The 56,413-nt window shown below is 61.4% G+C and carries 55 protein-coding genes (2 of these 55 cut by a window edge); 21 read left to right on the forward strand and 34 right to left on the reverse strand.

Going from position 1 to position 56,413, the window contains the following annotated elements; all coding sequences use genetic code 11:
- A protein-coding gene (locus BLW80_RS07995; RefSeq protein WP_093757556.1) for a lipocalin-like domain-containing protein crosses the window boundary here: on the forward strand, positions 1-29 show its 3' end. 1,057 nt of this gene lie to the left of the window's left edge; 29 of the gene's 1,086 nt are visible here — the last part of the coding sequence; its start codon lies off the left edge, out of view; the stop codon is at positions 27-29.
- 245 nt (positions 30-274) lie between these two features.
- On the opposite strand, the gene BLW80_RS08000 is transcribed toward BLW80_RS07995, so the two are convergent.
- The 6 genes from BLW80_RS08000 to BLW80_RS08025 form a co-directional block, all read right to left on the reverse strand.
- Positions 275-1,468, reverse strand: a complete 1,194-nt coding sequence (locus BLW80_RS08000; RefSeq protein ID WP_089267812.1) for an ABC transporter substrate-binding protein — start codon at positions 1,466-1,468, stop codon at positions 275-277.
- 151 nt (positions 1,469-1,619) lie between these two features.
- Complete coding sequence (locus BLW80_RS08005; protein ID WP_093757557.1) at positions 1,620-1,844, reverse strand: hypothetical protein; 225 nt, start codon at positions 1,842-1,844, stop codon at positions 1,620-1,622.
- Between the two features lie 63 nt (positions 1,845-1,907).
- Complete coding sequence (htpG, locus tag BLW80_RS08010; RefSeq protein ID WP_093757558.1) at positions 1,908-3,779, reverse strand: molecular chaperone HtpG; 1,872 nt, start codon at positions 3,777-3,779, stop codon at positions 1,908-1,910.
- Positions 3,780-3,901: 122 nt separating this feature from the next.
- The gene (locus BLW80_RS08015; protein ID WP_093757559.1) at positions 3,902-4,198 is read right to left on the reverse strand and encodes a DUF3303 family protein; all 297 of its coding nucleotides are present in this window, start codon (positions 4,196-4,198) and stop codon (positions 3,902-3,904) included.
- Between the two features lie 32 nt (positions 4,199-4,230).
- Positions 4,231-4,407 carry a hypothetical protein gene (locus BLW80_RS08020; protein ID WP_210269243.1) on the reverse strand — a complete coding sequence of 59 codons (177 nt, stop codon included), beginning with the start codon at positions 4,405-4,407 and terminating at the stop codon, positions 4,231-4,233.
- Positions 4,408-4,549: 142 nt separating this feature from the next.
- On the reverse strand, positions 4,550-4,864 hold the full coding sequence (locus tag BLW80_RS08025; RefSeq protein ID WP_089267817.1) for a hypothetical protein: 315 nt from the start codon (positions 4,862-4,864) through the stop codon (positions 4,550-4,552).
- A 322-nt stretch (positions 4,865-5,186) separates the two neighbouring features.
- Between BLW80_RS08025 and BLW80_RS08030 the strand changes: the two genes are divergently transcribed.
- On the forward strand, positions 5,187-6,257 hold the full coding sequence (locus BLW80_RS08030) for a methyl-accepting chemotaxis protein (RefSeq protein ID WP_244528141.1): 1,071 nt from the start codon (positions 5,187-5,189) through the stop codon (positions 6,255-6,257).
- 67 nt (positions 6,258-6,324) lie between these two features.
- Positions 6,325-6,690 (forward strand): glyoxalase superfamily protein, encoded by a 366-nt coding sequence (locus tag BLW80_RS08035; RefSeq protein WP_093757560.1) that lies wholly within the window; start codon positions 6,325-6,327, stop codon positions 6,688-6,690.
- A gap of 33 nt (positions 6,691-6,723) precedes the next feature.
- Here the strand turns inward: BLW80_RS08035 and BLW80_RS08040 are convergent, their stop codons facing one another.
- From BLW80_RS08040 to BLW80_RS08050, 3 genes are read right to left on the reverse strand one after another with little or no spacing between them, the layout of a single operon-like run.
- Positions 6,724-7,245: an NUDIX hydrolase gene (locus tag BLW80_RS08040; RefSeq protein WP_093757561.1), complete on the reverse strand. Its 522-nt coding sequence runs from the start codon at positions 7,243-7,245 to the stop codon at positions 6,724-6,726.
- A 15-nt stretch (positions 7,246-7,260) separates the two neighbouring features.
- Complete coding sequence (gene denD, locus BLW80_RS08045; protein WP_093757562.1) at positions 7,261-8,229, reverse strand: D-erythronate dehydrogenase; 969 nt, start codon at positions 8,227-8,229, stop codon at positions 7,261-7,263.
- 10 nt (positions 8,230-8,239) lie between these two features.
- Positions 8,240-9,136, reverse strand: a complete 897-nt coding sequence (locus BLW80_RS08050) for an NAD(P)-dependent oxidoreductase (RefSeq protein WP_093758167.1) — start codon at positions 9,134-9,136, stop codon at positions 8,240-8,242.
- A 271-nt stretch (positions 9,137-9,407) separates the two neighbouring features.
- Here BLW80_RS08050 and BLW80_RS08055 point away from each other — a divergent pair, with 271 nt between their 5' ends.
- A complete protein-coding gene (locus tag BLW80_RS08055; protein WP_244528142.1) occupies positions 9,408-10,367 on the forward strand; it encodes an ABC transporter substrate-binding protein in 960 nt (319 codons plus the stop codon).
- A 99-nt stretch (positions 10,368-10,466) separates the two neighbouring features.
- Complete coding sequence (gene ilvD / locus BLW80_RS08060; RefSeq protein WP_093757564.1) at positions 10,467-12,161, forward strand: dihydroxy-acid dehydratase; 1,695 nt, start codon at positions 10,467-10,469, stop codon at positions 12,159-12,161.
- Positions 12,162-12,372: 211 nt separating this feature from the next.
- On the opposite strand, the gene BLW80_RS08065 is transcribed toward ilvD, so the two are convergent.
- The 3 genes from BLW80_RS08065 to BLW80_RS08075 all read right to left on the reverse strand — a co-directional run bounded on the left by BLW80_RS08065 (position 12,373) and on the right by BLW80_RS08075 (position 13,980).
- Positions 12,373-13,188: a beta-keto acid cleavage family enzyme gene (locus BLW80_RS08065; protein ID WP_093757565.1), complete on the reverse strand. Its 816-nt coding sequence runs from the start codon at positions 13,186-13,188 to the stop codon at positions 12,373-12,375.
- Between the two features lie 3 nt (positions 13,189-13,191).
- Positions 13,192-13,536: a RidA family protein gene (locus BLW80_RS08070; RefSeq protein ID WP_089267869.1), complete on the reverse strand. Its 345-nt coding sequence runs from the start codon at positions 13,534-13,536 to the stop codon at positions 13,192-13,194.
- Between the two features lie 120 nt (positions 13,537-13,656).
- Positions 13,657-13,980, reverse strand: coding sequence for a hypothetical protein (locus tag BLW80_RS08075; RefSeq protein WP_139285792.1), 324 nt, complete (start codon positions 13,978-13,980; stop codon positions 13,657-13,659).
- A 197-nt stretch (positions 13,981-14,177) separates the two neighbouring features.
- On the opposite strand from BLW80_RS08075, the gene recQ reads away from it, so the two are divergent.
- Entirely contained in the window at positions 14,178-16,055 is a 1,878-nt protein-coding gene (recQ, locus tag BLW80_RS08080) for a DNA helicase RecQ (protein WP_093757566.1), read from the forward strand.
- 23 nt (positions 16,056-16,078) lie between these two features.
- On the opposite strand, the gene BLW80_RS08085 is transcribed toward recQ, so the two are convergent.
- Positions 16,079-16,411: a GYD domain-containing protein gene (locus BLW80_RS08085; RefSeq protein ID WP_089267827.1), complete on the reverse strand. Its 333-nt coding sequence runs from the start codon at positions 16,409-16,411 to the stop codon at positions 16,079-16,081.
- A gap of 30 nt (positions 16,412-16,441) precedes the next feature.
- Positions 16,442-16,945 carry a hypothetical protein gene (locus BLW80_RS08090; RefSeq protein WP_210269244.1) on the reverse strand — a complete coding sequence of 168 codons (504 nt, stop codon included), beginning with the start codon at positions 16,943-16,945 and terminating at the stop codon, positions 16,442-16,444.
- Between the two features lie 1,088 nt (positions 16,946-18,033).
- Between BLW80_RS08090 and BLW80_RS08095 the strand changes: the two genes are divergently transcribed.
- Positions 18,034-18,231: a hypothetical protein gene (locus tag BLW80_RS08095; protein ID WP_089263559.1), complete on the forward strand. Its 198-nt coding sequence runs from the start codon at positions 18,034-18,036 to the stop codon at positions 18,229-18,231.
- A 159-nt stretch (positions 18,232-18,390) separates the two neighbouring features.
- Positions 18,391-19,590 (forward strand): serine hydrolase domain-containing protein, encoded by a 1,200-nt coding sequence (locus BLW80_RS08100; protein ID WP_244528144.1) that lies wholly within the window; start codon positions 18,391-18,393, stop codon positions 19,588-19,590.
- Positions 19,591-19,786: 196 nt separating this feature from the next.
- On the opposite strand, the gene BLW80_RS08105 is transcribed toward BLW80_RS08100, so the two are convergent.
- Complete coding sequence (locus tag BLW80_RS08105; protein WP_210185309.1) at positions 19,787-20,917, reverse strand: LysR substrate-binding domain-containing protein; 1,131 nt, start codon at positions 20,915-20,917, stop codon at positions 19,787-19,789.
- A 135-nt stretch (positions 20,918-21,052) separates the two neighbouring features.
- Between BLW80_RS08105 and BLW80_RS08110 the strand changes: the two genes are divergently transcribed.
- Genes BLW80_RS08110 through BLW80_RS08125 form a run of 4 tightly spaced genes read left to right on the forward strand, consistent with a single transcriptional unit; the run spans position 21,053 to position 25,747 of the window.
- Entirely contained in the window at positions 21,053-22,300 is a 1,248-nt protein-coding gene (locus tag BLW80_RS08110) for a serine hydrolase domain-containing protein (RefSeq protein ID WP_244528049.1), read from the forward strand.
- Positions 22,301-22,315: 15 nt separating this feature from the next.
- Positions 22,316-23,257, forward strand: coding sequence for an ABC transporter permease (locus BLW80_RS08115; RefSeq protein ID WP_093757567.1), 942 nt, complete (start codon positions 22,316-22,318; stop codon positions 23,255-23,257).
- A complete protein-coding gene (locus tag BLW80_RS08120; protein WP_089263556.1) occupies positions 23,254-24,087 on the forward strand; it encodes an ABC transporter permease in 834 nt (277 codons plus the stop codon). The genes BLW80_RS08115 and BLW80_RS08120 overlap by 4 nt, the downstream gene beginning before the upstream one ends.
- Before the next feature lie 4 nt (positions 24,088-24,091).
- Positions 24,092-25,747, forward strand: a complete 1,656-nt coding sequence (locus BLW80_RS08125) for a dipeptide ABC transporter ATP-binding protein (RefSeq protein WP_093757568.1) — start codon at positions 24,092-24,094, stop codon at positions 25,745-25,747.
- Positions 25,748-26,005: 258 nt separating this feature from the next.
- Here BLW80_RS08125 and BLW80_RS08130 read toward each other — a convergent pair whose 3' ends face one another.
- The 3 genes from BLW80_RS08130 to BLW80_RS08145 all read right to left on the reverse strand — a co-directional run bounded on the left by BLW80_RS08130 (position 26,006) and on the right by BLW80_RS08145 (position 29,627).
- Complete coding sequence (locus BLW80_RS08130; RefSeq protein WP_093757569.1) at positions 26,006-27,577, reverse strand: ABC transporter substrate-binding protein; 1,572 nt, start codon at positions 27,575-27,577, stop codon at positions 26,006-26,008.
- A gap of 30 nt (positions 27,578-27,607) precedes the next feature.
- Positions 27,608-28,975, reverse strand: a complete 1,368-nt coding sequence (locus tag BLW80_RS08135; protein WP_093757570.1) for an aspartate aminotransferase family protein — start codon at positions 28,973-28,975, stop codon at positions 27,608-27,610.
- A 259-nt stretch (positions 28,976-29,234) separates the two neighbouring features.
- A complete protein-coding gene (locus tag BLW80_RS08145) occupies positions 29,235-29,627 on the reverse strand; it encodes a nitrile hydratase accessory protein (RefSeq protein WP_093757571.1) in 393 nt (130 codons plus the stop codon).
- A 244-nt stretch (positions 29,628-29,871) separates the two neighbouring features.
- On the opposite strand from BLW80_RS08145, the gene BLW80_RS08150 reads away from it, so the two are divergent.
- A complete protein-coding gene (locus BLW80_RS08150; RefSeq protein ID WP_093757572.1) occupies positions 29,872-31,518 on the forward strand; it encodes an amidohydrolase in 1,647 nt (548 codons plus the stop codon).
- A gap of 317 nt (positions 31,519-31,835) precedes the next feature.
- A complete protein-coding gene (locus BLW80_RS08155; RefSeq protein WP_139285793.1) occupies positions 31,836-34,826 on the forward strand; it encodes an autotransporter family protein in 2,991 nt (996 codons plus the stop codon).
- Between the two features lie 400 nt (positions 34,827-35,226).
- On the opposite strand, the gene BLW80_RS08160 is transcribed toward BLW80_RS08155, so the two are convergent.
- On the reverse strand, positions 35,227-35,445 hold the full coding sequence (locus BLW80_RS08160) for a DUF3551 domain-containing protein (protein ID WP_089263548.1): 219 nt from the start codon (positions 35,443-35,445) through the stop codon (positions 35,227-35,229).
- 160 nt (positions 35,446-35,605) lie between these two features.
- The gene (locus tag BLW80_RS30980) at positions 35,606-35,890 is read right to left on the reverse strand and encodes a YMGG-like glycine zipper-containing protein (RefSeq protein WP_089263547.1); all 285 of its coding nucleotides are present in this window, start codon (positions 35,888-35,890) and stop codon (positions 35,606-35,608) included.
- Positions 35,891-35,992: 102 nt separating this feature from the next.
- Between BLW80_RS30980 and BLW80_RS08170 the strand changes: the two genes are divergently transcribed.
- Complete coding sequence (locus BLW80_RS08170; RefSeq protein WP_170849611.1) at positions 35,993-36,304, forward strand: DUF6894 family protein; 312 nt, start codon at positions 35,993-35,995, stop codon at positions 36,302-36,304.
- 178 nt (positions 36,305-36,482) lie between these two features.
- Positions 36,483-37,925: an alpha/beta hydrolase gene (locus tag BLW80_RS08175; protein ID WP_093757575.1), complete on the forward strand. Its 1,443-nt coding sequence runs from the start codon at positions 36,483-36,485 to the stop codon at positions 37,923-37,925.
- 25 nt (positions 37,926-37,950) lie between these two features.
- Here the strand turns inward: BLW80_RS08175 and BLW80_RS08180 are convergent, their stop codons facing one another.
- A complete protein-coding gene (locus BLW80_RS08180; RefSeq protein ID WP_349633092.1) occupies positions 37,951-38,526 on the reverse strand; it encodes a DUF992 domain-containing protein in 576 nt (191 codons plus the stop codon).
- 244 nt (positions 38,527-38,770) lie between these two features.
- Between BLW80_RS08180 and BLW80_RS08185 the strand changes: the two genes are divergently transcribed.
- Positions 38,771-39,304 (forward strand): tellurite resistance TerB family protein, encoded by a 534-nt coding sequence (locus BLW80_RS08185; RefSeq protein WP_244528051.1) that lies wholly within the window; start codon positions 38,771-38,773, stop codon positions 39,302-39,304.
- A gap of 41 nt (positions 39,305-39,345) precedes the next feature.
- On the opposite strand, the gene BLW80_RS08190 is transcribed toward BLW80_RS08185, so the two are convergent.
- The 13 genes from BLW80_RS08190 to BLW80_RS08250 form a co-directional block, all read right to left on the reverse strand.
- Positions 39,346-40,977 (reverse strand): proton-conducting transporter transmembrane domain-containing protein, encoded by a 1,632-nt coding sequence (locus BLW80_RS08190; protein WP_093757576.1) that lies wholly within the window; start codon positions 40,975-40,977, stop codon positions 39,346-39,348.
- On the reverse strand, positions 40,974-42,497 hold the full coding sequence (locus tag BLW80_RS08195) for a complex I subunit 5 family protein (RefSeq protein WP_170849612.1): 1,524 nt from the start codon (positions 42,495-42,497) through the stop codon (positions 40,974-40,976). Before BLW80_RS08195 ends, BLW80_RS08190 begins: the two co-directional genes overlap by 4 nt.
- Positions 42,497-42,829 (reverse strand): NADH-quinone oxidoreductase subunit K, encoded by a 333-nt coding sequence (locus BLW80_RS08200; protein WP_093757578.1) that lies wholly within the window; start codon positions 42,827-42,829, stop codon positions 42,497-42,499. Before BLW80_RS08200 ends, BLW80_RS08195 begins: the two co-directional genes overlap by 1 nt.
- Positions 42,826-43,767 carry an MnhB domain-containing protein gene (locus BLW80_RS08205; RefSeq protein WP_093757579.1) on the reverse strand — a complete coding sequence of 314 codons (942 nt, stop codon included), beginning with the start codon at positions 43,765-43,767 and terminating at the stop codon, positions 42,826-42,828. The genes BLW80_RS08200 and BLW80_RS08205 overlap by 4 nt, the downstream gene beginning before the upstream one ends.
- On the reverse strand, positions 43,764-44,057 hold the full coding sequence (locus BLW80_RS08210; protein WP_093757580.1) for a monovalent cation/H(+) antiporter subunit G: 294 nt from the start codon (positions 44,055-44,057) through the stop codon (positions 43,764-43,766). Before BLW80_RS08210 ends, BLW80_RS08205 begins: the two co-directional genes overlap by 4 nt.
- Before the next feature lie 7 nt (positions 44,058-44,064).
- Positions 44,065-44,340: a monovalent cation/H+ antiporter complex subunit F gene (locus tag BLW80_RS08215; protein ID WP_093757581.1), complete on the reverse strand. Its 276-nt coding sequence runs from the start codon at positions 44,338-44,340 to the stop codon at positions 44,065-44,067.
- A complete protein-coding gene (locus BLW80_RS08220; RefSeq protein ID WP_093757582.1) occupies positions 44,333-44,872 on the reverse strand; it encodes a Na+/H+ antiporter subunit E in 540 nt (179 codons plus the stop codon). Before BLW80_RS08220 ends, BLW80_RS08215 begins: the two co-directional genes overlap by 8 nt.
- A gap of 10 nt (positions 44,873-44,882) precedes the next feature.
- Entirely contained in the window at positions 44,883-45,131 is a 249-nt protein-coding gene (locus BLW80_RS08225; RefSeq protein WP_093757583.1) for a hypothetical protein, read from the reverse strand.
- A 23-nt stretch (positions 45,132-45,154) separates the two neighbouring features.
- Entirely contained in the window at positions 45,155-45,967 is an 813-nt protein-coding gene (locus BLW80_RS08230; protein WP_093757584.1) for an outer membrane beta-barrel protein, read from the reverse strand.
- Between the two features lie 102 nt (positions 45,968-46,069).
- On the reverse strand, positions 46,070-47,323 hold the full coding sequence (gene arcA / locus BLW80_RS08235; RefSeq protein ID WP_244528053.1) for an arginine deiminase: 1,254 nt from the start codon (positions 47,321-47,323) through the stop codon (positions 46,070-46,072).
- A 20-nt stretch (positions 47,324-47,343) separates the two neighbouring features.
- Positions 47,344-48,774 (reverse strand): basic amino acid/polyamine antiporter, encoded by a 1,431-nt coding sequence (locus tag BLW80_RS08240; RefSeq protein WP_093757586.1) that lies wholly within the window; start codon positions 48,772-48,774, stop codon positions 47,344-47,346.
- A 362-nt stretch (positions 48,775-49,136) separates the two neighbouring features.
- The gene (locus tag BLW80_RS08245; protein WP_093757587.1) at positions 49,137-52,202 is read right to left on the reverse strand and encodes an efflux RND transporter permease subunit; all 3,066 of its coding nucleotides are present in this window, start codon (positions 52,200-52,202) and stop codon (positions 49,137-49,139) included.
- The gene (locus tag BLW80_RS08250) at positions 52,199-53,320 is read right to left on the reverse strand and encodes an efflux RND transporter periplasmic adaptor subunit (RefSeq protein WP_093758171.1); all 1,122 of its coding nucleotides are present in this window, start codon (positions 53,318-53,320) and stop codon (positions 52,199-52,201) included. The genes BLW80_RS08245 and BLW80_RS08250 overlap by 4 nt, the downstream gene beginning before the upstream one ends.
- Before the next feature lie 526 nt (positions 53,321-53,846).
- On the opposite strand from BLW80_RS08250, the gene BLW80_RS08255 reads away from it, so the two are divergent.
- The 4 genes from BLW80_RS08255 to BLW80_RS08270 all read left to right on the forward strand — a co-directional run.
- Entirely contained in the window at positions 53,847-54,644 is a 798-nt protein-coding gene (locus BLW80_RS08255; RefSeq protein WP_170849613.1) for a sensor histidine kinase, read from the forward strand.
- Positions 54,645-54,765: 121 nt separating this feature from the next.
- Positions 54,766-55,395 carry a response regulator transcription factor gene (locus BLW80_RS08260; RefSeq protein ID WP_093757589.1) on the forward strand — a complete coding sequence of 210 codons (630 nt, stop codon included), beginning with the start codon at positions 54,766-54,768 and terminating at the stop codon, positions 55,393-55,395.
- Positions 55,396-55,526: 131 nt separating this feature from the next.
- Positions 55,527-56,162 (forward strand): response regulator transcription factor, encoded by a 636-nt coding sequence (locus BLW80_RS08265; RefSeq protein ID WP_093757590.1) that lies wholly within the window; start codon positions 55,527-55,529, stop codon positions 56,160-56,162.
- A gap of 12 nt (positions 56,163-56,174) precedes the next feature.
- Positions 56,175-56,413, forward strand: the beginning of a protein-coding gene (locus BLW80_RS08270; RefSeq protein ID WP_244528055.1) for an AI-2E family transporter. The gene runs 889 nt beyond the window's last position; only the first 239 of its 1,128 coding nucleotides appear in the window; it begins with the start codon at positions 56,175-56,177; its stop codon lies beyond the right edge, outside the window.

Genomic DNA, 56,413 nt, shown 5'->3' on the forward strand with positions numbered 1-56,413 from the left:
CAGGCTATCTGGAAATGACGGGATATTGAGGCTGTTACCTAACCTCTCCCCGCCCTTTGCGGGGAGAGGTCGACCGGCGAAGCGCAGCGAAGACGGTCGGGTGAGGGGCATGGCACACTGCCTACCCGATCACCCAACTCTCTGATCGCATCATCATCCGATCCGCGAATACGAGCTTGCGGCGAACGCCGTACCTTGCCCCTCACCCGGGGCCGTCGCTTCGCGCCGGCCCCGACCTCTCCCCGCAAGCGGGGAGAGGTTAAGGAAGCGAAGCTTACTTCGTCAGCGGGCAGCCGCTCTCGGCCGCGGTCGGATAGGCCTTGTCGCCGGGCACCACGGCGAGCTGCTTGTAGTAATCCCATGGCTTCTTGGATTCCGACGGCTTCTTGACCTCGAACAGATAGAGGTCCTTCACCATGCGGCCATTGGCCAGCACCTTGCCGCCCTGGGCGAAGGCGTCATCGACCGGAAGTTCCTTCAGCTTCTTCGCGACAGCTTCGGAGTCCTTGGTGCCTGCCGCCTTGACTGCCTTCAGATAAGACAGCGTCGACGAATAGGTGCCGGCCTGGATCATGTTCGGCATGCGCTGGGTGCGCTTGAAGAAGCGATCGGCGAACTCACGCGATTTGTCGTCGCGGTCCCAGTAGAACGATTCGGTCAGCACCAGGCCTTGCGCGGCCTGCAGCCCGAGGCCGTTCACTTCGGCCAGCGTCAGCAGGAGGCCGGCGAGCTTCTGGCCGCCGGCGACGATGCCGAATTCAGCCGCCTGCTTCACGGCGTTGGTGGTGTCGAGGCCGGCATTGGCAAGGCCGATGACCTTTGCCTTGGACGCCTGCGCCTGCAGCAGGAAGGACGAGAAGTCAGACGAGTTCAGCGGATGGCGAACGGCGCCGAGCACCTTGCCGCCCTTTGCCTTCACGATGTCGCCGGTGTCCTTCTCCAGCGAATAACCGAAGGCGTAGTCCGCCGTGAGAAAGAACCAGGTGTCGCCGCCAGCTTCGGTCAGCGCGCCGCCGGTGCCAACACCCAAGGCGCGTGTATCGAACGACCAGTGGAAGCCATAGGGCGTGCAAGCATCGCCGGTAACGCGCGACGAGGCCGCGCCGACCACGATGTCGATCTTCTTCTCCTGATTGGAGAGCTCCTGCACCGCGAGCGCCACCGACGAGGTGGTCAATTCAGTGATCATGTCGACGCCTTCGACGTCATACCAGCGCCGCGCGATCGAGACGGCGAGGTCAGGCTTGTTCTGGTGATCCGCGGTGACCAGTTCGATCTTCTTGCCGAGCACCTCGCCGCCGAAATCCTCGATCGCCATCTTGGCGGCTTCGACCGAATATTTGCCGCCGTAATCGGCATAGACACCGGACTGATCGTTGAGAATGCCGATCTTGACGCCTTGCGCCGAGGCCGGCGCGGCCAGGAAAAGACCGCACAGCGCAGCCGTCGACAACAGTCCGAATTTCATCAATGCCTCCCAAGTTTTCAATTTGGGCGCACGCTATGTGAGAAGCTCGGGACGAACCAGATAATCTTTCGACTTAGCCGAAATGTGCAGATCAGCTTTGCGTTAGTTCAAGATCGCTCCCAACGAAGATTGCTGCAACGCACGCGTGCGGTCACTGCATCCGCTTTTTCAACGTGGCGTCGATACAGGCGAGTTCCCGCTCGATCTCCGCGACCATCGAGACAGGATCGGTGTCGGAGATCAGGTGCATCTTCTCGTATGTCCCATCCTGAATGCTCTTCAGGATGGCCAGGCGATCGTCCCGATAACCCTGCAGGCGCTCGAAATCGCCGCGCTCGGCATATTTCGCGATGAGTTTCTCGAAGACGGTGCTCATGGGGGAATTCCTTGGCATCAAAAGTGCGGGAGCGATGCCCCCGCGCCGTGAAATGGTCGGCTATCAGAGCCCGCGCAGCACCAACCGGTTGAGACGGCTCGCAAACGCGGCCGGATCTTCCGGCAATTCGCCGTCGAGGATCTGCGCCTGCTCCAGCAACAGGAACGCGATGTCGGACGCCTCGCCGCCCGCCGCCTTGTCGGCACCGGCGATCTTCGCCACCAGCGGATGGCGCAGATTGATTTCAAGGATCGGCTTGGTCACCGAGCCGCGGTTCTGCATCGCCAGCATACGCTCAAGTTCGCGGTCCGGGCCGGCGCCGCCGGCCACAAGGCACGAGGCCGACGTGGTCAGACGCGTCGAGACCTTCACGTCGGAGACGCGATCGCCGAGCGCTTCCTTGATGACGGCAATGGTCGCCGCCTCATCGGTCTCGGTCTTCGGCTCGTCCTTGGTCGCGTCTTCATCAATGCGCGGGATCAGATCGAGATTGACCTCGCCCTGGCTCAGCGACTTCAGCGGCTTGCCCTCGAAATCCAGCGGCGCCGAACTCCAGAACGCATCGACCGCGTCGGTCAGCAGCAACACCTCGATGCCGCGCGACTTGGCGGCCTCTAACTTCGGATTCGACTTCAGGCGATCGAGGCTGTCACCAGCGAGATAATAGATCTCGGTCTGGTTCGGCTTCAGGTCCGCGACATAGTCCTTCAGCGAACGCTTCTCGCCCGAGGTCGTGGTGAAACGCGACAGCGCCAGCAGCTTCTCGCGGCGCTCGAAATCCTCATAGATGCCTTCCTTGATCACCGGACCGAAGGCGTCCCAGATCTTGGCAAAGGTTTCGGCGTCTTTCTCGCTCAGCGTCTCCATCTCGCCGATCACGCGCGTCGCCACGGCCTTCCTGATTTGCGCGAGCTGCGGATTATTCTGCAGCATCTCGCGCGAGAGGTTTAGCGGCAGATCCTCGGCATCGATGACGCCGCGGATGAAACGCAGATAGGACGGCAACAGGTCCGCATCGTTGGTGATGAAGACGCGGCGCACATAGAGCTTCACATGGCCCTTGCGATTCGGCTCGAACAGGTCGAACGGCTTCTGCGACGGCGCGAACAGCAGCACCGCATAGGAATAGCGGCCCTCGGCACGGTAATGCAGTGTCATCGCCGGCTCGTCATAGGCATGCGCAATGGACTTGTAGGCCGCGCTGTAATCCTCCGGCTTCAGTTCCGACTTGGAACGCTGCCACAGCGCGCTGGCCGAATTGATCTGGCGCGGCTCGGCATCGCCGTCCTTGAGCATGATCGGAAACTGGATGTTGTCCGAATAGGCGCCGACAATACGCTCGATCTCATAGGTCTCGAGATATTTCTTCGCGTCGTCTTTCAGATGCAGCACGATCGACGTGCCGGTCGGCACGCTCATGCCGTCGCTGACCTGGCCGATCTCGAAACCGGCGCCGCCAGTCGAGGTCCAGGTGAAGGCGTCATGAGTACCGGCACGGTGGCTGGTGACGACGATCTTCTCCGCCACCATGAAGGCCGCATAGAAGCCGACGCCGAACTGGCCGATCAGGTTGGAGCCGTCCTTGGCTTCGGTGAGCCGCGACAGGAACGACTTGGTGCCGGAGCGCGCAATGGTGCCGAGATTGTCGATCAGCTCCTGGCGGTCCATGCCGATGCCGGTATCGACGATCGACAGCGTACCGGCCGCCTTGTCCGGAATGATGGTGATGTTGGGCGACTGGCCGTCGGGGATCAGCTGCGGATTGGCGATCGCCTCATAGCGCAGCTTGTCGCAAGCGTCGGACGCATTGGAGACCAGTTCGCGCAGAAAAATGTCGGTCTCGGAATAGACCGAGTGAACCATCAGGTTCAGCAATTCGGCGACTTCGGCCTGGAACGGCTGGGAAACGGGTGCAGCGGTGTCAGTGGTCGTCATGAAAAGTGCCCGATACTGGTAAGGGAGAGATCACGCATATAGCGACGCGGATTTGCCGAGTCCATGGTGCGAACCGATGGTTTCCGCGCGAAAAGGCTGATCGGGAACTGAAACTCGCGACGCTACTTTGAAGCAGCGACCTGCGATGCGAGCAGAGCCGTGGTCGCATCGAGATCGACCAGCGGATAGACCTCGAACTGCGCCGGGATGATATCGGCCCATTCGTTCAGGATGCGATGCAGCACTTCATTGCCATCGACCTTGAACACCGCGACCACGCCGCGGCCGACGCGCGGATAGATGTGCTGGCAGACACCCGACGCCTGATACCCAGCCATCCACGGCCAGAAGCTCTGACGCGCGGCCGCCATGTCGGACGGACGATCTGCGCGCGGATTCGAGATCACCAGAAACAGCATCGCTGATCTCCTGTCGGCGTACTCAGAACGCGTCAGCCCTGCAGCGCACCGTGATAGGCGCTTTCCAGCATGGCCAGGCATTCACGCGCACGCGCCTGCGCGATGTCGTTCGCGGTCTGGGAGATTTCGCGGAGATCGCGGATCGCCAGATCGACGGCGCTCAGTAGATCGATTTCACACTCATCGGCCTGGGGGGCCGCTACACGCATAGGGAAAGGGATAACTACACTCACTGGCACGCCCGCTCTTCACGATTGCAACGCTCGAATCACTCGCGACTCATTTGGCCTGCGAATGGTTAAGCCAATCGGTAGGAAGCAACGGATCTGACGTAAAACTGTCGCGCCGCCGTCAATCCTGCCAGCTCACCGGCGGGATCAGACCGACGGACGGGTCATCGCCAGGGTCATCGGACGGCTGGATCGTGGGCGCTTCGTCCTGTTCGGGCGTCGCGTCGATAATCATGGCCGGCGACGGAAGCTGTGGAACGGCCATGCTCTGCTGCCCGCGCCGATAGGATTCGAATTCGAGCTGTTTGGCGAAATACCGGAACAGGTCAGCCGCGTATTTGCGCTGCTCGGGGCTGGACGCCGAGGCGATCTGGAAGATCAATTCGTCGGACAGTTCCGACGTGGTCGCACCGGTCAGGTCTTCGAGAACGCTCATCACAATGGCTCGGCCTATGAAGCCTTGAGCCTGCACGAGTGTGGTTGATATCGCGTTGTTCGTCAGAGTAATCGGGGGGCGCGTGCATAAGCATCACTAATGACGCCCTAATTTGTACCGCTAGGGGGCATCGAACGTCCTACGGATGCGGCCGCATATGACCAGACGCAATGAGATAGTGCCTGTTGCGCACTCCTGCCGCTTATTCGTGCAAGTCGGCGGAACCCGGCACACGGAAAATTAAGCCACGATTAACCATGACCGGGCAATAACCGGGAGGTAACTGATTGCTGTCAACGGGGATACGACGATGGTCTTGGCAATGAACCGCAGCAGTCATTCTGCGCATGCCAATGCAACCGAAGAGAACGACGATAGCTCCGATATCTCCGCGCTGATCGGGCGGTTGACCGCCGAGGTCAACGAGATCGCCTGCGAGAAAACCCGGTCGATCCAGCACATCACCAACCAGATGAAGATGCTGGCGCTGAACGCGCTGATCGAAAGCTCGCGCGCGGGAGCGCAGGGCGCGGGCTTCGCGGTCGTCGCGCAGGAAGTGCGCAATGTCGGCCAGCAGGTCGAGACCATCGCGCGCGATCTGGAATCCCAGCTCACAGCCCGCACCGGCAGCCTGATGGCGTCGATCGAGAAGATGACCGAGCGCTCGCGCGGCGAACGCATGGTCGACCTGTCGCTGAATGCCATCGAACTGATCGACCGCAATCTCTATGAGCGCACCTGCGACGTCCGCTGGTGGGCGACCGACTCCGCCGTCGTCGATTGCGCAGCCGCACCGAGCGATGCCACCGTCGCTCATGTCTCCGAGCGACTTGCCGTGATCCTCGGCGCCTACACCGTCTATCTCGATCTCTGGCTGTGCGACATGCAAGGCAATGTCATCGCCAGCGGCCGTGGCGATCGTTTCAATGTCACGGGCCAGAACATCGCCGGCACCGCCTGGTTTCGCGACGCCCGTACGCTGCGCTCCGGCGACGACTACACCGCGGGCGACGTCGAGCGCCAGCCGCTCCTGAACAATGCGCAGGTCGCGACCTATTGCGCCAGCGTGCGCGAAGGCGGCAAGGCCAATGGCCGCGCCATCGGCGTGCTCGCGATTCATTTCGACTGGGAAGCCCAGGCGCGCGCCATCGTCGAGGGCGTTCGCGTCGACGACGACAAGACGCGCGTACTTTTGGTGGATTCGAACCTGCGCGTCATCGCCTCGTCCGACGGCCAGGGCCTGCTCACCGAACGCATCCCACTGGCCTTGAACGGCCGCCGCAGTGGCTTCTATCATGACCGTTCCGGCGGCCTCGTCGCCTTTCATGCCACGCCCGGCTACGAGACTTATAAGGGTCTCGGCTGGTACGGCGTGATCATGCGCGGCGCCTAGCCGCACGATCTAGTCAATGGCGACTTCGCTGCGATAATCTCCCCTACGCCACGAGCGGGAGACAGCGATGACCGACGTCACTTTCGAACCGGCAATTCCGGTTCTGCGCATCTATGACATTGCTAAAGCGAAGGAGTTCTATGTCGACTTCCTCGGCTTTGCGATCGACTGGGAACATCGTTACGAGCCGGACTCCCCGCTCTACATGCAGGTGTCGCGCGGCGGCGTGAAGCTGCATCTCAGCGAACACTATGGCGACGGCACGCCGGGCAGCGTGGTCTATATCCGCGGCAGCAATATCGCGGCTTTCGCAAAGGAGCTGCATGACAAGCAGGCCCGCTTCGCGCGCCCGAGTCCGACCGATAGGGGCCCAAAGATCACCGACCCGTTCGGCAATGTGCTGCGCTTCGATGACGCGACCAACACGCACTGAGCCCGCCGCTTCAGCCATCGCTGCAACGAGAACTTACCCGTTCAACCAGTTCCGGATCTTCGCGAAGAACCCCGTGTCACGTCGCACGCCGACGGGCCCCACGGCAATTGGCCGCACGGGCTCGCCATCCACGACCGGCGCTGCCCTTGCTGCCGCCAGCGCCATGGGCCCGACCTGCGCGAGGAACGCATGTTCATGGCTGCGCGTCAGCCGCGCCAGCGCGGCGTCAAATGGCAGCCACGCGACTTCGCTGATATCCTTCATCAGCTTGCGTGACGGCGCGGGCGCGGCCTCCATATGCCAGAAATGCACGACCTTGGTCCGTTCGCCGAGCGGATAGGCCAGCGCTCCGAGATAGTCATGCACCGACGCGGCATGACCGGTCTCTTCCAGCACCTCGCGCTCTGCCGCATCACGCGGCGTCTCGCCATTGTCGAGCTTGCCTTTTGGAAGCACCCAGTCGCCGCGCTTGCGCAGGCAGACCACGGCAAACAGCGGCGTCTCGCCCCGCTGCACGACAATGCCTCCCGCCGCCATGATGATATCGCGCGCCATGATTGTCCTTAACCGCTAACGCACAAAGACGCCATCGAGGTCATCCTCGATATGAGCACGAATGATGGAATCGAAGTCCGGTTCCGCCTGGAAACCCAGCGCCAGCGCACGTGTGGTATCGAACGTCGTGGGCCATCCGGCAACCATCGCCATGACAGCGGGATCTGGCACATGCTTGATGCGTGTCACAACACTGTCACCTCCCACACGGCGGAGCGCCGCGATCATGTCGGCGACCGATGCCCGCACGCCGGGCATCATCACCGTGCGGCGTGCGCCGAGCTTGGCGCTGTCGAGCGTCGCACCATGAAGCAGGAATTCCGTCGTCGCGCGCGGGCTGGCATGTGTCTGCCCGACCTCGTCGGTTACCGGCAGCACCGCCTCACGCCCGGCCAGCGGCTCGCGAATGATATTGGAGAAAAAACCCGATGCTGCCGCATTGGGCTTGCCCGGCCGCACGCAGATATTCGGCAGGCGAATTCCGATGCCGTCGAAGAAGCCGCGCCGCGTATAGTCCGCCAGCAGCAATTCGCAGATCGCCTTCTGCGTTCCGTAGCTCGACAGCGGCGTATGAAAGAAATCGTCGGTGATCGGCCCGTTATAGGGCGCGCCGAAGGTTGCGATCGACGAGGTGTAGACGATGCGAGGGCGATAACCGTCCCCCATCGCGCGGATCGCCTCGAACAGATTGCGCGTGCCGTCGAGATTGACCGCGTAGCCCTTGTCAAAATTCTGCTCGGCTCCGCCTGAGACGACCGCAGCAAGATGGAAGATCAAGTCGGGCTTTGACGCCAGCAGTGCTGCGGGCGCATCCGGTTTTGCGAGATCGACCATGATGCTGCGCGCGCCGACCAGATCGCTGGGGACCGCATCGGCCATCGCCAGATCGCCGATTTCCCCACCGCCGACATGACCGTCCTTCAGCAGCCGCTCACACAGCTTGCGGCCGATCATGCCGGCCGCGCCAATCACCAGAACCTTCATTCCTTGATCTTCACTCTTTGGGCGCCGACAGCTTGTAGATCTCCAGCGCGTCGGCATCGGCGCCGCGCACCGCCTTGCCCATGCGGAAGATCTGCGCCGCGAGCGCAGCCATCGGCACCGGCGTCGATGTGTCCTGTGCCACGGCGACGACCGTATCGAGGTCCTTGAGCATCGTATGGATGTGGCCGAGCGGCGGCGAGTGAATGCCCTGCGCCATGCGCGGCACGAACAGTTGCAGCGGGATCGAGTCTGCAAAACCGCCCGCGAGCGCCTCCGGCAGACGCTTGGCGTCGATGCCGGCATTCACGGCAAGTCGCGTCGCTTCGGCCAGCACCGCCATGGCGCAGCCGACGATCACTTGGTTGCAGAGTTTGGTCATCTGCCCGGCGCCGGTCGGCCCCATATGCGTGAAGTTACGCGCCATCGCCAGAATATAGGGCCTGATACGTTCGACATCGGCGGCCTCGCCGCCGGCCATGATGGCCAGCGTGGCTTCCTCAGCGCCCTTGGTGCCGCCCGACACCGGCGCATCGATCCAGCCCATGCCGTTCGCTGCCTTCAGCCGCGCCGCGATGGACTTGGTCTTGTCCGGATGAATCGAGGAGAAATCGACGACCAGCTTGGCGTTGCCATCGGCGCCGGACAGGCCGTTGTCGCCAAACACCACTTCCTCTACCGCCGATGCATCGGTGAGGCACATGAAGATAATGCTCGCATGGGCGACGACATCACGTGGACTGGCGGCGGCTTTCGCACCGGCCTCTAGCAACGCATTGACCTTGCCAGGCGAGCGATTCCAGACGGCCACATCGTAACCGGCGCCCAGCAACCGTTTGGTCATCGGCAGTCCCATCAGGCCGAGGCCGAGGTAACCGAGCTTCTCTTTGCCGCCCGCTGAATCCGCCATTTTGACGCCGTTGTCCTTCTGCCGCCGAGCCACGCTGCTCGCATCTGCGAGCTATCTACGCTGCGTCCGCAGCCGCAGCAACGATGATATCAACGCCTGCGCAACTGCCAATTGTTGCGCCACAGCACGAATGAATGTTGGGCACGCACCTCGCTTGCCAGAATATTTGAAGCATGAAAGGCTTCAAGACAGTGGGGCTTTTCTTTTGGCCGGGTCTGGCCATCATCAAACGGAGTGAGCGGGCATGAAGCTGGGTTCTTCGAAGTGGCTGATGGCGGCGACTCTCGCGGCGGGGGCGCTGACGGGTGCGGCGCAGGCGCAGACGATTCCGACCATCAAGGTCGGCTGGACCATTCCGGCCGAAGAATCCAAATACTGGATGATGAAACGCCCGACCGAATTCACCAATCTCGGCAAGACCTATAATATCGAATGGACCCAGTTTCAGGGCACCTCGCCGATGACGCAGGCGCTCGCCGCCGGCGCACTGGACTGCGCCACCCAGGGCGTGCTGTCGCTCGCCAACGGCGTCAACGGCGGCAATCTCAAGGCCTATATCGTCGCGCAGCACGTGTCGGAAAAGCCCGGCAGCTTCTCGGTCTACTGGGCCGTGAAGGACGACTCGCCGATCAAGACCATCGCCGATCTCAAGGGCAAGAATGTCGGCATCTCCGTCATCGGCGGCGGCACCTATGGTCCGTTCAAGATGCTGCTGAAGGGCGCAGGTGTCGATCCCGAGAAGGACGTCAAACTGATCGAGATTGGCTTCGCAGCTTCCGAGGATGCACTGCGCCAGGGCCGCGTCGACGCCATCAACATGAACCAGCCATTTGCCGCGCGCATGGAAGCCAAGGGCGGCACGCGCAAGCTGTTCTCGCTGAATGAAGCGATGCCGAACATCGTGCATATCCTTGAAGCCTGCCGCGCCGATTTCGTCGACAAGAACCCCGAACTCGCCAAGGCCTATGTCGCCGACATCACCCTTGGCATGAAGAAAGCGCTGGCCAACCGCGAGGAAACGCTGAAGGTCGTCAACGAAGTCATGAAGGCGCCGATCCCGGTACTGGAGACCTATCTGCTGAAGGAGAACGACTTCGCCCGCGACCCGGGCGCAGCACCGAACTTCCCCGCCATGCAGAAGATGCTCGATATCTACACCGAGGCCGGCATGCTGCCGAAGATGGACGCGATGCAGTTCAAGCATCCGACCATCGTGGCGCCGATCCAGTAGAGCAAGACACGACATCTCACTATATGATGTCCTGAGGCCACGCCCCACGGCGTGGCCTCAATGCATTGGACGACAAGACCAAGAAACGGACAGATTCCCATGAACAAATTGCGATCCCGCGTCACCACCGACGGCCTCGACCGTGCTCCGCACCGCGCCTTCATGCGCGCCATGGGCCTTGATGACGAAGCGATCGCAAAACCCATGATCGGCGTGGTGTCGATGAAGGGCGAGCAGACGCCCTGCAACATGACCCATGACTTTCAGGTCGACGCCGCCAAGACCGGTATTTCCGAAGCCGGCGGCACGCCGCGCGAGTTCTCGACCATCTCGGTCTCCGATGCCATCAGCATGAACCATGAGGGCATGAAGTTCTCGCTGCTGTCGCGCGAGATCATCGCTGACAGTATCGAAGCCGTGATGCACGGCCTCGCTTACGACGCGCTGATCGGATTCGGTGGCTGCGACAAGACGTTGCCCGGCGTCATCATGGGCATGGTCCGTTGCAATGTGCCGTCGATCTTCATCTATGGCGGCAGCGCGCTGCCGGGATTACACAAGGGCAAGACGCTGACTGCGCTGGATTCCTATGAAGCCGTCGGCGCCTTCATGACCGGCGACATCGACAAGCAGGAGTTGGACGCCATCGAACGCGCGTGTCTGCCGACCATCGGCGCCTGCGCCGGCCAGTTCACCGCCAATACAATGGCGATGGTGTCCGAGGCGCTGGGGATCACCATGCCCAATGTCTCGATGATCCCCGGCGTCTATGCCGAACGCGCGCAATTCGCCCGGCGCGCCGGACGTCTGGTCATGGACATGCTGCGCAACGATGGCCCGCTGCCGCGCGACATCGTTACGCGCAAATCCCTGGAGAACGGCGCCGCCATCGTGGCCGCCACCGGTGGATCGACAAACGCGGCGCTGCATCTGCCGGCCATCGCCAACGAGGCCGGCATCAAATTTACCATCGACGATGTCGGCGAGGTGTTCGCGCGCACGCCGCTGATCGGCAATCTGCGGCCGGGCGGCAAATATGTCGCCAAGGATGTCTACGATATCGGCGGCACTGCCGTCGTGATCCGTGCATTGCTTGAGAGCGGCCATATCGACGGCTCCTGCCTGACCATCACCGGCCGAACCATCGCGGAAGAATACGGCAATGCCAACAAGGCCGATGGCGAGATCATCTACAGCTCAGCGAAGCCGATCATGCCCGATGGCGGCGTTGCCGTGCTGAAGGGCAACCTGTCGCCCGATGGCGCGGTGATCAAGGTCGCCGGCCTGAAGAAGACGATATTCGAGGGCACGGCGCGTGTGTTCGAGGACGAGGAGAGCTGCGTCGCCGCCGTGAGGGACCAGAACTACAAGGAAGGCGACGTGCTGATCATCCGCAACGAAGGCCCGGTCGGCGGCCCCGGCATGCGCGAGATGCTCGGAGTCACCGCGCTCATCTACGGCCAGGGCATGGGCGAGAAGGTCGCGCTGATCACCGACGGCCGCTTCTCCGGCGCCACCCGCGGCATGTGCATCGGCTATGTCTCGCCGGAAGCCTATATCGGCGGCCCACTCGCGCTGGTGCGCGATGGTGACAAGATCCGCATCGACGCGCCGGCGCGGCGACTGGATCTGATGATCAGTGATGCCGAATTCGCCGCACGCAAGGCCGCATGGACCCAGCGCCCGCCGCGTCACCGCGCCGGTGCGCTGGCGAAATATGCCAAGCTCGTCGGACAGGCCCCCGGCGGCGCCGTCACGCATGATGGCGGCGCGGAATGGCCGTGGTTTGAGTGAGTAGTCCTGGCGCCGGCAGTGCGCTCCTTCTCCCCGCACTGCGCGGGGAGAAGGTCGGGATGAGGGGCAAGGTAACGGCCTATCATCTCGCATGGTCTATCGGGTCGGGATCGGTGCGAACCGTGAGTGCGATTGTGCGACGACTACAGCGCGCCGCCCCTCACCCGCCGCGAAGACGCGGCGACCTCTCCCCGTAAAGAACGGGGAGAGGTTAGAGCGCCGTCGCGGCCCTGAGCTCATCCGCCGTCGCCGCCTTCAGCCCAACCGCCTCGATCGCGCGTCGCGCGGCTGCAACCAGATCCTGATTGCCTTTGGCGCGGCAGCCATCCGGCAGCAATTCGTTGTTCTCGAAGCCGACACGGATATGACCGCCGAGCAATGCGCCCGCGGTGACGCAGGCCGTCTCCTGCGCACCGAAGGCGCAGACACTCCAGTGTTCGAATGTTGGCGCGCCGGATACGACGAACGGCAGCAGATCGGCCGGGTGTGACGTCTGCCCCGCGGTATAACGGCCGAGCACGAACAACACTGGCAGCTTCTTGAACGGCACTAGCCCGCGCTTGCGAAACTCGGCCAGCCGCGCAGCATCCTGCGCATCGTAGAGAATGATTTGCGGTGTCACGCGCTCGCGCTTCATCCAGCCGAGCAGATCGGCGAAGGCCTGCTCCTCGCCGGCATCGGGCACCAGTTCGCGCAGCGCCAGCGACGCCGCTTCCGGCTTCACCGCCTGCACCACCGCGCGCTGCTGCGCCGGTGTGTATTTGCCGAGCGCCTCGGAGGTGATTTGGATGACGAGCCTGTCGCCGACTGCACTACGGATCGCCGCGATGGCGTCCCGATAGGCCGCCGCATCGAGCAGGTGACTGCCGTCGGGATGACGCACATGGGCATGGATCATCGCCGCGCCTGCCTCAAGGCAATGCGCAGCCGTTACCGCCAACTCCGCCGGCGTCAGCGGCACGGCGGGATGGTCGGCCTTGACCTTGCGGCCGCCGTTGGGGGCGACCGCAATGGCAACGGGTGACATGATTTACGGAATCGCTGCGATGACGGCGATCTCGACCTTGATGGCGGGGTCGGCGAGCTTCGACTCGACGCAGGCGCGCGCTGGGCCAACGTCGGGCACCCAGGCATCCCACACCGTGTTCATGGCATCGCGGTCATTGATATTCGGCAGCCAGACGGTGGCGCTGAGGATGTTGTTCTTGTCGGTGCCGGCTTCCTTGAGGAGCGCGTCGATCTTGTCGAGCACCTGCTTGGTCTGCGTCTTGACGTCGCCCGAATATTCATCGGGCACCTGGCCGGCCAGATAGACGGTGTTGCCATGGATGGAAGCCTGGCTGAGACGCTTGCCGGGACCGAGACGCTTGATCATGCAGAAGTCTTTCATTGAGTGTGGAACGGAGTGACCCGGGCGCGACCATCCCCGCTCGGAACTGGCCCGTCAAGCCCATGACGTCACACGGCACAAGTGGCCCCGCGTGGACCACGTCCACTATTCCGCGGCGCGGGCCCGCTTCACGGCATCGTCCATCAACGCCTTTGGCGCTGGCAGCCGCAACCGGCGGCCATGCTGCAGATAGAGCAGCGCGACACGCTTCGGATCGGACAAGTTCCAGATTTCGACCGCGGGCAGCCGCCCCACCAGCGTCACGGACGGCCGATGCGCGATGACATGGGACAGGATCGCGGACTTTGGCCCCTTTTTGAATTTCCGGCGCACTTTTCGCGCGGCATTCTCATTGGCCGCCTGCCAGCGGATCTTGGGTCCGCGGCGACGGTTCAGAAGCCAAGAAAAGATTCGCAAAATGAATGGCATACGGCTTTTCTTTTTGCCCGGTTGCAGCGACGCTGGCGCGGTCGCGCACTCATTCTCTTAGAACGGATCATCGACAGGGGTAAAGCGGCGCGATCAAGGCGAAACGTCGCGATGTCATAGAGAATGAAGCATTCCCTAGGGAATGACACGTTCCCCTGGGATATACGCGACCCTCGAATCAGGAATAGACCTGCGCCATGTCCGTTCCCGCCGGCGCCTCGCGTCAATCGAAAAATCAGCCAGACGTGTTCCAGACCTCGGACGCATTGTCCGTGCTGCATTCGGTGTTCGGCCTGCCGGGTTTTCGCGGTGCACAGGAAGATATCGTTCGCCACGTGACCGATGGCGGCAATTGCCTGGTGCTGATGCCGACCGGCGGCGGCAAGTCGCTGTGTTACCAGTTGCCATCCTTGCTACGCCCGGGCTGCGGTATCGTCGTCTCGCCCTTGATCGCACTGATGCGCGACCAGGTGGCCGGCCTGCTGGAAGCCGGCGTCAAGGCAGCGGTGCTGAATTCCACCCTGTCTTGGGACGAAGCCAACGAGGTCGAGCGGCAATTGCTGGCCGGCGAACTCGACCTGCTCTACGTCGCACCGGAACGCCTGGTCACGCCGCGCTGCCTCGCCATGCTCGGCCGCGCCCGGATTGCCCTGTTCGCCATCGATGAGGCGCATTGCGTCGCGCAATGGGGCCACGATTTCCGGCCCGAATATATCGGCCTCTCGGTCATCGCCGAGCGGTTCCCGAACATTCCGCGCATTGCGCTGACGGCCACCGCCGACGATCTGACCCGGCAGGAGATCGTGCAACGTCTCCGCCTGGAAGACGCGCCGAATTTCGTGGCGAGCTTCGACCGGCCCAACATTAAGTATGAGATCGTCGACAAGACCAACGCGCAGAAGCAGTTGCAGGCTTTCATCAGCGACCGTCATTCCGGCGAGGCCGGCGTGGTCTATTGCCTGTCGCGCGCCAAGGTCGAGGACACCGCAGCCGCATTGAACAAGGCCGGAATCCTCGCGCTGCCCTATCACGCCGGGCTCGACGCGCGCCTGCGTGAGACCAACCAGGATCGCTTCATCAATGAAGACGGCGTGGTGATCGTCGCCACCGTCGCCTTCGGCATGGGCATCGACAAGCCCGATGTGCGCTTCGTGTGCCATCTCGATCTGCCGAAGAGCATCGAGGCCTATTATCAGGAGACCGGCCGCGCCGGCCGCGACGGCAAGCCGTCGAATGCGTGGATGGCCTATGGTCTTTCCGACATCGTGCAGCAGCGCCGCATGATCGACGAGTCCACGGGATCGGAGACCTTCAAGCGCGTCTCCATCGGCAAGCTCGATGCGCTGGTCGGCCTCGCCGAAACCGTCGATTGCCGGCGCACCCGACTGCTGGGTTATTTCGGCGAAGAGGCGACCGGCACGCGCTGCGGCAATTGCGATAATTGCCTCTCGCCGCCGAAAGTCTGGAACGGCAGCGTCGCCGCGCAGAAGCTGTTGTCCTGCGCCTATCGCACCGGGCAGAAATTCGGCGCCATGCATCTGGTGGACGTGCTGATCGGCCGCCTCACCGACAAGGTCAAGCAATTCGGCCATGACAAGCTGTCGGTATTCGGGATCGGCGGCGAACTCACCGAGAAACAATGGCGCGCCGTGATGCGGCAGCTGGTGGCGCGCGGCTTTCTCTATGCGGACGCGGACGCGTTCAATGCGCTGAAGCTCACCGAAGAAGCGCGCGGCGTGCTGAAGGGCGAGATCGAGCTGATGTTCCGCGAGGAAACCGGCGGCACCGGCCGCGCCCCGCGCAGCAAATCCCGCCGCGGCGATCTCGCTGCACCGCGCAGCGACAACGCCAATCCCGATCTGCTCGCTGTGCTGCGCGCCTGGCGCTCGGAAGTCGCGAAGAAGCGCAACGTCCCGGCCTATGTCGTGCTGCACGACGCCACCATCGATGGCATCGCCAGCGAACATCCCACCACGCTCGACCAGCTCCGCGAAATCCCGGGGATCGGCGACAAGAAGCTGGAGCATTACGGCGCGGAGATCCTCGCTTTGGTGAATGCGACGCCGGGACGATAGCGGGCGATCGACGCCACCGATGTCTATCGGGCGGGCTTGTAACCCTTAATGACGGACTCCGACTTCTTCAGGGCCGCCACAAGTTCTGCCCCGGTCATCAATGCAGTCGTCTGGCTGGACTTGATGGCGCCGCCCGCTGCAATCGCGACGGCGATGGCCGCCATGCTCTCGATATCCGGCACATCGGCGATCAGCATCACGTCATATTCGCCCAGGCAATACCAACCACCGATCAATTGTCCTCCGACAGCCTCCGTCGTCTGCCGTCCAACGGATTCAACGCGGTTCTGCGGATTCTTCATTTGCGCGGCCCATGATTCCGGCGTGTAGGCAGCCTGATACATATAGAGCGGCATGTTCGACCTCCGTCAGATTGTCCTGACCTTTCACCGGGAGAACAGCGCGAGCTTCGCCATTTTCACGGCACGGCCTAACTCTATTCGCGCGATGATACCGGCAGCGATCTGCATGGTGGCGCCGATTGCCCAGCTCAAACAGATGATGCCAGCCGTCCTAGGGCGCACGGTTTCGCCCAGAATGATACTGGAGACTGACGTGATCGCCGTCACCGATGTTATGAAGGTACCGGCCGCAGTGAGCAGCTCCACCATATCCGCACTGTTGCCCAGCCCGCGCCATAGCGGCAGATGCATGCGGTAATCGGCAGGAACCTGGGGCAGATCGATCCCGAGATAGAAGCCGGTAGCCCCGTAAATGATCATGGCGAACACGACTTCACCCGAACCAATGACCTCGATGAAGCGGCCGACCTCGGCAACGAACAGCCCGCAGGCAGCCCCAACCAAAGCGAGTCCGGTCCGTTCTAGAATGTGCGCCAACCTGCTGAGGGTCGAGCGGGTATGCCACGATGCGCTGGGCTTGATGATCATGTGATCCTCGTCTGCCCATGAGCCTGTCGAGTGGGAGTTTTGAGGTCCGTCCTCCGCAATAACAAGCAGGAGTGCTTACCTAAATCGAGTGGGGTAGCGGTACCTGCTTCGGTGACATGTAAACACACGCTCGCATTCTCGCGACGCTTGCGCGTCCGAGCTATGAGCATTCCTTCGACCCTCTTCGAAAAGAGGGCGTGCGGAACGCCGGGTGCCCGATGCACCCTTGGGCCTGATGCGAATGCGGTCTTCCGCATGGGGTAATGCATCAGGACTTTCGGAAGCACGAGCGATTGCCCAGCGTTCCGCCTGCGGTGTTTTTTCGGTTGCTTGCACTTTGCCTCGACGAACGCTCCGATCGCGAATTAAAGTCCCAAGGCGATGGGAAGGGAGCCTCAAGCGAGTAAGCCGAACGCGTTTTGACTTGGTCGTCCGTCACACTGTCCAGGATTCTTTCCATCCGAAGGTCGGCCGTCTCCTTGCCAGTGGCAGTGCTGGCGTAGATCCGTCCTGCCCGAAGACAGACGTCATCCATGAACCGCGTAACGCCGCATCTCCGGCGTCCACCGCATCCAGCCCCGCGAACGTGACGATCGCGCTCGCCCCTCTCATCGGGGCCGGACGGAGGAGATAATAATCCTTATAGGGATGTTGTCAACAAAGAATAGGAAGAAATGTTTGGGCTGTCTGCCGCCTCCAACTCGTCATTCCCCGGCAAACCAATTGGTTTGCCTGAGGGCGGGAGCGACGTCGCAGACGGCGATCACGCGCCCGGAATCCCGACCTGTTTTGCGCTGAACATCTCGGGATTCCGGGTTCGCGTCCGGCAAGTGCCGGCCGCGCCCCGGAATGACAGCGTGGGGCGAAGCGCTTCGGACTTTGTCCGCCATTCCCCGGCATCGAACAATACGTATGACGCAAATACCGCCAAAGGCGCCAAAACCGCTGGTTTCATAAGTATCCGGCTACGCGACGAAACAAATCTCCGCTTCCACGAAACAATTTTCTACACGGACGCCATCGGCTGGAAACCGGCCGGGACTACACCTCCATGCAACAAGTAGCCGCGTAGACGGCAGGAGGCCGCCATGAACCACTCGATCCACAGCGCAGACCGCAGCACGCATCTGAAGATCGTCGTTGTCGCCCTGGTTGCCGGCATCGCGGTTGCAGGTTTCGGCATTGCCGCCCGCACGGGTACCAGCGACGGCACCCAGACGGCTCGCGTCATCAAGGCCGGCCAGCCGACCGCGCTCACCAGTTCGAACACGACGGCGGTTCGCTGATTGTCGCATCAGGACACCGGACCGGTTTGAGCGTGATGCGCCGGTGATGCCGGCGCACCGCGCGTTTCAACCTTGGCACCCTCGACAGTCCTTCTGCCCTGCCATAGTAAATCCTTGAGCGCATCGACGCGCCCGAAGATGCAGGACAGACCTTTGACTGTGACAGATGTGGCGCCGGGTGCAGGCGAAGCCAACAGCACCATTCGTCAGGCTTCCGCGACGAGCCCCAAAACCGCAACCGACGCGATCATCAATTCCTATGCCGGCCGATCGATGCCCATCGATCATCTGCGGACCTTCGTCACGCCCGAGATGAATTTCGCGACGCGCACCATCAAGGCGGGCGCGCCGGTGCGGCCGCTGACTTACGGCAAGCGCACACTGCCGGACTTTCCGATCGTCTCCAATGGCGCGAGTTACGACATCTACGACTATGTTTCGCGCAACCGCGTCGCCGGAATTCTGGTGATGAAGAATGACGAGGTCCTGCTCGAACATTATGACCTCGGCATCAACGCCGCCACGCGCTGGCTGTCGATGTCGATGGCGAAATCCTTCAGCACCACACTGATCGGCGCTGCCATCCAGGACGGGTACATCAAGAGCGTCGACGATCCGCTGGTGACTTATCTTCCCGAATTTTCCGGCACCGCCTATGAGGGCGTCAGCGTGAAGACGCTGATGCAGATGACGTCGGGCCTGCGCTGGAGCGACGACCAGACCGATGCGAATTCCGAGCGCCGCAAGATGCTCGCATTGCAGGTCGGGCAGGAGCCCGGCGCCGTCATGCGCTATATGGCCGAGCGCCCACGCGCCGCCGCGCCCGGCACGCAATGGACCTATTCGACCGGCGATACCCATGTTGTCGGCGCGCTGGTGAAAGCCGCCACCGGCAAATGGCTGAGCGATTATCTCTCCGAGAAGATCTGGTCGAAGCTCGGCATGGAAGCCGATGGCACCTGGTGGCTGGAAGCGCCCGGCGGACTGGAAGTCGCGGGCAGCGGGATGTTTGCCACCCTGCGCGACTATGCACGCTTCGGCCGTTTCATTCTCGATGACGGCGTGATCGATGGCACCCGCGTGCTGCCGGAAGGTTGGGTCCGCGAGGCCGGGGCATCACGCCTGATCAACGGCCAGCGCGTCGATTACGGCTATATGTGGTGGATCGTGCCGGCGCCCGACGGCACGCTCGATGACGGCGCCTTCGTCGCGCGCGGCATTTTCGGCCAGATGCTGTACATCAATCCGAAACAGCGCGTGATCTGCGTCGTGCTGAGCGCGCGCTCGAAGCCGACGACGCTGAACGCGCCGATTCTGGACAATGATTTCTTCAATGCGGTGGTGAAGGCGCTGAAGTGAGGCGCTGGCTTCCTAACCTCTCCCCGCAAGCGGGGAGAGGTCGAAGCCTGAGCGCAGCGAAGGCTTTGGGTGAGGGGGAGTCTCCGCAAGCTCAGAGCGAATGGATAGTCCCCCTCACCCGACTTCCACGCGCTTCGCGCGTTCCAGTCGACCTCTCCCCGCAAGCGGGGAGAGGTTAGGAAGCCACTCGCTTGTTCTACCCCACCCTGCTCCGCTTCGCCTGCGCCGCGACGCTCAGCTCGGGCCAGTCTTGCGCGATGGCCTCGATCAGCCAGTTGCGATAGCGGCGGATCAGCGGCGCATCCCAGCGGTCGGCGCGGGTGATCAAGTAATAGATGCCGTCCGAATAAGGTTGAAAGCTCGCATTGTCTTTTCCAATCTCGACGAGGCGGCCGGATTCCAGCTCATGCGCAACCACCATATGATTGGACAGCGCGACGCCGCGGCCGTGGATCGCAGCGTCGAGTGTCATGTGGCCCTGCCACAGGCGAGGACCGCCGAGGTCGAGTTCGTCATAGATGCCGTGCGCCGCCAGCCAGTGCGCCCAGCTGTCGAAGTCCTCTTCATGCAGCAGGCGCTGGTTCAGCAGATCGCGCGGCGTCTCGATCGCCGGCATTGAGGCCAGGTAGGCCGGGCTCGCCACCGCGACGATCGGCACACGCGCCGCCTCGATGCAACGCAGGCCGGGGGCGAGCTGCAGCGGATTGCCATAGACCGACTCGAAGCGGATATCGATATCCGTCTCGTGCGAGGCGAAATCCGGCCGGCGATCGGTGGGGCGTAGCTCGATATCGACGTCGCGATTGGCCTTCTCGAACAATCCGATCTTGCGCGACATCCAGTGCAGCGCGAAGCCCGGCGCGCACCAGATCAGCAGGCGATGATTGTCACCGCGCCGCATCAGGTCGATGGTGGCATCGGCGATGGCATCCATCGCCGCCGCAATATGCCGGTGATAACGCACGCCGTCATCGGTCAGCGAGATGCTCGATGAGGTCCGGTCGATCAACTTGGTGCCGGTCCATGATTCCAGCGTGCGCAGATGCCGGCTGATCACCGCGTGATCACGCCCGAGGCTCTGCGCCGCGCGGCGCACGCCGCCGAGCCGCGCCACCGCATCGAAGGCACGCAGCGCCTCGAAAGGCGGGATCGACTTGCGTGACGGCGGGTTCAGCGCCGGGGCCGGCGCAGCTCCGGAATCGTCCATCACGACAGGATTGGGGCCAGGACTGGAGACCGGCTTCATCATCCATCCACATTCGGTTGGCGGCACGACCGCCAGGCGGATCGTCCCAACGAGACAAGCATTCAGCGAAGCAAGAGACATGCCGGTGTGCACAGAGGCAAGTCGGCAGGGCTGCGGCAAGATGGCAGCCTAGCACGGTGCGCCCGGTGCACCACCATGCCCCTCATTGGCATCTTCCGGGTCATCTTGATGGCGTTACCCTCGTGAGGTCTAACGATGGCTCATCGCGCGCTGCGCGGCGGCCGCTGCATGGGGATCACGACGCTGACCGACCTGTTTCAACGGCCACCCTACCGCGACCCGCTCCATCCCGGCGGCCCCCTGCTGCCACGCTCCGGCTGGAGCCGGGCGCCGATGCATCGTTGGACCTTCCAGCACATCCGCGAGATGACGCCGACCGCGCAGGTCTGGCGCGGGCCGGGCCCGGTAATGCCGATGCGCGAGAATTTGCAGGTGCTCGATACGGTTGCTTTCAGCTTTGACGGCCACGATCTCAGTTTCGAGAGCTTTCTGACGGACAACGCCACCGACGGCATGCTGGTGCTGCACCGCGGCGCCATCGTCTATGAGCGCTACTTCAACGATATGAAGCCGCACAGCCAGCACCTGTCGATGTCGATGGCGAAATCGATGGTCGGCATGGTGGCCGGCATTCTCACTGACCGCAGCGTGCTCGATCCCAAGGCGCCGGTGACGCAGTATCTGCCGGAGCTAGCGCGCACCGCCTATAGCGGCGCGACTGTGCAGCACGTGCTCGACATGACAACAGGTGTCGTGTTCGACGAATCCTACACCACGCCCGGCTCGCATATGGTCAAGCTCGGCTATGCCTGCGGCTGGCGCGTCAACGATCAGCCGGACTACCCGCGCACCATGTGGGAGCTGATCCTGACGTTGACCGAACAGCACCGCCCCCACGGCGCGCTGTTCCAGTATCGCTCCATCGAGACCGACGTGCTCGGCTTCATCCTCGAACGTGCCACCGCAACTTCGCTCTCCGAATTGGTCAGCCGCGAATTATGGGCGCCGATGGGCGCGCAGGACGACGGCTATTTCACTGTCGACCACGGCGGCTTCGCGCTGGCCGATGGCGGCTTCTGCGCAAGCCTGCGCGACTATGGCCGCTTCGCACAGATGATCATCAATGGCGGGCGGTCCAGCGATCGTCAGGTGATCCCGAAAGCGTGGATCGACGACACCCGCAACAACGGCAACACCGAACTGTTCCAGGGCTTCTTCCGCGAGACGCTGCCGGAGGGCGCCTATCACAACAAATGGTGGATCGAAGACCCAAAAGGCCGCGCCATGCTGGCACGCGGCATCTTCGGGCAATTGATCTATATCGATCCGGAATCCGAATTTGCTTTCGTCAAGCTCTCGACCTGGCCCGAGGTCACCAGCGTGCCCCGCGCCCGCGAGGCCGTCGCCGCCGCGCATGCGATCCGCGATGCGCTCACACGATAACCGAAAGGCAGCGTGATGGGCCGCTTCCTGCTCGGACGTCTGCTGCAGGCGGTGCCGACACTGATCATCGTATCGGCGGCGATCTTTTTTGCCATGCGGCTGATCCCCGGCGATCCTGCTTCCGTCATGCTCGGCGATCTCGCGACGCCCGAGCAGGTCGAGGCGCTGCGCCGGGAGATGGGTCTGTCCGGCGCGCTGCCGTCGCAATATCTGACCTGGCTCGGCCATATTTTTTCCGGCGACTTCGGCAAGTCGATCTCATCAGGCGAACACGTGCTGCCGCTGATGCTCGATCGCTTCGCGGTGTCCGCGACCATCGTCGTCACAGCCGTGGTGTTTGCCGCGCTCATCGCCGTGCCGGCCGGCATGTTCGCGGCTTGGCGGCAGGGCACCTTCGCCGACTACGGCACGGTGGCACTCTCAACGCTCTTGTTGTCGATCCCGAGCTTCTGGCTCGGCCTGATGATCCTCTTGGTATTCGGCATGTGGCTCGAATGGTTTCCCGTCATCGGCTACGTGTCGCTGAGCGAGAATTTCCGGCAGGGCGTACTGTTCATCTTCATGCCGGTGCTGACGCTGATCATGGTCGAACTCGGCCCGATCGTGCGCATGGCGCGCGCCTCCACCATCGAGGTCTCCCGGCTCGAATATATCACCCATGCCCGCGCCAAGGGCCTGTCCGAATCCGAGGTGATGTGGAGTCACGCGTTTCGTAATGCGTTTGCGCCGACCTGGACATTGATCGGCCTGATCCTCGGCGGATTACTCGGCGGCATCGCCATCACCGAGACGGTATTCACCATTCCCGGCCTCGGCCGCCTGCTGGTCGAGGCGATCTATGCCCGCGACTATCCGGTGGTGCAGGGCTGCATCCTGTTCATCAGCGTCATCTATGTCATCGTCAATCTGATCGTCGACATGCTGTATCCGCTGTTTGACCCCAAGATCGCCCAATGACGCGCTATTTCCCCCGCCTCGCGCGCGGCCGCGCCAATCTCCTGATCGGCGGCGGCCTCGTCCTGCTGCTGACCCTGCTCGCGATCTTCGGGCCGATGCTGGCGCCGTATGATCCGCTCAAACTCAACCTGCGCGCCGTGCTGAAGGCGCCGTCCGCATCGCATCTGTTCGGCGCCGACGAATTCGGCCGTGACGTGCTGAGCCGACTGATCTATGGCGCACGCACCACCGGCTGGATCGCGCTCGCCACCGTTGCCATCGCCGTCTCGCTCGGCCTGCTGTTCGGCATCGTCGCCGGCTTCCTCCGCGGTTGGACCGACCGCATCCTGATGATCCTCAACGACTCGCTGCTGGCCTTTCCAGGCCTGCTGCTGGCGCTGTTCATCATGGCGATCTCGGGCGCCAGCCGCGAGGCGCTGATCCTGGCGCTCAGCGTCGCCTATATGCCCGCCGTGGTGCGCGTCGCACGCGCCAGCGTGCTGTCGGTGCGCGAACGCGAATACATCGAGGCATCGCGAGTGATGGGCAATTCGGAACTCGTGACCATGGTGCGCCATGTGCTGCCGAACTGCATGGCACCGATCACGGTGCTGGCCACCACGATGTTCGGCTGGGTCATCCTGTCGGAGAGCGCGCTGAGCTTTCTCGGCCTCGGCGTGCCACCGCCGGCGCCGAGCTGGGGCAACATGCTGGCCTCGGGCCGGCCTTTCATCACGCAGGCGCCGTATTTGCTCATTTTGCCGGGCCTGTGCATCTCGCTGACGCTGCTCGGCATCAATATGCTGGGCGATGCGCTGCGCGACTGGCTCGACCCTAAGATGCAGGCGTAATGCGATGACGATGAAACCCGATCCATCGCAGCCCGTCATTGCCGCCGAGCATCTGACCGTGACCGTCGGCCCCGACGGCAACAAGCTCGTCGACGATGCCAGCTTCTCCATCATGCCCGGCAGCATGCTGGCGCTGGTCGGCGAATCCGGCTCCGGTAAAACCATGGCGGCACGCGCGGTGCTCGGCCTGTTGCCGACACCGCTGATCGCCGCACCGGGCAGCAGCATCAGGTTCCGCCACACCGAGCTGGTCGGCATCGCGCCGCCGGCCCTGCGCAAAATCCGCGGCGCCCATATCGGGATGGTGTTCCAGGAGCCGATGGTATCGCTCAATCCGTCGATGACCATCGGCCGCCAGATGGCCGAAGGCCTCGCGCTGCATCATCGCCGGCTGTCGCGCGGCGAGATCCGCGAGCGCTGCCTCTCGATGCTGAAGCGCGTCAGCATCCCCAATCCCGTTCAATGCCTCGACGCCTATCCGCATGAATTTTCCGGTGGCATGCGCCAGCGCATCATGCTGGCCTCGGTGATGCTGCTGAAGCCGGACCTGTTGATCGCTGACGAACCGACCACGGCGCTCGACACGCTGGTACAGCGCGACGTGCTCGACCTGATGGTCGAGCTGACGCAGGAGAACGGCACCGCGGTGCTGCTGATCAGCCACGACCTCGGCATGGTGTCACATTATGTGCGCGATGTCGCCGTGATGCTGAAGGGCCGGATCGTCGAACAGGGTCGCAGCCTCGACGTGCTGTCGTCGCCGCAGCACGACTATACTCAGCGTCTCGTCGACGCGCTGCCGCGACGAAGCGCCGGCGGCTTACGCAGCGCCCGCACGATCAAACCGCTGGTCGAATTGCGCGATGTGGTGATCGACTATGCGGGACGCCCGCGCCTGTTCGGCCGCACGGAGGCCAAGCGCGCCGTCGACGGCGTCGATCTCACCATCGGCGAGGGCGAGACGCTGGCGCTGGTCGGCGGCTCCGGCTCCGGCAAGACCACGCTTGGCCGCGCCACCGTCGGCCTGATCACACCGACCTCCGGCAGTATCGCCTTCCGCGGCGGGCAGATCATGACCTGGCGCGGCCGCGCGGCGCGGCTGCAGCGCGAGGAAATGCAGATCATCTTTCAGGATCCGTATTCCTCGCTCGATCCGCGCCAACGCATCGGCGACATCGTCGGCGAACCACTGCGCCTCGACACCACAATGGATGGCAAGGCGCGCGAACTCCGCGTGCGTGAGGTGCTCGACGAAGTCGGCCTGTCCCAGGACTTCCTGCGCCGGCTGCCGCATCAGCTCTCCGGCGGCCAGCGCCAGCGCGTGGCCATCGCCCGCGCCATCGCACGGCGCCCGGCCTTCGTGGTCGCCGACGAGCCGGTGTCCGCGCTCGACATGACCGTGCAGAAGCAGATCCTGAAACTGATCCGCGAGTTGCAGGAGCGCTATGGGTTTGCGTGTCTGTTCGTCTCGCATGATCTCGGCGCCGTCGAACAGGTCGCCGACCGCGTCGCCGTCATGCAGAACGGAAAGATTGTCGAGGTCGGCAGCCGGGACGATATTTTCGACCGGCCGCAGCATGACTATACGAAGCGGTTGCTGAATGCGGCGATGCTGCTGGACCGGAGATTTGAGGGAGCGGTGGCCGCAACAGTCGTCTAGCGCCGATTTCTCCGGCCCTCATACGCGGGCAGCGCGAAGCGAGCTTCGCTAGACAACCCGCGTATCCATCTTTGCCCCACACGCCACTCTCGTCGCCTGAAAGATAGATTGCCGGGTCAAGCCCGGCAATGACGTGGGGAGAGGTCGGTGCACACCATCTCCAAGCGCTCCTCCCACTTCTCTAAGTATCCCCCCACGAAAAAACCCGGAGCCGTCGCTGGCTCCGGGTCTTCAAGTCTACCGTAACGCTGCGGGCAGTTACGGCTTCTTCCACACACCCCAGGCGCGCGGTTTTTCGAGCGGCCATGACTCGTAATTCACGAGCTTCGGCGAGACCGCCTCGATTACGGGATAGTAGTAAAGCCCGAGGATGGGCACTTCCTCTGCCATTTTGGCGTGGAGCTGCTTGAGGATCGCCTTGCGCTCGTCAAAGCCGATGGCGTTTAGCACCTTGAGATAGAGCGCCTGCGCGTCCGGATCATCCCATTGCGAGGTCGGCGCCTTGCCCTTGTTGCCGATGATGGTGCCATACATCAGCATCGGGTCGGCACGGGACGAATAGCCGAACGACTGCAGCTGGAACTTGCCGCTCATCCAGTTCTCGAGCTGCGCCGCCCAGTCGATGACGTCGAGCTGCACGTTGAAGCCGGCGGCGTTGAGCATGGCCTGCACCACAACGGCATTTTCATACATGCCGATATAGCGCTTGTTGGTCTGCATCTTGATCGGCTCGCCCTTGTAGCCGGCCTCCTTCAGCAGCTTCCTGGCGGCTTCCGGATCGTATTTCGGCCAGGCCTGGAACGACTTGTCGAAATAGGCCGAGGATTCCGCGACGCCCGAGGGATTGAATTCGGTGAGCCCCATCAACTTGGTCTCGGCCATCTCCTTGAAGTCGATCCCATGTGCCAGCGCCCGGCGGATCTTGACGTTCGACATCAAGGGGTCAGTGGTCTGGATCAGGATCGCCGACAGCGACAGGCCCGGCGCGGTCTTCACCACGGCGCCGCGCTTCTTCATCTCCTCGATGCGGGAGACCTGGAGATAGGTAACGATATCGACCTGCCCCGCAAGCAACGCGGTTTCCGCCGCGGTCTTGTCGGGGATGACGACGAAGCGCACCTCGTCGAAATAGCTGGTGCGGTCGCCGCCGAAACCGTCGCGCTTCTGCTTCGACGGCACATAGTCCGCGAAACGCTCCAGCGAAACATACTGCTCCTTGCGCCATTCCTTCAGCTTGAACGAGCCGGAGCCGATCGCAGAATTGGCGATCCAGTTGCCGTCGGCATCGACATTCTTCGGGCTGGCGATCCAGAAATTGCAGACGATGTCGGCGAGCCGCACCAGGAACAGCGTGTTCGGCTTGTCCAGCGTGAACACGACGGTGCCGTCGTCGGGCGCTTCCACCGATTCGACCTTCATGCCGCGCGACCCGTCGAAGCTCGCGGCGCAGACCCATGGCGCACCGGACTTCGGGGCCGCCATGCGGCGGTCCCACAGCCACTTGACGTCGGCGGCCTTCACCTTGTCGCCGTTGTGATAGACCATTCCGTCGCGGAGCTTGAAGCTGTAGGTCTTGCCGTCCGGCGACACGTCCCAGCTCTCGGCTGCGGCGGGGCCGATGGTCATGTCGTTCCTGTGCGCGACAAGCTGCTCATAGATATGGTTGAGGACGTGATCGGTGAGATTGTCGCTGCGCGAGGCGTCGAGGGTGCGGATATCGGCGGTCATGACGATGCGCATGGTGCCGCCGCGGATCGGCTCCTCGGCGGCGGCAGCGCTTGCGAATGTGAAAGCCGCGACAATGGCGGCGAAAGCAGATCTCATCCTCATGCGGCTCTCCAAATCACGTTGCACAAATGTCTAAAGTCCAAAGTTCCGTGCCGTCTCGTCGAGTGCGCGCTTGAGCTTGTCGACGAGTTCATCGATCTCGGCATGAGTAATGACCAGCGACGGGCTGAGTACGATCGACTGGCCGACGGCGCGAACGATCAGGCCCTGATTGTAGGCGGCCTCGCGGCAGAAGACCCCGGCGCCGTCCTCGACCGTGAAGATCTCGCGGGTGTCCTTGCCCTTGACCAGTTGCAGCGCCGCCAGCGTGCCTATGCCGCGCACCTCGCCCACGACCGGATGCTGTTCGAATTGCGCCAGCGCCTGATGCAGATAGGGGCCGATATCGTCGCGGACGCGATCGACCAGGCCTTCGCGTTCAATGATGTCGATATTGGCGAGCGCCACCGCGCAGGCGACGGGATGGCCGGAATACGTATAACCATGGGCAAGCAGTCCGCCACTGCCAATCGTCTCGAACACCCGCTTGTTCATCGCAACCGCGGCGATCGGCAGATAGCCGGAGGACAGGCCCTTGGCCAATGTCATCAGGTCCGGCGTGATGCCATAAGTCTGAGCGCCGAACCATTGGCCGGTGCGGCCGAAGCCACAGATCACTTCATCCGCAATCAGCAGCACATCGTATTTGCGGCAGATGCGCTGGATTTCCGGCCAGTAGGTCGATGGCGGATCGATCACACCGCCAGCGCCCTGCACGGGTTCGCCGATGAAGGCCGCGACATTCTCGGGCCCGAGTTCGAGGATCTTCTGCTCGAGCGCCTCCGCGGCCTGCAGTCCGAACTCCTCTTTGGTGAGCTCGCCACCGAACATGTACCAGTGCGGATGCTGGATATGCGCGAAGCCGGGCAGCGTGCCGCCGTCCATCGCGTGCATATGCGGCATTCCGCACAGGCTCACGGCTGCCAGCGTGCTGCCGTGATAGGCCATGGTGCGGCTGATGAAGGTGCGCTTGGCCGGCTTGCCCTGCAGCTTCCAGAAATAGCGCACCATGCGGACGATGGTGTCGTTGGCTTCGGAGCCGGACGAGGTGAACAGGAAGTGGTCGAGACCTTCCGGTGTCAACTGCGACAGCTTGTGCGCGAGCTCCGTCATGGCCGGGGTCGTCGACTGGAAATGGTTGCTGTAGAAGGGCAACTCCGCCATCTGCCGTGTGGCAGCCTCGACCAGTTCCTGCCGGCCATAGCCGACATTGACGCACCACAGCCCGGCCATGCCGTCCAGGAATCTGCGCCCGTCACTGTCCCAGATCTGGCAGCCCTCGCCGCGCACCACGACGCGGGTCTTGCCGCTGGTGATCACGGCGGGATCGGTGAAGGAATGGACGTGATGCGCGCCATCGAGCGCCTGCAAATCGCCGGTTGTTCTTGTTGTATCGAGCATGTTTTTCTCCGACGACGCCGGACAGCCACGACGGGGCCAGCGTCAACGAAGGGATCATCGAATTGCCCAGGCGATTGCGGGAGATGCCAAACAGGGGGTCGGTGGTGCGCGCTGCGCACCGTGAGGGATGACGCTTCAATAAGAACTCGTCATGCCCGGGCTTGTCCCGGGCATCCACGCCTCACTTCACTTCTGTCAAAAACGTGGATGGCCGGGACAAACCCGGCCATGACGGCGGAGAGAGGCGTGCGCCGCGGCTCTACGCGTGGCGATCGAAATCCGCCGGGGTCAGCTCGATCGGCTGGCCATGCGGCGTGCGATCGGCGGCGTGGTCCCAGGCATCGCGGTAGCGATGCAGCGTATCCGCCGTAGTCACACCCTTCTCGGCGATCAGATTTTCCAGCGTCGCCAGCCAGTGGCGGTAATAGGTCTCGCCGGTGTCGGCATCGCCGCCTGCCTGGGCGCGCTTGATCTCGGCAGCCAGCGCCGCAGCCCATTCCGTCCAGGTAAACACGCCGCGCTCATGCAGCGTCACGGCCATGGCAAAGGCCTGGGCCTCCCACGGCTCGCGAAACACCGGACCCTCGGCGTCGCAGGGGATGCTCGGGATTTCGACCGTCGCACGCGTTGCAGCTTGAGTATTGGTCGTCATCACACCGGCTCCAGACATCAGGCGAATCCTACACCGACGTGCGCCTCACGCAAATGTCGCTGCGTGACGCGCATGGCAGGTGTCTAATTCCTGACCTGCGAGAAAAACTCCAACATAAAGCGCGATATGCGGCGCGTTGCCCCGTCTGCAGGCTCACACTGCACAATCTGCGATCTTGCTCCGCTGAATAATTTTGGCGTACCCGTCGCTGCACTCGATCCCGTGAATAAAAGGTAGACTTAAGATGGAAAAGCCGAGCCTCATCCTGACCGGAGGACGCGTGTTCTGTGGTCTCAACGAGGGCTTTGTCGAAGCCATCGCGATCGCATCGGGACGCGTGCTGGCGACCGGTTCGGCCGAGACAATCGCCGAGCTTGCCGGGCCGGATACGCGCATCATCGAACTCGCCGGCCGCACCGCCATCCCGGGCCTGAACGACGCCCATATGCATCTGCTGCCGCTCGGCCTGACCATGACCGAGATCAATCTGCGGCCGGAGACCGGCGCCAACTCGATCGGCGAAATCCTGCGCCGCGTCGCCGAGAAAGCCAAGACGGCCAAGCCCGGCGAATGGATCAATGGCCGCGGCTATGACCATTACGAGCTCGCGGAAAAGCGTCACCCCACCGCGGAAGAGCTCGATCAGGTTTCGCCAAACAATCCGGTCTATCTCAAGCGCACCTGCGGCCATGTCGCTGTGATCAACACGCAGGCGATGCGCGCAGCCGGCATCGGCCACAACACGCCGCAGCCTGATGGCGGCATGATCGAGCGCCGCGACAACAAGCTCACCGGCCTGCTCGCCGAACGCGCGCTGCGCCTGATCGTCGACGCCGCGCCGAAGCCCAGCGCCGAACGCCTGCGCGATGCGATCGACCGCGCCAGCCGGTTCATGCTCGAGCAAGGCTTCACCAGCGTGATGGACGCCGCGGTCGGCATGGCCGCGGGCATGGACGAGATCGATGCCTACGAGCATCTTGCGAAATCGAATACGCTGCCGATCCGCACCTGGGTCTGTATCTACGGCAACACCGACGGCATCGGCGATCAGGCCCATGCTGCAGGTTATCGCTTCGGCCGCGAGGTCGGCATGCTGCGCTATGGCGCGATGAAAGTGTTTGGCGACGGCAGCGCCGGCGGCCTCACCGCTGCGATGTCCGAGCCCTATCTCGTGGGCGATCCCGATAACCGCGGTATCTTCTGCTACACCGACAAAGAGATGCACGACTATCTCGCGCATTATCACGGCCTCGGCTACCAGCTCGCGATCCACGCCATCGGCGATGCCGCCATCGAGCAGGTGCTGTCAGGCATCGAGAAAGCCTCGACGGCGGAGAACCCTATCCTCGGTCGCCGCCACCGCATCGAGCATTGCGGCTTCCTGAGCGACAGCCAGATCGCACGCATGGCCGCCTCGGGCATCGATCCGGTGCCGCAGCCGGTCTTCATGTATGAATTCGGCGATCTCTACATCACCAATCTCGGCCAGGCGCGCACTGATGTCGCCTATCCCATGCGCAAGTGGTTCGACGCCGGCCTGCATCCCGCAGCGAGTTCGGACGCGCCGGTCTCGACCACCGATCCGTTCAAGAACCTGTTCACGATGACGACGCGCATGTCCAACCGCCATACATTGCTCGGCGAAGGGCAGAAGCTGTCGATGGCGGAAGCGATCCACGCCTACACCTATTTCGGCGCCTATACGCAATTCGCCGAAGATCGCATGGGCCGTCTGGTGCCGGGCCAGCTCGCAGATATCGCCGTGCTCAGCCACGACGTCTTCACCTGTGCGCCCGAGGAAGTCGAGAAAGACACCCGCTGCGACCTCACCATTCTGGGTGGCGACGTCGTCTTCGACAGGCTGGGTCAGGTTGCAGTCGCCGCGGAATAGAGAGGACGCTAGATGCTGCGCTGTGCAATCCGGCGCATTCTTCTTGCGATCCCGATTCTGGTCTATGGGTGTCTGGTCGGCTGGTCCTGATGCAGGTCATGCCGACCAGAGCGGATCTCGACATCAAGCTGCAGCGCCAAACGCGTACGGGAGATGTCGTCATAACGATCACGATCTTTAATTGCCCCGATATTCAGGGTTTCCCCCAATAGCAATACGCGCAGCGATCGAGATGATTGCCTCTCTGATTTTTCGGCTGAGATTCGCTGAGGCCGAAGTCGCCCAACGAAGACCGCCTGGTGATCGGAGAAGTCATCATGCGAAAATACTTAGGGACGACCGCGCTCAGTCTGGTTGTTATTTCAGTATCAGATCTGCTGGATTGCTGCACTGCAAATGCCCAGCAGGTCGTCGCGAACGGCACCACGCAGAACGCGAGTGGAACGATCAACACGGGCGTGTTGGCGCCCACGGCAGGCTACGGGCTCTACGCACTCAACAATGGAATCATCGATAGCTTCAGCCCGCTGAGTGTGATCACAGGGGGCTCAGCCTCCCACGCGGCATACGCGCAGAGCGGCGGCAGTATCACGCTCTTCAGCGGCTCGTCCGTTTCGACCACCGGCGGAGGCGGAGTGGGTCTGTTCGCAACGGGGATCAACTCGATCGTCAATGCGACCGACACCACCGTCTTCACGACAGGTAGCAACGCCTACGGCGTCGAAGCGGCACAGGGTGGGACCGTAAACCTTGCCGGCGTTTCGGTCACGACAGCTGGCAGTATGGCCTATGGTCTTTTTGCCACCCAAGCCAACGCGATGATAACAGCGACCAACGTGACCATCAACACGACCGGGGGCGCTGGCTACGGAGCGCGGGCGAATGCAGCTGGGCATATCGCTCTCAATGGAGGCTCGATCACAACCACCGGCAGCGGCGCCGACGCCCTCATCACCATCGACAGTACCGCCACGATTGATGCGGCAAATATCATTATCCGTACAAGTGGCCCAACGGCCGGCGGCGCCAACGGGTTTTACGGAAGCATGACACTCGACAATCTTGCGGTCACGACGATTGGCGACAACTCGCACGGAGCCAGGGCCGACAATGCCGGCTCCGTCGCAGTCACAGGAGGGACGTTCACAACCTCCGGAGCCTCATCGTTCGGCCTGCTGGCGACATTGGGAAGTACGTTGACTGCAACCAACGCCACGGTGGTCACGAGCGGGGCCAGCGGAATTGGCGCAAGCGCGCAATTTGGTGGCCAGCTCATCTTGAACGGCGGAACGGTCACAACCACAGGCGCATCGGCGGCAGGTCTTTTTTCGGTCGGGTTGCTTTCGACTCTATCGGCCACGCCGGCGGTTCCGACAGCACTCATATTGCTCGACGATGCCGCAACGCCTTCTGCCAGTCCAACCGGCTCAACTCTCACTGCGAACGGAGTGACAGTCAGAACATTCGGAACTGGATCTCATGGTGCTAGCGTCCGCGGCGGAAGCAGCCTTGCGCTGAACGACAGCACCCTGACCGTTTCCGGTGCGGGCGGCGCCGCGCTGTACTCCTCTGCCTACGACACGGGGGTCAGTATTGCGCAGATTTCAAACAGCACACTCAGTTCAGCCCAGGGCGCAGGTATCCGGACCTCCGGCACGACGCTGAATGCAACATTGCTTGGCTCCTCACTCGCCGGAAATCCGAATCTCCTGGAAGTCGTTGCCAATGGAACGCTGAACTTGATAGCAGCATCTTCGACACTTACCGGCGCAGCGGTGACGGACGCGGGAAGCACGTCAAATGTGACATTGCAAAATGCAACGACATGGAAGGTGACCGGCAACTCCAACGTTTCCAATCTTAGCAACACGTCGAGCTTGATCGATTTTGCACCGCCGTCGGGCGGGGCGTTCAAGACGCTGAGCGCCATCAACTATGCGGGCGTCGGCGGAACCATCGGATTGAATACGTTCCTCGACACGGATGGTGCGCCATCCGACAGGCTCTCGATCAACGGCGGGACCGCAACGGGTGATACGTCGTTGCGCGTGACAAACGCAGGTGGCAGCGGCGAGCTGACTGTAGGCAACGGCATCCTTGTCGTCGACACGACCAACGGCGGCACGACGGCGCCGGCTGCATTCAAGCTCGCCGGACCGGTCGTGGCTGGCCCCTTCGAATATACGCTCCATCGCAGCAGTGTAGATGCTAGCAACTCGCAAGCGTGGTATCTCCGCTCGACGCTCGATTGTAGCCTCGCCCCCAACGCAGCGGTATGCCCGTCGCCGCCGGGTCCAGCACCGCAACCGCCGGTGCCGAACTTCCGGCCGGAGACCTCCCTCTATGCTGCGGTGCCTGCGATGGCCCTGCTCTATGGACGGAACCTCCTTGATACGTTGCACGAGCGCACAGGCGACCGCGAGGACGTCGGTGGACGCACTGAGTCGAACGCCGATGCGCCCTTCATCGGAGGCTGGGGCCGCTTTATCGGCATGACCGGGCGGCGCGACGGGGACGCGCGCGGCATTTACGGCACCGGTCCGCAGTACACATATAATTTCCTTGGCCTTCAGGCTGGCCAAGACTTTGTGCGCCGCGAACACAGCAACGGCAGCCGGGATCATCTCGGTTTATATTTTGCTCTCGGCGGGGCCTACGGGCGAGTTACTCATTATGACGGCATCACCGGCGAAAGTGACGTCAAGGGCTACACTCTCGGCGGTTACTGGACTCACTTTGGCGCGACTGGCTGGTATTTCGACACTGTGCTGCAGGGCACCTGGTACGACGTGACCAGCAACGCCAATCGTGGCCTAACCTCGCTTACCACCGACGGGACGGGTATCGGCGGATCAGTCGAGGCAGGCTATCCGATCAACTTGCGCCACGGATTTTTCATCGAGCCGCAGGTCCAGGTCGCCTATCAGGCGATTGATCTCGCCGGTAGCCGTGACGTCGGCGCCCAGGTTCGCTTCGATAAAGTTGATTCGTTGGCAAGCCGGATCGGCGCTCGTATTGGCCGTAGTTGGAACATCGGTGACGATGCGATCCGCCGTCACTTGACTGCGTGGATCCGTCCAAGCCTCTGGCACGAATTTCGCGGAAATCCCCTGACCGAATTTTCGTCCGATACCGGCTTCACCCCTTTCCAGGCCACACTCAATGGCACGTGGGGCGAATTGAACGCCGGCGTCAGCGGCCAGGTGACCTCGAATGCCACTCTGTTCGCCAGCGTTTCGTATCAATCTCGCTTCGAAGGAAAGAGCTACGCATACAACGGCAAGTTTGGAGCCAGTTTTAGTTGGTGAATATTCGACGGCTGACTCCGAGAGTCCGACTCATCATGAGTGAAGGACGATGGATGTTTGTGCTCCGCTCCCGGCGACCAGACTGTTCATGAGATCGCGGATTACCACTCGCCGCCTGAGTTGCTGGTTTACTGGGGAAATGTCGCCGGCAAGGGTCGCCTCCTCATTCGAGGGCATTTCCGCCTCCCATCGCCGGCGAGACGATCACGCAGGTCCAACCAAAGATCGAGTTAGTTGTCGCGCGCTTCTGCTGTGACGCAGAACGCTGATGTCGCCGACCAGGGCGGAGGGCTCACAGACCCACGCGGCCTCCGTCGGAGGCCGCCGCTTCGTTTGTATATGGAGGCTCCGTTGATCAGCTACGGGTCAATGGAGCGCCATTCAATGACGACAAGGCGCCTTAACGGACGCGCTTGCGACAGGAGGCACCTGTTCCGCTGACCGCTGCACGGCATTGGTCGATCGTGTCATAACTACAATCGGTGCCCCGCGACTGTGATTTGGCGCACCACGCCCTCCCCTTGGCTTCGCTCTGCGTGGTGACGAAGACCATGCTCGCGCTCGCCACAATCGTGGAAACAAGCAGGGACAATAAGAAACGCTTCTTCAGGTTCTGCATCGCATCCTCCTTTTCAATCGTCGGAATAATGGATGACGCGATTGCATCACGATATCGGGTGTTGACCTGATCCGAGCCGCGGAATCACCCCTGCGATCACGGCGAAAGATCGTGATGCGCTGGAATGGCTATCGCAGGCGCAACGGTGCAATCGTATCGCTCACCTGCAATAGCGATGCGATACCGGGTGGGATCTTCCGCTCGATGTGCGGACCCAGCAACGACCATGACGCCAGTAATACCGGTTATGCCAATGCCGCCTGTGACTCCCCACGGCCGCTCCGGTGGCAGCGCCTATGGCCGCGCCGCGTCGCCCACCGACGGCGCCGCCAATGATGGCACCGGACACTGCGCCGCGTCCTGCTGCGCTTTGGGCAAGCGCATCCGCCAGCGGAACCACTGCAGATAGCGCGAGTAGAACGAGCAAGGCTGAGATCCTTCGCATGCGTAACTCCCTGACAATTGATGCTGTGGCCCCCGCACGCGTTCCGATTTGAAATGCACATCCAGAACCATGGCTATCGGGGAAAACCCTTGGTCGGTGCACATGACGGGCTATCGCATGTGTCAGCGCCTTACTAATTATTCACTGGGACACGCGGCTCTTCCGAATTATTGGAGCGCGATGCGATACTTTTTCCATATCCTGGACGGGCCGAAAGTTTTTTCCGACGAGGTCGGAAGCCGCCTTTCAAATCCGAAGCTTGCAATCACGCAAGCGCAGGCCCTTGCTACGGAACTAGGCAAGGCCGGCGCGCTTTGCAGGTCCAGCCTGGTGTTCGTTCTCGACGAGAACGGCAACCGGATCTTTCCGATGCCGGGCCAACTGACGGCCTCGTATATTGCTGCCGTCGCATAGGCGGATCGGGTCGTCGTCGAAGAAGTTGCCGAGTATCAGGGTAAAGCCCGATACCGGCTCAGGTGCTTTCCCTTATATCTCCCGTCGCGTCTCAGTTTTTCCGGACTATCCTGCACCACGTCGTCATTTACGGGGGTCGGTCGTGCGGGCCAGAATCTTCAGATTTGCAAAGATCCTGATGGCGTTTTTCGGCATCGCGCTGATGACGATCTTCGCTGTCCGCATCTACGATTCGCAGCGCGGACTGCCACTCGAGACATGGCATACCTACGTTCCGCATGAGCTCCATGCGAGCAAGCTGGATACTGCCGACTGGGCGCAATACATGGCGGCTGAGGCGGAGCTTTTCGACGAAGTCCAGCGCGAGGTATCGCAGAAGCTCGATGCGACAGAACGTGTGCCACCCAATCGGTACTTCGAAGGCAGCCCGGTCTATCCCCCGCATTTCGTGCAGGATTTCAACCGCTCCTTTGTGCTGGAGCCGAAGGGGAAGCCGATCGGGGCGGTCGTGCTTCTTCATGGCCTGACGGATTCCCCCTACAGCCAACGCCATATTGCGCGCTTTTACCGCGATCAAGGCTTCCTGGCGATCGTACCAAGGCTGCCGGCACATGGCACGGTTCCGGCTGCGCTGACCGACGTCGCGTGGGAAGACTGGTTGGCAGCCACGCGGCTCGCAGTGCGGGAAGTAAAGAAGCATGTGGATTCGCCCGTGCCGCTGCATCTGGTGGGGTTTTCCAATGGCGGTGCACTGGCCATCATGTATGCGCTTGATGCCATCGACGACGAAAAACTGTCGCGACCCGACCGCCTGATACTGATCTCGCCGATGGTCGGCATCACGAGTTTTGCACGGTTTGCCGGCCTTGCGGGATTTCCGGCAATTCTGCCCGCCTTCGCCAAGGCCGCTTGGCTCGATGTCGTTCCGGAGTTCAATCCCTTCAAGTACAATTCATTTCCGGTGAACGGTGCGCGTCAATCGCATCTTCTGACCAGGGCTCTGCAACGGAGGCTCGCGCGCTATGCGAGCGAAGGAAGACTTGGTCAGTTTCCACCCATCCTGACATTCCAGTCGCTGATGGATTTCACCGTCAGCACGCGGGCCATCGTCTCCGATCTCTATGCTCATCTGCCGGCCAATGGGAGCGAACTCGTTCTGTTCGACGTCAACCGCACCGCCCGATTTGGCCCGCTGCTCCGCACCAGCACCGACACCGCGCTGGCACGTATTGTACCCGCCGGCCCGCGGCGCTACCGCCTCGCCGTCGTTACCAATTCCGGTGACAATAATGACGACGTGATCGAGCGTGTGACCGAGGCTGGCACCGTCGACGAGCATTCCCGCCCGCTCGGCCTGAACTATCCACGGGGATTCTATTCGCTGTCACACGTGGCGCTGCCATTTCCGGTCAGCGATTCTCTCTATGGGGCGGAGCCGGACAAGTCCGAGGATTTTGGCGAGAACCTCGGTACCCTGGCGCCACGCGGGGAACGCAATGTGCTGATCGCCAGCCTCGACTCGCTGATGCGGGCGTCATCAAACCCGTTCTTCCCCTATATGGTCGGCCGGATCGGTGAGAGCATTCTCACCCCCGCAAAGGCCGCTCAACCCGCCCGATAAAGCGATGATCGATGATAAATGCCGACTATCGAAGAACGAGATTGGATATGCCCAGTGCCAGATTCAATCCGATCTGGCCCTCGACAGAGAGCGGCTGCAGCGTGATCGTACGGCGTGATCCGCCGACCAGAACATTGGCGCCAAGACCCAGGCCGATGGCAACATTTCCGCTTGCCCCGACATAGCTGCCTCTCAATGTGCCGCGGCCGATATTACTGTTCCGCGCAAAGACGCCCCAGAACAGCGTTCCCCCGCGCGTGACACCAACATCGAGGCCAACCCGCCTGATCGTGCCTCTGTAGCTGTATTGCCGTGCAGCCACGGTCGACAGGAAGACACATTGCATCTCCTGGCGTGAGCCTAGAACTAGCCCGACTCTCGGACCGGTGCTGCATGTCAGTCCGCCGACGCGGAAAAGCTGTTGCGCGTGAGCCGGTGCGGATAGCATCTGCGGGATCAGGAAGGCGCATGCCACGGTCAATATGCGAATGCTGAACATTTGCTTCCCTCTCGAAACCGCGACAAAATAACCAGGCTTCTGCCGGACGAGGCTAGCCGTCAGCACGCAATAGTTAATCGGGAAAAACCCTGAAGAGGTCATGATGAGTACCCGGATTGCCGGGGAACATTGATCTGGATTCAGGTACGCGCAGCAACGCCTGTCCCCGCGGAAAATTCCAGGTCATGCGCAGAGGCCGGAGCGCCACAACTACGGCTGCTTTGCCTCGCTTTTGGCCGAATCCGGAAACTTTAAAATTCGGTAAGAAAGTGGCGGCGCCGATGGACAAACGCCATCTTCAGCTCAGGCGACCGCTCCTGAAAGTTCCCAGATATCGCGGGCCCGGATGGCCGGCCGCAAGAGCGCCGTCGTCGTTGTCTCTGAAGAGAATGGTCGGGTGATGTTTGGATCAATCAAGGCGTTCATCTCGTGTGCGATGGAAGACGCCAATCAACGGAAAAACGTCGAGCAGAGAGAGCTTCTCATCGTGACCGCGGCATTGCTCATCCGCGTCGCCACCGTCGATAGCGAGCTATCGGATATCAGGCGCGTCAGATTGCATGCCATTTTCAGATCGCATTATGGACTGGATGACGCGGCTACGGTTCAGCTTCTCGTTGATGCAGATGCAGTCGCTCGTAGCGCGGTCGATCTTTATCGCTTTACCCGGCAACTCAACGAGTTGCTCGATGACGATGGACGTCGACGGATCGTTCAACTGATGTGGGAGATCGTTTACGCGGATCAGCGGGTCAACGAGTTTGAAGAGAATCTGATCTGGCGTGCGGCAGACCTTCTGGGCGTATCGTCCCGGCAGCGCGTTGAACTTCGACAGCGCGTCGTCGCCGGCATAAAGAATTTGGCCGCGATGTCAGCCTGACGCGATCAGGTGCATCCTAGAGATGCCGATCTTCGGCATACTCACTGGGCCAACAGTGCGGCTCCGAGAGCCACCGTCAACGCGAGCAGTGAAATTCCAGCCACATGCCATTGGCGAAGCGTGCCTTCCGCTTGCTCGATGGTCCTGCCCCAGGCTGGAGCGATCTTCACACACCTGTCCAGAACGACGACAATATCTCCCTCGGGAATATGGGGCAGCCGTCGCACCCAGCGCCACAGCACTGCCGCCAATATGGCGCCCAGCAAAACTGGAAACAGGGCTTTCCACAGCAGTTCGGGCGCCAAAGGATTGGGCAACATTCCTTCGGGGACCGCGAGGAATAGCGCCCATGGTACGATGAGCGACGCTACGGCGGTCGACAGCCATGGCCAGAACAGGCTCGGCGCAGCGGTCGCCTCGTAATCCGTTGATGCCGTCGTCACCAGGCCTCGCACGAACTGCAGCATGAGCAGCGTCGTGCCGACAGCAGACAGCGTTGCAACCGTGTTGGCGGCTCCGTCCCCGAGCGGTCCGTCGACCACGATTTTTGCCAGGGCACCGCCGGTCAGCGGGAGACCGCCAAGGCCGACGGCAATGATCGCCACAGGGAGAAGGATGGGCAACAGATATCGGCGACCGGTCGCGGCGATCACGCCGACGGAGAGAAACAGCGCGCCTTTGACCAGAACGTGGTTCGCAGAATAGAAGATCGCCGCCAGTGCAGCGCGACCATCTCCGGCGATCATGCCCATACCGATGACGGCCACGATGAATCCCATCTGGCTAACGCTCGAATAAGCCAGCACAACCTTGGGCCTGCGTTGCGTCATTCCAATCACCACCCCGTAGAGCGCCGCGAACAGGCCTGCAGCTGCGAGTAACGTTCCTGCGTGGGGCAGTGCCGTATCGAGGGGGAGAAAGCGGATCATTCCGAGGATGCTTGCCTTGACGGCTGCACCACTCAGCACTGCGGCCGCCGGCGCCGGCGCGGCTGCATAGGCCCGCGGCATCCAGACGTGAAATGGAACAAGGCCCGCCTTCATGCCAAAGCCTGCGATCAACAGGCCGATGATCAGGTCGCGGTGCGGCGACGCCGGCAGTGCGGCAGCGGCATCGCCGATCAACAGCCCATCGCCGGGAATGTCCATCGCGAGCAGCACGAAGGCGATGAGCAGCAATGTCTCCGCCAGCAATCCAAGGCCGATATAGAGCGCGCCGGCACGCCACGCATCGGCTGTTTCGTGCTGGATAATGAGGCCGCAGGCGCCAAGCGTCAGCATGGCCAGAAACAAATAGAAGCCCACCATGTCGGCGGCGAGAAAGACGCCGATGCAGCCCGTCAGTGCGGTGAGCCAGCACACGGCAAAACGCCCACGATTCGGCCTGCCCTGCAGATATGGTGATGCGTAGGCCCCGGCCATGATCCACAGCAGCGCAGCAACGCCGAGCAGCAGCGCCCCGGGAAGATCAAGAGCGAAAGTCAAATGCAGACGGGCGGGGCCGACGACAAGCGGGGAATCGTCGGAGACAAGGAGCACGGCCACAAATGCAGGAATCGGAGCAAACGCCAGATACGAAGGCATTCGCAGTAATGCCATTGGCCAGAGGCAAGCCAGCAGCATCCCGAGCGGAAAGAGCAAGGCGAAAGCCAGCAAGGGATAGGCCTCTATCATCGCTGCCAAGCCATCGGCGCCTCCGGACGACCAACTTGCAATACATCGATCGGACCGAGCGCCACGAGCCCCAGCAGAACCGAGAGCAATGCCAGCCCCAGCGCCGCCACTTCCTGATACTTCGGCACCGCGGCGTGCAATGTCAGCGGCGCGCTTGGTGGGCCCATCGCCCGCGACAGCACGATGAAGATATATGCGCTCGTGAGCAGCCCGCCTGCGATGATCACGATTGCCCACCACCATTGTGCCGTTGCAATCGTCGCCTCCAGCAACAGCCACTTTGCCAGAAAGCCACCCGTTGGCGGCAAGCCGATGAGGCATAGGCCACCAAGGCCGAAGGCGAACATCGTCATGGGAAGCGCACGTGCGATCCCGCCAAGCTCCGAAATCTGGTCATGTCCAAGCGCGGCATAGACAAGTCCGGCAGCCATGAACATGGCTGCCTTGGCGGTGGCGTGCGAGATGGCCTGGAGCATGCCTCCCGTCAGGGCATCGCCATACTGGAGATGCAACGGGTCGGCAGCGAGCGGAAACATCAGGAACAGATAGCCGATCTGCGCGACCGTCGAATAGGCGATCAGCAATTTGAGCCGTCGCTGGCGTAGCGCAACGATATTGCCGCATATGATCGCCGACGCCCCCAGCGCCCCAAGGAGTTGACCGCCGGCTACGTTCAGCAGACCCGGCATGGCGTCGAACCAGAGCCGCACGACCAGAAAGAATGATCCCTTCACCACGACGGCTGACAGAACCGCGCTTGCCGCCGCCGGTGCGCCGGCATGCGCCGGGGGAAGCCAGAGATGCAGTGGAAAGAGCGCGGTTTTGGCGAACAGCCCCACCGTCATCAGCGTGGCAGCAGCGAGCGTCGCTGGTTCAAGACGCACGCGCTGCGACATCAAGACGATGTCGAGGGTCCCATAGCTGCCGTACAGCAAGGCCGTTCCGACCAGATAGAGGATCGAGCCCAGCAGCGCAAAGAGCAGATAGCGCAATGCTGCCTGCAAGGTCTCCCCGCGGCCATCGAGACAGACCAGCGGCACCGCAGCGAAGGTCAGCAGCTCGAGCGCAACGTAGAGTGTGAACAGATCGCCGCCGAGAAAGATCATGTTCATCGCGCCCGAGATCGCCATGAGCATGACCCAGAACACCAGAGGTGCGCGGGTTTCGACGGATGCTGCGCGACTGCCGAAATTCGCATGCGCGAACACGCCGATGAGGCAGATCACGATGGCCATTGCCACCATCATCGCGACTGAAAGTCCGTCGGCGCGCAGCGTGATGCCGAGCGGGGACTGCCAGTTGCCCACAATGTAGCTCAGCGACGTTTCGCTTTGCCATACTTTCAGGAAGACGATGCATGCCACGCAGAGGCCTGCGGGCAACAGGAACGCAGCAATCCTTTCGGCGTACCGCCCGCCAAGGACAAACGACAGCAGGATGCCGACAACCGGCAATATGATGGCCAGAACAAGAAGCGCCCCGTCGGCAGTCGTCGCCTCAAGCGCGGTTGCAGCCGGCATCAGGATTTTTCCTCGCCGGTTTCAGAACTGTCGGAACCGATCGAGGCGCGGCCGGTCTCATCCCCAAGACGCTGCACCAGCGCGACAGCCATGGCCGTCGCCGCGAACGCGACGACAATCGCGGTGATCACCATCGCCTGAGGAACAGGGTCACCACCGAGCCCGGCCGCTGCCGCCCGCCTGGCGATAATGCCGAACAGCAGAAACACACCGCTCCCGAGCAAATTGAATGCAAGGATCTTGCGTAGCGGCTCGGGATTCGTGATGAACCCGTACAGTCCGATGCCCACCAGCGCTGCGCCACACAAGCCGAACAGCGTTGCCGCGTTCATTGCTGTGGTGCCCGTACCGGGGGTCCTGCGGCCAGCATGCCAAGCGCCACAGCGATCGACAGCGTGAGAGCGGCTTCCACGGCGACAATCAGCGGTTTGGCGTAGCCCGCCGGGTAAGCCAGGAAAGCGTCAGCGAATACCCATCCAGCGAGGCCAATGGCAAGGAACAGCACCGGCCCGGCGACGAGCAGACCACGCAGCCAGAGCCGACCGATCGCAGGAGCCCTCTGTAATCCTGCGACAATGACAAGGAGCCACATCGCGGCCAGCACCGTGCCGCCCTGAAAGGCGCCGCCAGGGTCTTTCGCTCCGACCCAGCACATATAGATTCCGAACACGATTCCCACCGGCGGCAGAAGCTGAGCCAGAAAGATCAGCGTGGGATCGGGCTTTGCGTAAACCTGCAAGCCGGGCATTCCACCCCAGGCATGATCTGGCGCCAGCGACCAGACCCCGAGCAAAGCGAGCAGCAGGACCACCTTTTCGAGCAGCGTGTCGAGCGCGCGGAACACGAACAGCACGCCGGCGACAGGGTTGCCGAGACCACTCGGCGGCAGGTTTACCATCACGGTGGGCGCGAGTGTCGGAATAGCCTCCGGCGGATAGAAGATGGCAACGGCAAGACCCGCCGCGACCAGCGCACACAATGCACCTGCGGCAAGCCACAGCGGATAACCAACCCTTACACTGTCGACATTCACGGAGCGGGAACGCGCAACGGCGCCGAGCAGCAACAGGCCGGTCATGCCGCCGCCGATCGCCGCCTCTGTCAGAGCCACATCGACAGCGTGGAGCCGGACCCATGCCATGGACAGAAGCAGCCCATAGACAACGAACATGACAACTGCGGCGAACGCAGTGCGCACAAGGATGGCTGAAGCACCGATCGTCAGGATCAGCGCAACGAGAGCGACATCGAAGACGGAGGCAATGCTCATCCGTCCGCTCCGTGGTGGCGTACCGCACCGGCGATCAGTTGGGTGACGACCGCCCCGGACAGCTGGACCAGCAGCCAGACGATCACCAATTTGACCGCGAACAGCAGGCTGCTCGTCTGCGGCAGCAAGCCCAGAACGATCAGGCCAAGACCGAGATTGTCAACCTTGGTCAGGGCGTGCAGACGCGTCAGCGTATCCGGGAAACGCAACAGACCCACCGTGCCCGCAAGGAAGAACAGCGCTCCTGCGGAGACCGCGCAAATGGTCAGGATATCCATGACGAGGCTCATGCGCCCCTCACTCCCCTTTGGCTTCGGATGACGCGCCGGACGCGTCTCTGACGAATGCGACGGCCGCAAATGCTGCGAACAGCGCGAGCATCACACCAACATCCATGACAGGCGGCGTCTCGGTTGCGACCGCGAGCAGAAGGAGGATGGCGACTCCTCCCGTGCCCAGCAGTTGGACGGCCATCAGGCGGTCCACATCGGCCGATCGCCGAAGAATGGCGAACAGGCCCAGCGCCACCGTCAGCAGCACAAAGACCGAAGCACCCAACAGCAGGCTAGGCATCGGACCTTGCGCCTCCGAGCGCCCCCATGCACAGGGTTTCCTCCATCGACAATTGTTCGACGACGGGCTGCGTCACATCGAGACAATGAATGGCCAGACTGCCGTCATTCGACGTTCCGCACGGAAGCGTACCCGGCATCAGGCTCATGATCGCGCAAAACGTATTTCGCTTCCTGCCCGGCGGCTGCTGCGCCTGATAGGTGATAAAGCCCGGCTGCAGCGGCAGTCGTGGGTGAAGCGCCCGCAGCGCAACGTCCGCTCCCGCGACAATCGACTGATAGAAAAAGTGCAGGACGAATCCGGCAAACTTGATCGGGCGAAAGCCCCACTGTTCGACAGGAAGCAGCTTGAGGCTCGCCCAGGTCGCTGCGGCAGCTGCAATCAGACCGGGGCCCCAATCGCCGGGATCGCCGCGCGTCAGCGCCAGCCAGAAGCCGAAGAAACCGATAGCGCGGATCACAGCACTGCCGATGGCATCCGACCACCTCGCCGGACTCGCCTCGCCAATATTGCCGGCCTTGATCAAATTCATTGAAGCCACCCTAACGACTGTTGTCCGTACTCCGCTTTGATTTCTGCTTGCTCTTCGTATTGTAAACGGGCTGCTGGGGCTCCTCGACGACGATCGGGTGCTGCGGAATCTTCAGACGATCGATGCGCACGTCGTCCCGCAAGGCATCCCGGTCCATCCGGTCGCCACGCTCGACGGAATCGCGTGGCTCCGCGCTGGCGGCGAATGCCGTACAGATGAAGAGAATAGCGGTACCTGCCGCCACAATCGAATTCCGCATGACCGCCTCTTGTGTCCTGATCGCTAAAACGCGAAGTCGAGCCGTGGGCCGATCAGCCAGTCTCTATAGTGACGCAGCGCCACGTTTGAGTTTCGCGCCTCGTAGATGACGTTCGTGGTGAGCGATACGTTGCTGGCGATGTTGTATTTCAGGCCGAGAGACGCCGAATAGATCTGGTCCTGCCGGTCGCGGTTCAAGCCGTCTGTAAACCAGAACGCTTCGATGAAAGGCGTGCTGACGATCGACCATTTCGAATTCAGCTCGACCTCGATGCCAAGCAGCGCATCGGCACGCCAGCGCCTGGCCTCAGCGAGATCGGAGAAACGATAAGTGAGCTGGAGGAGCGGCGAGAGCGTGACATTGTCGAAGCTGAAATCACGCGCGATAGCGCCGGTGACGTCGTGGGAGGTGAAGGCGAGATCGCGAAACACGCCGTCGTAGTCATATCTGTTTTCGTAGGTGGCGCTTATTCTCCAGCCATACAGATTCTTCGTCAGCCGCGCGCCCAGACGCGCAATGGCGGCATTGCCGTCGTGCTCTCTGGAAAATGCCTCAAACTGAGCACGTGCAAAAATACGGTAGGACAGGTCCGGCGCAAGTTTGCCGTCCAGCCGCAAGCTCACATCGGGCTCATAGTAAAAATCCCCCCGCCGGTCGTCGCGCGAAAACAGGGCATTGGCCGTGTAGGTGGGCGATAGGGATCCAACAACGCTCCATGTCGGGCTCATCGACGTGTATTCGACCTTTCTGAGCTCGGTCAGATCGATGTCGGCAGCTACTGCCCCGCTGGCATAAAGGAAGCTTGTTGCTGCCAGGACAATTCTGGATCCACGCATTGCACACTCCCCAGACAACTACTCTCCGTCGGTCGATGGTGCTGGCTTCGGTATTAACAATCCCACGATCTCGCTCCCCCGAGCAGAGAATGGTCGATTGCGTTAGTAATCCACGGCATCGCGGATGATCGGGCAGGTCATACAGTGACCGCCGCCACGGCCGCGACCGAGTTCGGCGCCGACGATCGTAATCACCTCGATGCCTTCCTTGCGGAGCAACGTGTTGGTGTAAGTGTTGCGGTCGTAGGCGTAGACGACACCTGGCGATGCGCAAACGAGGTTGGCGCCACTGTCCCACTGGGTCCGTTCCCGCTGGTAGTCACTGCCACCGGCTTCGACCACGCGGAGCTTCTTGAGGCCCAATGCTTCCTCTACAACGCCGACAAACGACTTCTTCTCGGCATGCAACTCGACACCGCTCGGATGATCGCTCGGACGATAGGAATAGGTACGTGTCTGGTTCATGAAGTCAGGCGCGAGCAGCACGCAGTCGCGGTCGGCGAATGTGAAGACAGTATCGAGATGCATCGCCGCGCGGATCTTGGGCATTGCCGCAACGATGACGCGCTCCGCGGCCTTCTTTTTAAAGAGGGTCGCGGCAAGCTGGCTGATCGCCTGGCGTGAGGTGCGTTCGCTCATGCCGATCAGCACGACCCCCTTGCCGATGGGCATCACATCGCCGCCTTCCAGCGTCGCTAGTCCATGGTCCTCTGTCGGGTCGCCCCACCAGACATTGACGTTGCCGGCAAAATCGGGATGAAACTTGTAGATCGCTGTGGTGAGGATCGTTTCCTCATGTCGCGCAGGCCAGTACAGCGCGTTGAGAGTGACACCGCCATAGATCCAGCAGGTCGTGTCGCGCGTATATAGCGTGTTCGGCAGCGGCGGCAGAAGATATTCAGTCGCCCCCGCGGCCTCCTTCACCATCCTGAGTGCCGCGCCCCCATGTGCTTCGGGAAAGTCATGGGTCGACAGGCCACCGATCAGCGTTTCCGCGAGCTTTCGGTTGTCCAGCCCGGACAGGTAGCTTTTGAGCTCGTCGATGAAGCCAAGGCCAACCTGGTTCGGCACGACCTGATTGTCGAGGATCCAGGCCTTGCCCTCCGGGACTGCCAGCGTCTCGGCGAGCAGGTTATGCATCTCAACGACATCGACGCCGCGGTCCCGCATTTTGGTGACGAAATCGAAGTGATCGCGCTTCGCATTATCGACCCAGAGCACATCGTCAAACAGCAACTGATCGCAGTTGGACGGGGTCAAGCGCGTATGCGCAAGGCCCGGGGCGCAGACCAGAACCTTGCGCAGCTGGCCAACTTCGGAGTGCACACCAAACGGGACTTTTTTTGCGCTGGCCATCATGAACTCCCATCGATTTCCTAGATGCTGATATAGCCGGTGGCGAGACCGTGGATGCCGACTACGCATCCGACGACAGCGACGCCGAACAGGACCCATTCTGCCGGAGTGAAGAGCTGCTTGTTGAGCTCCCTCCGCGTGATGAAATACAGGATTGTGCCGGGCGCATAGATGATGAAGCCAAGCAGCAGAAATTTCATACCGCCGGCGAACAGAAGGAAGATCGTGTAGGCAGTCGCCAGGACAGCGATGATCGTGTCCTTCCGAAGATCGCTTGGATCGGTCTCGTAAGTCTCCTTGCGGTAGACCAGCATCAACGCGAACGCCGCCGAGAGGAAATACGGGATCAGCGACAGGTGGCTGCACAGCGAGAGAGCGAAGGTGAAGGCATCGTCGGAAAACAACGTCGCGATGAGAACAACCTGAACCAGCAACGTGCTCATCAGGAGCGCCATTGACGGAACCTGATTTGCGTTTTCGCGCGCCAGGAAGGCCGGCATATCTTGCCTCTTCGCCGCAACCGACAGCACTTCGGCAGCCATCAGGGTCCAGGCAAGATAGGCCCCCAGCACCGAGATAATCACGCCGATGCCGATGAAGATGGCACCCCAATGACCAACGGCCGCTTCGAGCACGCCGCCAACCGAGGGTTGACGCAGTTGCGCCAGTTCTTCGCGGGGGAGGATGCCGTATGCAAGGATGGACACCGACGCGAACAAGGCCAACACGGCCAGAAAACCCGTCACAGTCGCAATACCGACGTCCTCGCGCCGTTGCGCGAACCGGGAGTAGTTGCTGGCGCCTTCGATGCCGAGAAACACGAAGACCGTTACCAGCATCGTCGCCTTGATCTGCGCGAAGAGATTTCCGTAGTCCCCGCTTGCACCGCCCCAGAGGTTTCCGACGAACACATCCGGCTTGAAGAAGAAGATCGACAGGACGACGAACAACAGCAGCGGAATGAGTTTGGCAATCGTCACGATCTTGTTGATCGCTGCCGCCTCCTTGACGCCGCGCAGCACAAGGAAATGGAACGCCCAGACACCGACCGACGATAGTGCGATGGCAGTGACCGTATTGCCCTGACCGAGCGCGGGGAATAACGCGCCGAGCGTCGACTTGATCAGAATCCAATAGGATACGTTGCCGACGCAGGCACTGGCCCAGTAGCCAAAGGCAGAGAAGAAGCCGACATAGGGCCCGAACCCCTCGCGCGCATAGGCGTAGACGCCCGCATCGAGATCCGGCTTGCGGTTGGCCAGCGTCTGAAACACAAATCCCAGCATCAGCATGCCGGCACCCGCGACGGCCCACGCTATCAGCGCTCCATAGATGCCGGTGGCCTGAGCAAAATTTCGCGGTATCGAAAACACACCGGCGCCGACCATGCCGCCGACCACCATGGCCGTGAGCGTCCAAAGCGGCAATTTCTGGTCGCCTGCATTGCTCATGGCCAAAGCACTCCCATGTGCAGAAGCGGTCGGCCTGCAGCAAATGGGACATGCAGGCGACCACCTGCGACCGGGGTCTGCAAGACGCGGCGACGGGATTGAGGAATGATTGACCGCGAAGAGCGTGCGCACCGATTATGTTGCACAGCCTCATACGGTGGTCGCAGGAGCCACGCCGTTGCGCGCAAGGCGCTGGCAGATGTAAACAACATCAGGTCCTGCACCGGCGCCCCCTTCCAACATCAACTACTGGAAAGAAGAGCACATTCGGGACGCACCACGATATCGGGTGATGCCCTAGGTTGAAGACCGGGAGTTACCCTAAGTGCCGAAGCGTCCGGCGTGAAACAGATACGATCTGACTATGCTTGCGCCGATCGGAGCGGCTCCGGCGCCCTCTCTTTTCCCCCGAACCATGCCACATACAATGTGGGCAGAAAGATCAGAGTGAGAACCGTCGCAACCAACAGCCCACCCATGATCGCAAAAGCCATCGGTCCCCAGAACACCGTTGGGGCGATCGGTATCATGCCGAGCACGGTCGACACGGCCGTCAGCATGATCGGGCGAAAACGAGAGCTTGAGGCGTCCAGCGCGGCGTCCCACACGCTCTTCCCTTCATCGCGTTCGGCGTCGATCTGACCGATCAGGATCACCGCATTTTTCGTGATCATGCCGAGCAGCGCGAGAATGCCCAGAATCGCGACGAAGCCGAGCGGTCGGCCTGACAGCAGAAGGGCAGCGACCACGCCGATGAGCCCGAGGGGCGCCACGCTCAGGACCAGAAACAGCCGCTGAAAGCTCTGGAGCTGGATCATGAGGACCGTAAACATGATCAGCAGCATCACCGGCACAACGGCGATGACCGACGCTTGCGATTTCTGACTTTCTTCGACCGTGCCCCCAACAACGATCCTGTAGGATGCTGGAATGGTCTTCGAGAGTGCGGCAATGGCCGGCGTCAACGAATTGACGACGGATTCCGGAATTGCACCGGCGGTGATATCCGTCTGCACCGTGAGGGTCGGGACACGATCACGCCGCCAGATCAGGGGATATTCCTGCTCGTATTCGAAAGTTGCAAACTGGCTGAGCGAAACCGTCTGCCCGCCTGGCAGCGGAACTTGCAAATTGCGCAAGTTGGGCAACGAGACGCGCTGGTCATCGACCGCGCGCGCAACGACATCGATCAAATAGATATCATCGCGAACCTGCGTGACCGTGGTCCCTGATATGACCGTGTTCAGCACGCCTGCCAGGGTTTGAGAACTCAGCCCGAGCAACCGGGCCTTGTCCTGATTGACCCGAATACGCACCTGCCTTGCCGGCTCGATCCAGTCGAAATTGACGCCATTCGCCTTGGGATTGGCGGCGATGACCTGAGCAAGCTTGAACGCAATTTCGCGCACCATGCCTGCGTCAGGACCACTGACGCGATATTGGACGGGCCAGCCGACCGGCGGCCCAAGCTCAAGAGGCGAGACCCGTGTAATCGCATTGGGAAAATCATTCGCCAGAAGCGTCTCCAGCTTTGCGCGGATACGTTCACGCGCTGCGACATCCTTTGCGACGACCACTGACTGGGTAAAGAAATCATTTGGCAGCTGAACATTGAGCGGAAGGTAGAACCGGATAGCACCGCGGCCCACATAGGTGCTCCAGCGCGCAACATCCGGATCACCCTGCAGGGCAGCATCGAATTTCTGTGCCGCTGTCTGGCTGGCATAAATGGATGCGTTTTGCGGCAGGCTGATATCGACGAGCAATTCCGGACGATCGGACGACGGGAAGAATTGCCGGGGGATGAACGGGAGAAGAAGAAACGAGCCGACGAAAAGCACCAGCGAGAGCGCGATGGTCAGCCATTTCGCCCGCATGGCGAATATCAGGAAGCCGCGATACCACCTGAAAACTCTGCCGGGGGCATCCGTCTTGCGCTCCTTCGGCGGCTTGAGGATGACAACGCCCATCAGCGGAGCGAAGATCACGGCAACGAACCAGGAGACGATCAGCGCAATACTGACAACGGCAAAGAGGGAGAACGTGTATTCTCCCGCAGAACTCGCGGCAAAGCCGACAGGCACGAAGCCCGCGATGGTCACCAGTGTTCCCGCCAGCATGGCGAACGCGTAGGTGCGAAAGGCAAAGCTGGCAGCCTGAACCTTGTCGTCGCCTTCAGCCAGCCGGTTCAGGGTGGCATCCGTGGTGGTCATCGCATCATCGACGAGGAGCGCGAGCGCGATAATGAGCGCGCCGAGCGATATGCGCTGCATGTCGATTCCGGCAAGCTTCATGATCGGGAACACGATGGCGAGTGTCAGCGGTATGGACAGCGCAATGATCAGGCCCGGGCGCACGCCAAGGCTGATAAAACTCACCACGAGAATGATGGCAATTGCCTGCAGCAATGACATCATGAATTCGGAGATGGCGCTCTCGACCGTGACAGCCTGGTCGGCGATGAGCTTCGGTTCGATGCCAATTGGCAGATCCGCCGTGATCGCGGCCATCGCCCGCTTGAGACTCTTGCCGAGCGCGAGAATGTCTCCGCCGTCACGCATCGAGATGGCTAGGCCGATGGCTGGCTCGCCGTTGACGCGAAAAAGGGGCTGCGGCGGATCGGAATAGCCGCGCGTAATCCGGGCAATGTCGCTCAGGCGGATCATGCGCCCGCCAGCAACGAAGTTGATGTCAGCAACATCCTGCTCGGACTGAAATGCGCCGGACACCCGAAGCGATAGTGTCTCGTCGCCCGTTTGAATCGTGCCAGCCGGCCTTATGATATTTTGCGTCTGGAGAGCGGACAGCAGTGCGGTGCGGTCGATGCCAAGGCTTGCCAGTTCCTTCATCGAAAATTCAACGAAGATCCGCTCGTCCTGAGCTCCCAGCAACTCGATCTTCGATACGTCGGGGACTAGAAGAAGCTTCGAGCGGACGTCTTCCACATAGTCGCGAAGCGCGCGGTGCGTGAAACCGTCGCTCGTGAAGCCATAGATAATTCCGAACGTATCGCCGAAATCATCGTTAAACCCGGGTCCGACCACCCCTGCCGGCAGCGTATGGCGGATGTCACCAATGTTCTTGCGGACCTGATACCAGGTGTCGGAGACTTGTTTGGCGTTCGCGTTCCCCTGCAGGTTGACGAAGATTGTGGTGACGCCTGCCCGCGTGAAACTGCGCAGGAAGTCCAGATGCGGCGTTTCCTGCAGCTTGCGCTCGAGGCGCTCGGTGACCTGTTTGACGGTCTCCTCAACCGTTGCCCCGGGCCATGCCGCCTGAACGATCATCGTCTTGATGATGAATGACGGGTCCTCGCTGCGACCGAGACGGAAGTAGGACAGGACACCGAAGATAACGGCAACAATCATGACATAAACCACCAGGGAACGGTGCTTAAGTGCCCATTCCGAGAGGTTGAAGCCGGTCATTGCTCTGACCCAAGAAGACGTATTTTCTGGCCGGGGTGCAGCGCCTGCACACCCGCGGTCACGATGACCTCCCCCGTGTCGAGTCCCTGAGACACCACGACCTGCGCTTGCTCGAAGCGCAAGACGTCCACGTTTCGGATCGAAACCGTGCGACTCGCGGGATCGACAATCCAGACTGCGGGCTGTTGATTGGCCCTCGTCAATGCCGATGCCGGGATCTCGATCATGGGGACGGCATCCATCTCCATGCGCCCCACGACGGTCGCGCCAAGCCGCATGGCCGCCGGCGGATCCGTCAGGCCAACCTTGATTTCAAAGGTGCGCGTGACGGGATCGGCCTGGGCGCCGACCTCACGGACACGACCGTGAGCCGTCACCGCGGGATCGTCCGTCAGGCTGACGGCTATTTGCGGATCGCTCGGTGCCGATCGGAAAAATTGAGCCGGTACGTCAAAGACTGCATCGCGGCCATCCTGCCGCGCCAGCCTGAGAATCATTTGCCCGGCCTGGACAACTTCTCCAGCGCCAGGTCCGACTGCGGTTATGACGCCCGGTGCATCTACCTTCAGCTCGGTAAAGCTCACCAGATCATGTGCCGTCTTGAGCTGGGCCTCGGCGGCATCGACCTGCGATTGAGCGGTTTGTTGCGCCTGCGTTGCCTGGTCGTAGTTGACGCGGGTGGTCCAGCCCTGTGCAAGCAGTGTCTGCTGGCGATCGAAATGATTGCGTGCCTGAGTCAGTTGCCCCTGCGCGGCCGCGACAGCCGCCTGAGCCTGGCGCAACGTGTTCAACTCATTCTGGGATTCAAGCCGCGCCATGACCTGACCGGGCTGCACCCGATCTCCGGTCTTCCCGTTGTTTTCGATCAGTCGGCCCGAGATGCGAAATGCCAGCGCCACCTCGTCTTCCGCTTCGATACGGCCGGTGAATGAAAGCGGCGCGCCCGCAATGCTCTTCGCAACAGTGACTGTACGCACGGGCCGCACGACAGGAGCGGCTTCATCAGACTCTCTGCCGCACGCGGTCAGCAGAAACGCCGGCACAATGGTTAGAATAATTATAATCGTCCGATATCGTGTAACTCGACATAGGGAGGCATGACGCGCATACGCAGGCATGAAGAAACCCTCGCTGAGCAAAATTGCACACCAGATTCGCTGACCACCTCGCAAAAGCAGATAGCTGGCTTTTGCCTGCGTGATCGCCTGCCCGCCAATTCTTCTATGAATCGAAGTATTCTGGAGTTGCGGATATCTACCCGGTATCGGGGAAACTACTGATCGCACCAACGATTCTCTGGCGCCGTGCTGACACTCTCAAACCGCAGCAAGATCCAAGCGCCCTGTTGAAGACGATAAGGTTCCTTGTGCAAAGCAAACGCGGCAATTAACTGAAATTACTTCTATTGTTACTTCGTATATTTTGAGACTGAGTACAGTCAGTCGCGACATCGGACGATCTGGCGACATCTTACTTGACGCCGATTCAATCAAGGGTATTTAGTAAGGATAACTTCGCGCAAGAGAACGATGGCATTTAACCTTAGTGGTTACTCGCCACTCGATCCAAGATGCATCGGACTACATGATGGCCCACAAGGCTCAGGTAGACGACTCGTGTCGAATTCACGTTCGGGAAAAGATCGTGGTTCACGACACTTTCAACGGCACTGCTAGTGCACGAACAAAATTGAAACTAGGCAAATCAGGCCCTGGTAAGCAGCTCTTAGCGCTTCAGGAGGATATGCAGCAGCGGATTGCATCAGACCTTCACGATTCGACTTGCCAGCATCTGCTGGCCGCTAGTTTGAATATGATGCGAATGAGGTGCGCCGTTGCTGGCATCGGCAGCGCTATAAAAATTTGCGATGAGATCGACGCGTCGATCTGTGAGGCCCTTAGGGAAATCAGGGCTTTCACCTACCTCCTGCATCCCCAGAATTTGCTCGACGGCGGATTGAAGTCGGCGATCGAGGAGTTTGTGGTGGGGCTTTCATCGCGGACATCGCTGGAAACGCGTCTCAAGATCGATGCTGCGGTCGATGCATTGCCTAACGAAACGCAGCGCTCATTGCTGAGAGTTGTCCAGGAAGCGCTCGCGAACGTCTTCAGGCACGCGAAAGCGACGCAGGTGAATATCTCGGTCAAGGCCACAGATACCAACGTCACGCTTCGGATCAGCGATAATGGCTGCGGAATGCCGATTTCTCAGGCGAGAGATCGCCATAAGGCAGTGCCGCTTGGTGTTGGAATTCCGGCCATGAGAACGAGACTGGATCAGATGGGAGGCACATTTGAGATTCACTCGTCATCCACAGCGGCATGTAGCGGGACAACGGTGTACGCGACTATTCCACGATCCATCTCGCGCAAAGGAAACAAACCAGCGGATATCCACCAGGGCGGCCGAGGATCGACGAAGATCCGACCGTCGCATGGCTAAAGGTCAGCTAACGGATTCAACAATCTGACGCTCAGCGAGGGCAACGAACTCCAAGGGCTGGATCTTCTCGATGAAAGTATTTTGCCACCCGTAAGGAAATGACATCGGAGTACTGAGGACCATGAAGCAGATTATGATAGCCGATGATCATGACGCGGTGCGGGCTGGAATTCGTGCAATTCTGGAACGACGTCCCGGATGGGAAGTCGTCGGCGAGGCCCGCGATGGTAAAGAAGCTGTCGCTTGCGCCATCGAAAAGCAGCCAGATGTCGCTATCGTTGATTACTCGATGCCATTCATGACCGGCCTCGAAGTGGCGAGGCGGATGAAGGAGTACAAACTTCCAACAGAGGTGCTTATCTTCACGATGCACGACTCGATCGCGCTCGAACTACAGGCATCTCAAGTTGGCGTTCGCGCATTCCTGCGAAAATCCGATGCCAACAAAATGCTCCTGGCGGCCGTTGAATCACTGATGCATCACAGATCGTTTCATACCGGCGCGATTTGCGGCACAATGGTCGGATCGGCCGACGGCAATATTGGCGCAAGCCGATCGCTTTCGCCGCGAGAGAAGACAATCGTTAAACTGGTTGCCGAGGGTTACAGCAACAAGCGTGTAAGTGAGACCTTGAATTTGAGTATCAAGACGACCGAGACCCACCGAGCTGCGGCGATGCGCAAGCTCAACGTAAAATCGACTGCAGGTCTGGTTCGGTATGCCGTACGAAATAATCTAGTAGAAGCATGATTGCGCAAACATGGTCGACGGCCCTCACGGATTTGGCAGCCGTGATGCATATCATTTCGAGGCGGTCGTTCTAGCGAGCTGCTTTCGTCAATTGGATATGGCCAGTGGTTCCAACGAATGGGAACGGCACTGTGAAGCAGATCTTGATTGCAGACGATCATGAAGTCGTGCGATCCGGATTGCGCGCGATCGTCGAAAGCCGTGCGGACTGGGCTGTGAGCGGAGAAGCGAGCGATGGCAGGGCTGCGGTCGCCATGATCAGGGAGTTGAAGCCCGATATAGCAATTGTCGACTATTCCATGCCCGTCCTGAATGGTCTGGAGGTGAGCCGTCAGATCAAGTTGCATTACCCCCGGACGGAGGTGCTCATCCTGACAATGCATGAAAGCAATGAAATCCTCACCGAATCCCTCCTGGCAGGGGTACGAGGCTTCTTGTTAAAGTCAGATGCGCGACATCATCTCATTGCAGCGATCGACGCATTACTCAATCACCGGCCTTACTTCACCGGTGTGGTCGTGGAAAAATTGCTTCACGACTACCTGGCCAGCAAGAAGGACAAATCGAAAGTCCTGCTGTCGTTACGCGAGCAGAACGTTGTCCAGCTGATCGCCGAAGGACACACCAACAAGTCCGTCGGCACGGTACTGAATCTCAGCGTGAAAACTGTCGAGGCCCACCGCGCATCCGCTATGCGCAAACTTGGAGTTTCCTCCACTGCCGAACTGGTCCGGTATGCAATTCGCATGAAACTGATTGGACCCTAGCTGCCATAGGAAATGTGGGGGACCATGCCTGAGCCGAGAGTGGATCAAGCCATCCTAGCCAAGGACGTTCGAAGTCAGGATCTTCCGACGGCAGGAGCGAACGCCGGCCGGCGGCTGACCCTCGGGGGAGCACTCGTTATTCTGGGTGTTGCCAGCGGCATCTTCCTCGCATGGCGGGCGTCGTCCAGCCTTCTCATCATATTTGCGGCGATCCTGCTTGCATCGCTTCTCGATGCCTGCGCTCGGTCGCT

The organism is Tardiphaga sp. OK245 (genome assembly GCF_900108575.1).
GTDB classification, from domain to species: Bacteria; Pseudomonadota; Alphaproteobacteria; order Rhizobiales; family Xanthobacteraceae; genus Tardiphaga; species Tardiphaga robiniae.

What these genes read in the sequence shown, in the direction of transcription:
- BLW80_RS08000 (WP_089267812.1), bottom strand. Translation starts at nt 1,468, where the DNA reads ATGAAATTCGGACTGTTGTCGACGGCTGCGCTGTGCGGTCTTTTCCTG.
- BLW80_RS08005 (WP_093757557.1), bottom strand. Translation starts at nt 1,844, where the DNA reads ATGAGCACCGTCTTCGAGAAACTCATCGCGAAATATGCCGAGCGCGGC.
- htpG (WP_093757558.1), bottom strand. Translation starts at nt 3,779, where the DNA reads ATGACGACCACTGACACCGCTGCACCCGTTTCCCAGCCGTTCCAGGCC.
- BLW80_RS08015 (WP_093757559.1), bottom strand. Translation starts at nt 4,198, where the DNA reads ATGCTGTTTCTGGTGATCTCGAATCCGCGCGCAGATCGTCCGTCCGAC.
- BLW80_RS08020 (WP_210269243.1), bottom strand. Translation starts at nt 4,407, where the DNA reads ATGCGTGTAGCGGCCCCCCAGGCCGATGAGTGTGAAATCGATCTACTG.
- BLW80_RS08025 (WP_089267817.1), bottom strand. Translation starts at nt 4,864, where the DNA reads ATGAGCGTTCTCGAAGACCTGACCGGTGCGACCACGTCGGAACTGTCC.
- BLW80_RS08030 (WP_244528141.1), top strand. Translation starts at nt 5,187, where the DNA reads ATGAACCGCAGCAGTCATTCTGCGCATGCCAATGCAACCGAAGAGAAC.
- BLW80_RS08035 (WP_093757560.1), top strand. Translation starts at nt 6,325, where the DNA reads ATGACCGACGTCACTTTCGAACCGGCAATTCCGGTTCTGCGCATCTAT.
- BLW80_RS08040 (WP_093757561.1), bottom strand. Translation starts at nt 7,245, where the DNA reads ATGGCGCGCGATATCATCATGGCGGCGGGAGGCATTGTCGTGCAGCGG.
- denD (WP_093757562.1), bottom strand. Translation starts at nt 8,229, where the DNA reads ATGAAGGTTCTGGTGATTGGCGCGGCCGGCATGATCGGCCGCAAGCTG.
- BLW80_RS08050 (WP_093758167.1), bottom strand. Translation starts at nt 9,136, where the DNA reads ATGGCGGATTCAGCGGGCGGCAAAGAGAAGCTCGGTTACCTCGGCCTC.
- BLW80_RS08055 (WP_244528142.1), top strand. Translation starts at nt 9,408, where the DNA reads ATGGCGGCGACTCTCGCGGCGGGGGCGCTGACGGGTGCGGCGCAGGCG.
- ilvD (WP_093757564.1), top strand. Translation starts at nt 10,467, where the DNA reads ATGAACAAATTGCGATCCCGCGTCACCACCGACGGCCTCGACCGTGCT.
- BLW80_RS08065 (WP_093757565.1), bottom strand. Translation starts at nt 13,188, where the DNA reads ATGTCACCCGTTGCCATTGCGGTCGCCCCCAACGGCGGCCGCAAGGTC.
- BLW80_RS08070 (WP_089267869.1), bottom strand. Translation starts at nt 13,536, where the DNA reads ATGATCAAGCGTCTCGGTCCCGGCAAGCGTCTCAGCCAGGCTTCCATC.
- BLW80_RS08075 (WP_139285792.1), bottom strand. Translation starts at nt 13,980, where the DNA reads ATGCCATTCATTTTGCGAATCTTTTCTTGGCTTCTGAACCGTCGCCGC.
- recQ (WP_093757566.1), top strand. Translation starts at nt 14,178, where the DNA reads ATGTCCGTTCCCGCCGGCGCCTCGCGTCAATCGAAAAATCAGCCAGAC.
- BLW80_RS08085 (WP_089267827.1), bottom strand. Translation starts at nt 16,411, where the DNA reads ATGCCGCTCTATATGTATCAGGCTGCCTACACGCCGGAATCATGGGCC.
- BLW80_RS08090 (WP_210269244.1), bottom strand. Translation starts at nt 16,945, where the DNA reads ATGATCATCAAGCCCAGCGCATCGTGGCATACCCGCTCGACCCTCAGC.
- BLW80_RS08095 (WP_089263559.1), top strand. Translation starts at nt 18,034, where the DNA reads ATGAACCACTCGATCCACAGCGCAGACCGCAGCACGCATCTGAAGATC.
- BLW80_RS08105 (WP_210185309.1), bottom strand. Translation starts at nt 20,917, where the DNA reads ATGTCTCTTGCTTCGCTGAATGCTTGTCTCGTTGGGACGATCCGCCTG.
- BLW80_RS08110 (WP_244528049.1), top strand. Translation starts at nt 21,053, where the DNA reads ATGGCTCATCGCGCGCTGCGCGGCGGCCGCTGCATGGGGATCACGACG.
- BLW80_RS08115 (WP_093757567.1), top strand. Translation starts at nt 22,316, where the DNA reads ATGGGCCGCTTCCTGCTCGGACGTCTGCTGCAGGCGGTGCCGACACTG.
- BLW80_RS08120 (WP_089263556.1), top strand. Translation starts at nt 23,254, where the DNA reads ATGACGCGCTATTTCCCCCGCCTCGCGCGCGGCCGCGCCAATCTCCTG.
- BLW80_RS08125 (WP_093757568.1), top strand. Translation starts at nt 24,092, where the DNA reads ATGACGATGAAACCCGATCCATCGCAGCCCGTCATTGCCGCCGAGCAT.
- BLW80_RS08130 (WP_093757569.1), bottom strand. Translation starts at nt 27,577, where the DNA reads ATGAGGATGAGATCTGCTTTCGCCGCCATTGTCGCGGCTTTCACATTC.
- BLW80_RS08135 (WP_093757570.1), bottom strand. Translation starts at nt 28,975, where the DNA reads ATGCTCGATACAACAAGAACAACCGGCGATTTGCAGGCGCTCGATGGC.
- BLW80_RS08145 (WP_093757571.1), bottom strand. Translation starts at nt 29,627, where the DNA reads ATGACGACCAATACTCAAGCTGCAACGCGTGCGACGGTCGAAATCCCG.
- BLW80_RS08150 (WP_093757572.1), top strand. Translation starts at nt 29,872, where the DNA reads ATGGAAAAGCCGAGCCTCATCCTGACCGGAGGACGCGTGTTCTGTGGT.
- BLW80_RS08155 (WP_139285793.1), top strand. Translation starts at nt 31,836, where the DNA reads ATGCGAAAATACTTAGGGACGACCGCGCTCAGTCTGGTTGTTATTTCA.
- BLW80_RS08160 (WP_089263548.1), bottom strand. Translation starts at nt 35,445, where the DNA reads ATGCAGAACCTGAAGAAGCGTTTCTTATTGTCCCTGCTTGTTTCCACG.
- BLW80_RS30980 (WP_089263547.1), bottom strand. Translation starts at nt 35,890, where the DNA reads ATGCGAAGGATCTCAGCCTTGCTCGTTCTACTCGCGCTATCTGCAGTG.
- BLW80_RS08170 (WP_170849611.1), top strand. Translation starts at nt 35,993, where the DNA reads ATGACGGGCTATCGCATGTGTCAGCGCCTTACTAATTATTCACTGGGA.
- BLW80_RS08175 (WP_093757575.1), top strand. Translation starts at nt 36,483, where the DNA reads ATGGCGTTTTTCGGCATCGCGCTGATGACGATCTTCGCTGTCCGCATC.
- BLW80_RS08180 (WP_349633092.1), bottom strand. Translation starts at nt 38,526, where the DNA reads ATGACCTCTTCAGGGTTTTTCCCGATTAACTATTGCGTGCTGACGGCT.
- BLW80_RS08185 (WP_244528051.1), top strand. Translation starts at nt 38,771, where the DNA reads ATGGCCGGCCGCAAGAGCGCCGTCGTCGTTGTCTCTGAAGAGAATGGT.
- BLW80_RS08190 (WP_093757576.1), bottom strand. Translation starts at nt 40,977, where the DNA reads ATGATAGAGGCCTATCCCTTGCTGGCTTTCGCCTTGCTCTTTCCGCTC.
- BLW80_RS08195 (WP_170849612.1), bottom strand. Translation starts at nt 42,497, where the DNA reads ATGCCGGCTGCAACCGCGCTTGAGGCGACGACTGCCGACGGGGCGCTT.
- BLW80_RS08200 (WP_093757578.1), bottom strand. Translation starts at nt 42,829, where the DNA reads ATGAACGCGGCAACGCTGTTCGGCTTGTGTGGCGCAGCGCTGGTGGGC.
- BLW80_RS08205 (WP_093757579.1), bottom strand. Translation starts at nt 43,767, where the DNA reads ATGAGCATTGCCTCCGTCTTCGATGTCGCTCTCGTTGCGCTGATCCTG.
- BLW80_RS08210 (WP_093757580.1), bottom strand. Translation starts at nt 44,057, where the DNA reads ATGAGCCTCGTCATGGATATCCTGACCATTTGCGCGGTCTCCGCAGGA.
- BLW80_RS08215 (WP_093757581.1), bottom strand. Translation starts at nt 44,340, where the DNA reads ATGCCTAGCCTGCTGTTGGGTGCTTCGGTCTTTGTGCTGCTGACGGTG.
- BLW80_RS08220 (WP_093757582.1), bottom strand. Translation starts at nt 44,872, where the DNA reads ATGAATTTGATCAAGGCCGGCAATATTGGCGAGGCGAGTCCGGCGAGG.
- BLW80_RS08225 (WP_093757583.1), bottom strand. Translation starts at nt 45,131, where the DNA reads ATGCGGAATTCGATTGTGGCGGCAGGTACCGCTATTCTCTTCATCTGT.
- BLW80_RS08230 (WP_093757584.1), bottom strand. Translation starts at nt 45,967, where the DNA reads ATGCGTGGATCCAGAATTGTCCTGGCAGCAACAAGCTTCCTTTATGCC.
- arcA (WP_244528053.1), bottom strand. Translation starts at nt 47,323, where the DNA reads ATGGCCAGCGCAAAAAAAGTCCCGTTTGGTGTGCACTCCGAAGTTGGC.
- BLW80_RS08240 (WP_093757586.1), bottom strand. Translation starts at nt 48,774, where the DNA reads ATGAGCAATGCAGGCGACCAGAAATTGCCGCTTTGGACGCTCACGGCC.
- BLW80_RS08245 (WP_093757587.1), bottom strand. Translation starts at nt 52,202, where the DNA reads ATGACCGGCTTCAACCTCTCGGAATGGGCACTTAAGCACCGTTCCCTG.
- BLW80_RS08250 (WP_093758171.1), bottom strand. Translation starts at nt 53,320, where the DNA reads ATGCCTGCGTATGCGCGTCATGCCTCCCTATGTCGAGTTACACGATAT.
- BLW80_RS08260 (WP_093757589.1), top strand. Translation starts at nt 54,766, where the DNA reads ATGAAGCAGATTATGATAGCCGATGATCATGACGCGGTGCGGGCTGGA.